Annotated in this window: 48 protein-coding genes (2 of these 48 only partly in view); 20 read left to right on the forward strand and 28 right to left on the reverse strand. The window is 65.9% G+C overall.

What is annotated here, in order from left to right; all coding sequences use genetic code 11:
- From KB879_RS11590 to KB879_RS11610, 5 genes are all read left to right on the forward strand, one after another.
- On the forward strand, positions 1–1940 hold the 3' portion of the coding sequence (locus KB879_RS11590) for a hydantoinase/oxoprolinase family protein (RefSeq protein WP_153954035.1). Its footprint begins 205 nt before the window's first position; 1940 of the gene's 2145 nt are visible here — the last part of the coding sequence; the start codon falls outside the window, past its left edge; it ends in the stop codon at positions 1938–1940.
- 11 nt (positions 1941–1951) lie between these two features.
- Positions 1952–4276 (forward strand): hydantoinase B/oxoprolinase family protein, encoded by a 2325-nt coding sequence (locus tag KB879_RS11595; RefSeq protein WP_153954034.1) that lies wholly within the window; start codon positions 1952–1954, stop codon positions 4274–4276.
- Between the two features lie 23 nt (positions 4277–4299).
- Positions 4300–4809, forward strand: a complete 510-nt coding sequence (locus KB879_RS11600) for an acetone carboxylase subunit gamma (protein WP_153954033.1) — start codon at positions 4300–4302, stop codon at positions 4807–4809.
- Between the two features lie 68 nt (positions 4810–4877).
- Positions 4878–6425, forward strand: coding sequence for a class I adenylate-forming enzyme family protein (locus KB879_RS11605; RefSeq protein ID WP_211981362.1), 1548 nt, complete (start codon positions 4878–4880; stop codon positions 6423–6425).
- A 114-nt stretch (positions 6426–6539) separates the two neighbouring features.
- The gene (locus KB879_RS11610) at positions 6540–6755 is read left to right on the forward strand and encodes a hypothetical protein (RefSeq protein WP_153954031.1); all 216 of its coding nucleotides are present in this window, start codon (positions 6540–6542) and stop codon (positions 6753–6755) included.
- Between the two features lies 1 nt (position 6756).
- Here the strand turns inward: KB879_RS11610 and KB879_RS11615 are convergent, their stop codons facing one another.
- The 4 genes from KB879_RS11615 to KB879_RS11630 form a co-directional block, all read right to left on the reverse strand.
- A complete protein-coding gene (locus KB879_RS11615) occupies positions 6757–8163 on the reverse strand; it encodes a heavy metal sensor histidine kinase (protein ID WP_211981364.1) in 1407 nt (468 codons plus the stop codon).
- Positions 8160–8834: a heavy metal response regulator transcription factor gene (locus KB879_RS11620; protein WP_153954030.1), complete on the reverse strand. Its 675-nt coding sequence runs from the start codon at positions 8832–8834 to the stop codon at positions 8160–8162. Before KB879_RS11620 ends, KB879_RS11615 begins: the two co-directional genes overlap by 4 nt.
- 212 nt (positions 8835–9046) lie before the next feature.
- Positions 9047–9556 (reverse strand): lecithin retinol acyltransferase family protein, encoded by a 510-nt coding sequence (locus tag KB879_RS11625; protein WP_153954029.1) that lies wholly within the window; start codon positions 9554–9556, stop codon positions 9047–9049.
- 229 nt (positions 9557–9785) lie between these two features.
- Positions 9786–10730 carry a COG4280 domain-containing protein gene (locus KB879_RS11630; RefSeq protein WP_194946800.1) on the reverse strand — a complete coding sequence of 315 codons (945 nt, stop codon included), beginning with the start codon at positions 10728–10730 and terminating at the stop codon, positions 9786–9788.
- Between the two features lie 368 nt (positions 10731–11098).
- On the opposite strand from KB879_RS11630, the gene KB879_RS11635 reads away from it, so the two are divergent.
- From KB879_RS11635 to KB879_RS11655, 5 genes are all read left to right on the forward strand, one after another.
- Complete coding sequence (locus tag KB879_RS11635; RefSeq protein ID WP_211981366.1) at positions 11099–12328, forward strand: efflux RND transporter periplasmic adaptor subunit; 1230 nt, start codon at positions 11099–11101, stop codon at positions 12326–12328.
- 14 nt (positions 12329–12342) lie between these two features.
- On the forward strand, positions 12343–15504 hold the full coding sequence (locus KB879_RS11640; protein WP_153954027.1) for an efflux RND transporter permease subunit: 3162 nt from the start codon (positions 12343–12345) through the stop codon (positions 15502–15504).
- A 1-nt stretch (position 15505) separates the two neighbouring features.
- Positions 15506–16963 (forward strand): efflux transporter outer membrane subunit, encoded by a 1458-nt coding sequence (locus KB879_RS11645; RefSeq protein ID WP_211981368.1) that lies wholly within the window; start codon positions 15506–15508, stop codon positions 16961–16963.
- 104 nt (positions 16964–17067) lie between these two features.
- Positions 17068–17748 carry a response regulator transcription factor gene (locus KB879_RS11650; protein WP_114135028.1) on the forward strand — a complete coding sequence of 227 codons (681 nt, stop codon included), beginning with the start codon at positions 17068–17070 and terminating at the stop codon, positions 17746–17748.
- Positions 17741–19102, forward strand: a complete 1362-nt coding sequence (locus tag KB879_RS11655; RefSeq protein WP_211981370.1) for a HAMP domain-containing sensor histidine kinase — start codon at positions 17741–17743, stop codon at positions 19100–19102. The genes KB879_RS11650 and KB879_RS11655 overlap by 8 nt, the downstream gene beginning before the upstream one ends.
- Before the next feature lie 38 nt (positions 19103–19140).
- Here the strand turns inward: KB879_RS11655 and KB879_RS11660 are convergent, their stop codons facing one another.
- On the reverse strand, positions 19141–19326 hold the full coding sequence (locus tag KB879_RS11660; RefSeq protein ID WP_249221286.1) for a Rid family hydrolase: 186 nt from the start codon (positions 19324–19326) through the stop codon (positions 19141–19143).
- Positions 19327–19449: 123 nt separating this feature from the next.
- Between KB879_RS11660 and KB879_RS11665 the strand changes: the two genes are divergently transcribed.
- On the forward strand, positions 19450–20118 hold the full coding sequence (locus KB879_RS11665) for a DUF2076 family protein (protein ID WP_211982180.1): 669 nt from the start codon (positions 19450–19452) through the stop codon (positions 20116–20118).
- A 47-nt stretch (positions 20119–20165) separates the two neighbouring features.
- On the opposite strand, the gene KB879_RS11670 is transcribed toward KB879_RS11665, so the two are convergent.
- The 9 genes from KB879_RS11670 to paaA all read right to left on the reverse strand — a co-directional run bounded on the left by KB879_RS11670 (position 20166) and on the right by paaA (position 29248).
- Positions 20166–21830, reverse strand: coding sequence for a cation acetate symporter (locus tag KB879_RS11670; protein ID WP_211981372.1), 1665 nt, complete (start codon positions 21828–21830; stop codon positions 20166–20168).
- Complete coding sequence (locus KB879_RS11675) at positions 21827–22135, reverse strand: DUF485 domain-containing protein (protein WP_153954022.1); 309 nt, start codon at positions 22133–22135, stop codon at positions 21827–21829. Before KB879_RS11675 ends, KB879_RS11670 begins: the two co-directional genes overlap by 4 nt.
- A 253-nt stretch (positions 22136–22388) precedes the next feature.
- On the reverse strand, positions 22389–23738 hold the full coding sequence (gene paaK, locus KB879_RS11680) for a phenylacetate--CoA ligase PaaK (protein ID WP_211981374.1): 1350 nt from the start codon (positions 23736–23738) through the stop codon (positions 22389–22391).
- A gap of 81 nt (positions 23739–23819) precedes the next feature.
- Complete coding sequence (gene paaN / locus KB879_RS11685; RefSeq protein ID WP_211981376.1) at positions 23820–25484, reverse strand: phenylacetic acid degradation protein PaaN; 1665 nt, start codon at positions 25482–25484, stop codon at positions 23820–23822.
- 58 nt (positions 25485–25542) lie between these two features.
- Positions 25543–26619, reverse strand: a complete 1077-nt coding sequence (gene paaE / locus KB879_RS11690; protein ID WP_013952977.1) for a 1,2-phenylacetyl-CoA epoxidase subunit PaaE — start codon at positions 26617–26619, stop codon at positions 25543–25545.
- Positions 26620–26638: 19 nt separating this feature from the next.
- Positions 26639–27163 carry a 1,2-phenylacetyl-CoA epoxidase subunit PaaD gene (gene paaD, locus KB879_RS11695; RefSeq protein WP_371827401.1) on the reverse strand — a complete coding sequence of 175 codons (525 nt, stop codon included), beginning with the start codon at positions 27161–27163 and terminating at the stop codon, positions 26639–26641.
- Positions 27160–27915: a 1,2-phenylacetyl-CoA epoxidase subunit PaaC gene (gene paaC / locus KB879_RS11700; RefSeq protein ID WP_211981378.1), complete on the reverse strand. Its 756-nt coding sequence runs from the start codon at positions 27913–27915 to the stop codon at positions 27160–27162. Before paaC ends, paaD begins: the two co-directional genes overlap by 4 nt.
- A gap of 10 nt (positions 27916–27925) precedes the next feature.
- Positions 27926–28207: a 1,2-phenylacetyl-CoA epoxidase subunit PaaB gene (gene paaB / locus KB879_RS11705; protein ID WP_010809321.1), complete on the reverse strand. Its 282-nt coding sequence runs from the start codon at positions 28205–28207 to the stop codon at positions 27926–27928.
- A 54-nt stretch (positions 28208–28261) separates the two neighbouring features.
- Positions 28262–29248: a 1,2-phenylacetyl-CoA epoxidase subunit PaaA gene (gene paaA / locus KB879_RS11710; protein WP_013952980.1), complete on the reverse strand. Its 987-nt coding sequence runs from the start codon at positions 29246–29248 to the stop codon at positions 28262–28264.
- 131 nt (positions 29249–29379) lie between these two features.
- Between paaA and paaX the strand changes: the two genes are divergently transcribed.
- Entirely contained in the window at positions 29380–30321 is a 942-nt protein-coding gene (gene paaX, locus KB879_RS11715; RefSeq protein WP_153954018.1) for a phenylacetic acid degradation operon negative regulatory protein PaaX, read from the forward strand.
- A 42-nt stretch (positions 30322–30363) separates the two neighbouring features.
- Here paaX and KB879_RS11720 read toward each other — a convergent pair whose 3' ends face one another.
- Complete coding sequence (locus KB879_RS11720; protein WP_013952982.1) at positions 30364–31380, reverse strand: 1-aminocyclopropane-1-carboxylate deaminase; 1017 nt, start codon at positions 31378–31380, stop codon at positions 30364–30366.
- 192 nt (positions 31381–31572) lie between these two features.
- Here KB879_RS11720 and KB879_RS11725 point away from each other — a divergent pair, with 192 nt between their 5' ends.
- Positions 31573–32088 carry an Lrp/AsnC family transcriptional regulator gene (locus tag KB879_RS11725; RefSeq protein ID WP_013952983.1) on the forward strand — a complete coding sequence of 172 codons (516 nt, stop codon included), beginning with the start codon at positions 31573–31575 and terminating at the stop codon, positions 32086–32088.
- A gap of 149 nt (positions 32089–32237) precedes the next feature.
- Here the strand turns inward: KB879_RS11725 and KB879_RS11730 are convergent, their stop codons facing one another.
- On the reverse strand, positions 32238–33404 hold the full coding sequence (locus tag KB879_RS11730; protein WP_211981379.1) for an acyl-CoA dehydrogenase family protein: 1167 nt from the start codon (positions 33402–33404) through the stop codon (positions 32238–32240).
- 255 nt (positions 33405–33659) lie between these two features.
- On the opposite strand from KB879_RS11730, the gene KB879_RS11735 reads away from it, so the two are divergent.
- The 6 genes from KB879_RS11735 (at position 33660) to KB879_RS11760 (ending at position 41601) form a co-directional block, all read left to right on the forward strand.
- Positions 33660–34964, forward strand: a complete 1305-nt coding sequence (locus KB879_RS11735) for an acetyl-CoA hydrolase/transferase family protein (RefSeq protein WP_211981380.1) — start codon at positions 33660–33662, stop codon at positions 34962–34964.
- 41 nt (positions 34965–35005) lie between these two features.
- Complete coding sequence (locus tag KB879_RS11740; protein WP_013952986.1) at positions 35006–36214, forward strand: acetyl-CoA C-acetyltransferase; 1209 nt, start codon at positions 35006–35008, stop codon at positions 36212–36214.
- Positions 36215–36330: 116 nt separating this feature from the next.
- A complete protein-coding gene (locus KB879_RS11745; protein ID WP_371827402.1) occupies positions 36331–37320 on the forward strand; it encodes a Bug family tripartite tricarboxylate transporter substrate binding protein in 990 nt (329 codons plus the stop codon).
- Between the two features lie 52 nt (positions 37321–37372).
- The gene (locus tag KB879_RS11750; protein WP_013952988.1) at positions 37373–38530 is read left to right on the forward strand and encodes an acyl-CoA dehydrogenase family protein; all 1158 of its coding nucleotides are present in this window, start codon (positions 37373–37375) and stop codon (positions 38528–38530) included.
- A gap of 96 nt (positions 38531–38626) precedes the next feature.
- The gene (locus tag KB879_RS11755) at positions 38627–39925 is read left to right on the forward strand and encodes a CaiB/BaiF CoA-transferase family protein (RefSeq protein WP_013952989.1); all 1299 of its coding nucleotides are present in this window, start codon (positions 38627–38629) and stop codon (positions 39923–39925) included.
- A 143-nt stretch (positions 39926–40068) separates the two neighbouring features.
- Complete coding sequence (locus KB879_RS11760; protein WP_211981381.1) at positions 40069–41601, forward strand: class I adenylate-forming enzyme family protein; 1533 nt, start codon at positions 40069–40071, stop codon at positions 41599–41601.
- On the opposite strand, the gene KB879_RS11765 is transcribed toward KB879_RS11760, so the two are convergent.
- From KB879_RS11765 to KB879_RS11785, 5 genes are all read right to left on the reverse strand, one after another.
- Positions 41598–42500, reverse strand: a complete 903-nt coding sequence (locus KB879_RS11765; protein ID WP_013952991.1) for a LysR substrate-binding domain-containing protein — start codon at positions 42498–42500, stop codon at positions 41598–41600. The genes KB879_RS11760 and KB879_RS11765 overlap by 4 nt on opposite strands.
- Positions 42501–42649: 149 nt before the next feature.
- Entirely contained in the window at positions 42650–43198 is a 549-nt protein-coding gene (locus KB879_RS11770) for an AraC family transcriptional regulator (protein ID WP_228772400.1), read from the reverse strand.
- A gap of 420 nt (positions 43199–43618) precedes the next feature.
- Positions 43619–45793, reverse strand: coding sequence for a xanthine dehydrogenase family protein molybdopterin-binding subunit (locus tag KB879_RS11775; RefSeq protein WP_211981382.1), 2175 nt, complete (start codon positions 45791–45793; stop codon positions 43619–43621).
- Positions 45794–45802: 9 nt separating this feature from the next.
- Positions 45803–46261, reverse strand: coding sequence for a (2Fe-2S)-binding protein (locus tag KB879_RS11780; RefSeq protein ID WP_013952994.1), 459 nt, complete (start codon positions 46259–46261; stop codon positions 45803–45805).
- The gene (locus KB879_RS11785) at positions 46258–47178 is read right to left on the reverse strand and encodes a hypothetical protein (RefSeq protein ID WP_238553091.1); all 921 of its coding nucleotides are present in this window, start codon (positions 47176–47178) and stop codon (positions 46258–46260) included. Before KB879_RS11785 ends, KB879_RS11780 begins: the two co-directional genes overlap by 4 nt.
- A 78-nt stretch (positions 47179–47256) precedes the next feature.
- Between KB879_RS11785 and KB879_RS11790 the strand changes: the two genes are divergently transcribed.
- Positions 47257–48162: an adenylate/guanylate cyclase domain-containing protein gene (locus KB879_RS11790; protein WP_013952996.1), complete on the forward strand. Its 906-nt coding sequence runs from the start codon at positions 47257–47259 to the stop codon at positions 48160–48162.
- Positions 48163–48227: 65 nt separating this feature from the next.
- Here KB879_RS11790 and KB879_RS11795 read toward each other — a convergent pair whose 3' ends face one another.
- The 7 genes from KB879_RS11795 to gph form a co-directional block, all read right to left on the reverse strand.
- Positions 48228–48425, reverse strand: a complete 198-nt coding sequence (locus tag KB879_RS11795; RefSeq protein ID WP_211981384.1) for a hypothetical protein — start codon at positions 48423–48425, stop codon at positions 48228–48230.
- 44 nt (positions 48426–48469) lie between these two features.
- The gene (locus KB879_RS11800; protein ID WP_211981386.1) at positions 48470–51244 is read right to left on the reverse strand and encodes an ATP-dependent Clp protease ATP-binding subunit; all 2775 of its coding nucleotides are present in this window, start codon (positions 51242–51244) and stop codon (positions 48470–48472) included.
- Between the two features lie 129 nt (positions 51245–51373).
- On the reverse strand, positions 51374–53647 hold the full coding sequence (locus KB879_RS11805) for an FdhF/YdeP family oxidoreductase (RefSeq protein WP_013952999.1): 2274 nt from the start codon (positions 53645–53647) through the stop codon (positions 51374–51376).
- Between the two features lie 277 nt (positions 53648–53924).
- A complete protein-coding gene (gene fba / locus KB879_RS11810) occupies positions 53925–54962 on the reverse strand; it encodes a class II fructose-bisphosphate aldolase (RefSeq protein WP_211981388.1) in 1038 nt (345 codons plus the stop codon).
- A 42-nt stretch (positions 54963–55004) separates the two neighbouring features.
- Positions 55005–56243, reverse strand: coding sequence for a phosphoglycerate kinase (locus KB879_RS11815; protein WP_013953001.1), 1239 nt, complete (start codon positions 56241–56243; stop codon positions 55005–55007).
- A gap of 9 nt (positions 56244–56252) precedes the next feature.
- Entirely contained in the window at positions 56253–57263 is a 1011-nt protein-coding gene (gap, locus tag KB879_RS11820) for a type I glyceraldehyde-3-phosphate dehydrogenase (protein ID WP_211981390.1), read from the reverse strand.
- A 59-nt stretch (positions 57264–57322) separates the two neighbouring features.
- Positions 57323–57671, reverse strand: partial view of a phosphoglycolate phosphatase gene (gene gph / locus KB879_RS11825; RefSeq protein WP_153954010.1) — the 3' portion only. The gene runs 347 nt beyond the window's last position; only the last 349 of its 696 coding nucleotides appear in the window; its start codon lies off the right edge, out of view; the stop codon is at positions 57323–57325.

Raw genomic sequence — 57671 nt, forward strand, 5'->3', positions numbered from 1 at the left:
TGACTTGCGTCTACTCCGGAACGGCCATGCTCAATCGCATTCTCATGCGCAAGGGCCTTGCCGTTGGCCTCATCTGCAACCGCGGCTTCGAGCAGATCCATTCGATGGGCCGCGCGCTGCAGAGCTATCTGGGCTATGCCCTGGAGGACCGCATTCACCTGAACACGCACCGCTACGACGAGCCTCTTGTGCCCGTCTCGCGCACGCGCGGCGTCACCGAACGTACCGACGTGCAGGGAAAGGTGGTCATCCCCCTGCGTGAAGACGAGGTCCGCCAGGCTACCCGGGAACTGGTGGAGGCCGGCTCGCAAGCCATCGTCATTTGCCTGCTGCAATCCCACAAGAACGAATCGAGCGAGCAGCGCGCCCGGGATGCGGTAAGGGACGAGCTGCAAAAACTGAAGGTGGATATCCCCGTCTTCGCCTCGGTGGACTACTACCCGTCGCGCAAGGAAAGCCACCGCATGAATACCACCATCCTCGAGGCCTATGGCGCCGAACCCTCGCGCCAGACCTTGAAGAAGGTGAGCGACCGGTTCAAGAAGCATGGCGCCAGGTTCGACCTGCGGGTGATGGCCACGCACGGCGGCACCATCAGCTGGAAGGCCAAGGAGCTCGCGCGCACGATCGTCTCCGGTCCCATCGGCGGCGTCATTGGCTCCAAGCTGCTGGGCGAATACCTGGGGGACGAGAACATCGCCTGCTCCGACATCGGCGGCACCAGCTTCGACGTGGCCCTGATCACCAAGGGCAATTTCGCCATCAAGTCCGACCCCGACATGGCCCGCCTGGTCCTCTCGCTGCCCCTGGTGGCGATGGACTCGGTCGGTGCCGGCGCCGGCAGCTTCGTGCGCCTGGACCCCTACAGCAAGTCGATCAAGCTCGGCCCCGACAGCGCCGGCTACCGCGTCGGCACCTGCTGGCCGGAAAGCGGCCTCGACACGGTGTCGGTCTCCGACTGCCACGTCGTGCTCGGCTACCTGAACCCGGAGAACTTCCTGGGCGGTGCCATCAAGCTCGACGTGCAGCGCGCGCGCGACCACATCAAGGCCCAGATCGCCGACCCGCTCGGCCTGTCGGTCGAGGATGCAGCCGCCGGCGTCATCGAACTGCTCGATCTCACGCTCTCCGAGTACCTGCGCGCCAACATCAGTGCCAAGGGCTACAACCCGGCGGAATTCACCTGCTTCTCCTACGGCGGCGCCGGCCCGGTGCACACCTACGGCTACACCGGGGGCGTCGGCTTCAAGGACGTCGTCGTGCCGGCCTGGGCGGCCGGCTTCTCGGCCTTCGGCTGCGCCTGCGCCGACTTCGAGTACCGCTACGACAAGTCAGTGGACCTTGGTGTCGCCCAGCACGCCCCCGACGCCGACAAGGAAGCCGCCTGCAAGAGCCTGCAGGAAGCCTGGTCTGAACTGGCAGTCAAGGTCATCGAGGAATTCGTCCTCAACGGCTACAAGCCCGAGGACGTGCTGCTGATCCCCGGCTACAAGATGCAGTACATGGGCCAGCTCAACGACCTCGAAATCGTCTCGCCGGTGACCCGCGCCGCCACCGCCGCGGACTGGGACCAGATCGTCGAGGCCTTCGAGAACACCTACGGCCGCGTCTACGCGAGCTCCGCCCGCTCGCCGGAACTGGGCTTTTCGATCACCGGCGCCATCCTGCGCGGCACCGTCGTGACCCAGAAGCCGGTGCTGCCGGAAGACCCGGATGCCGGCCCGACGCCGCCCAGGGAAGCCTATCTCGGCACTCGTCCCTTCTACCGCCACAAGAAGTGGGTGGATGCCGCGCTCTGGAAGATGGAAGCCCTCAAGGCCGGCAATCACATCGTGGGTCCCGCCATCATCGAATCCGACGCCACGACCTTCGTCGTGCCAGACGGCTTCGAAACCACGATCGACAAGCACCGCCTGTTCCATCTCAAGGAAGTGAAGTAAGGAGACCCGCCATGAACATGATGAGTAATAAAGAAGTCGGCTTCGCCGACCTGCTGCAGAACGGCCAGACGCTCAAGCAGCACCGCGACGGCATCATCGAGCGCACCAAGGCCACGGGCCACTACAACGGCCTCGAGAAGCTGGAATTCCGTGACGGCGACCCGATCGGCTACGAGAAGCTGTTCTCCAAGCTGCGCGGCGGCCTGGTGCATGCCCGCGAGACTGCCAAGAAGATCGCCGCCAGCCCCATCGTCGAGCAGGAAGGCGAACTCTGCTTCACGCTCTACAACGCCGCCGGCGACTGCGTCCTGACTTCGACCGGGATCATCATCCACGTCGGCACCATGGGCGCGGCGATCAAGTACATGATCGAGAACAACTGGGAAGCCAACCCCTGCATCAACCCTGGCGACATGTTCACGACCAATGACTGCGCCATCGGCAACGTCCACCCCTGCGACATCGCCACCATCGTCCCGATTTTCTGGAAGGGCCGGCTGATCGGCTGGGTGGGCGGCGTCACCCACGTCATCGACACCGGCTCGGTGACGCCGGGCTCAATGTCCACCGGACAGACCCAGCGCTTCGGCGACGGCTACATGATCACCTGCCGCAAAACCGGCGTGAACGACGAGCCGCTGCGCGACTGGCTGCACGAGTCCCAGCGCTCGGTGCGCACGCCCAAGTACTGGATCCTCGACGAAAAGACCCGCATCGCCGGCTGCCACATGATCCGCGAACTGGTGGAGGAGGTGATTCGTGCCGACGGCATCGAGGCTTACGAGAAATTCACCTACGAGGTCATCGAAGAAGGCCGCCGCGGACTGCAGAGCCGTATCAAGGCCATGACCCTGCCGGGCAAGTACCGCAAGGTCTCCTTTGTCGACGTGCCCTACAAGCATGACGACGTGCAGGTCTCCAACGCCTTCGCCAAGCTCGACTCCATCATGCACTCGCCGGTGGAGATGACCATCAAGCCGGACGGCAAGTGGCGCCTCGACTTCGAAGGCGCGAGCCGCTGGGGCTGGCATACATTCAACGCCCATCAGGTGGCATTTACTTCCGGCATCTGGGTGATGATGTGCCAGACCCTGGTGCCCACCCAGCGCATCAACGACGGTGCCTACTTTGCCACCGAGTTCCGCCTGCCAAAGGGCACCTGGTGCAACCCGGATGACCGCCGCACCGGCCACGCCTACGCCTGGCACTTCCTGGTCTCCGGCTGGGCGGCCCTGTGGCGCGGTCTTTCCCAGTCCTATTTCAGCCGCGGCTATCTGGAAGAGGTCAACGCCGGTAATGCCAACACCTCCAACTGGCTGCAAGGTGGCGGCATCAACCAGGACGGCGAGATCCACGCGGTCAACAGCTTCGAGGCCAGCTCCTGCGGCACCGGTGCCTGCGCGGTCAAGGATGGCCTCAACCACGCCGCCGCGATCTGGAACCCGGAAGGCGACATGGGCGACATTGAGATCTGGGAGATGGCCGAGCCACTGCTCTACCTTGGCCGGAACGTCAAGGCCAACTCCGGCGGGTATGGCAAGTACCGTGGCGGTTGCGGCTTCGAGACGCTGCGCATGGTGTGGAACGCCCAGGACTGGACCATGTTCTTCATGGGCAACGGCTTCATGAACAGCGACTGGGGCATGATGGGCGGCTATCCCTCAGCCACCGGCTACCGCTTCGAGGCACACAAGACAGGGCTGGACAAGCGCATCGCCATCGGCGACTCCTTGCCTCTGGGCGGCGACATCGATCCGGGCAACCCCGACTACGAGCGCCACATCGATGCCACTGCCGTGGTCAAGCGTGACAAGCAGTGCATCACCACCGAGGACTGCTACGCCAACCACGACCTGTACCTCAACTATCTGCGCGGGGGCCCGGGCTTCGGTGACCCGATCGACCGGGATCCGAAGGCCATCGAAACGGACCTCAACCAGAAGTTCCTGCTCCCGGAATATGCGCAGAAGGTCTATGGCGCCGTCTTCACCCAGGACGCCAAGGGCGTATTCACGGTAGATGCAGGCAAAACCCAGGCTCGCCGTGCCGAGATCCGCAAGGAACGCCTGGCCCGGTCCCTGCCCACCCGCGAATGGATGAAGGAAGAGCGCGAACGCATCCTCAACAAGCACGCATCCGTCCAGGTGCAACACATGTTCGCCACCAGCTTCGCACTGTCGGAGAAGTTCACTCGGGAATTCAAGGCATTCTGGAACCTCCCCGCGGACTGGCAGTTGCTGGAGGAAGACCTGGGCGTGCCGTCCTACGGTTCCAAGCACCGCATGGACCTCTCCCTGCTGCCCGACGTCACCACCGTCGTCCAGGTCGAAGAGTAATCACCGTATCAAGGAGCTGAACAATGTCTGCCTACACCAATGAACAGGTTGCCCACCTCGTCGAAGGCTCCCTGGACTGGGAAACCACCTTCCGCATGCTCTCGATGCCCAAGGATGACAGCCGCTTCGAGCAATACCTGGCGGCCCTGCAGGCCAAGGTGAGCTTTCCGGACCGCATCGTGCTTCCGCTCGGCCCGCATATGCACATCGTGCAATCGGCCAGCAACATGAAGTGGCTGGTCAAGTGCGATTGCGGCCATGAGTTCTGCGATTACCGCGAGAACTGGAAGCTGCATGCCTCGATCTACGTGCGCGACACCGAGGAGGCAATGACCGAGGTCTATCCCAGGCTCATGGCCCCCGACACCCAGTGGCAGGTCTATCGTGAGTACTACTGCCCGGCGTGCGGCACCATGCACGACGTCGAAGCACCCACCCCGTGGTATCCGGTGATCCATGACTTCGAGCCGGACATCGAGGCCTTCTATAAGGAATGGGTGCACCTGACGGTTCCGGAGCGCGCCCCGGACTGATCGCAGCGTGAAGAGCGGGGGCAGGCGCTGCCTGCCCCCCGCAGACACCGGTTAAGAAGGGAGGCAGCATGAACCCCAACCTTGCGCAAATGCTCGTCCGCACGGCCCGCGCCTATCCCGATCAGGCAGCGCTCTATCTCGGCACCGAGCGGCTATGTACCTTCGAGCAACTCGCCGACCGCGTGGCACGCTGCGCCTGCGGCCTGCGTGACTGGCTCGGCCTGCAGGCCGGGGACCGGGTCGCGTTGGTCATGAAGAATTGCCCGCAGTACGTCGAGCTTTTGTATGGCATCTGGCATGCCGGCCTGTGTGCCGTGCCGATCAACGCCAGGCTGCATCCGCGCGAAATCGAGGGCATCCTGCACGACAGCGGCGCCCGCGTCAGCTTCGCCGCCGATGCCGAAGCAGTGTCTGGCGCCCGGACCATCGTGGTCGGTTCCACCGACTATCATGCCCTGTTTGCGGCACACGGCATGCCGGTCACCGATGTGTCCGAAGACGCCCTCGCCTGGCTGTTCTATACCAGCGGCACGACCGGCAAGCCCAAAGGGGTCATGCTCTCGCACCGCAATCTAGGCGCCATGTCCCACGCCTATGCCAGCGCGGTCACCCGCATCCTTCCAGGCGACAGCCTGATTCACGCGGCGCCAATGTCCCATGGGTCGGGACTCTACTTGGTCCCCCACATGGCCGAAGGTGCGAGTCAGGTGGTCCCACCTTCAGGCGGCTTCGACGCCGGCGAACTGGCGGGCCTCGTCGCCGCACACCAGCGCCCGAGCGTCTTCGCTGCGCCGACCATGCTCAACCGCCTGGTCGAATACGCACGCCGGACCCGGGCCGACGTCTCCAATCTCAAGGTCGTAGTCTGTGGCGGTGCGCCCCTCTATGTGGAGGACGAGATCGCCGCAGTCGAATGCCTGGGCCCCCGCATCGCGCAGATCTACGGCCAGGGCGAAAGTCCGATGACCATCACCGCCCAGTCGTCCCACGAAATCGGCCGCGCCTACGCCGTCGGCGACCTCAAGGCGCTGGCTTCGGTCGGGCATGCCCTGCCCGGCGTGGAGATTCGCATCGCCGATGCCGGGGACCGTGCGCTCCCGGTGGGGGAAGTCGGTGAAGTCCTGGTGCGCGGGCCCACCGTGATGCAAGGCTATTGGAACAACCCGGAGGCCAGTGTGGCGACGCTGCGCAATGGCTGGCTGCATACCGGCGATGTCGGGTGCGTGGACGAGCAGGGGCAGCTCACGCTGAAGGACCGCAGCAAGGACACGATTATCAGCGGTGGCTCCAATATCTACCCGCGCGAGGTGGAGGACGCCCTGCTCGCCCATGCCGCGGTGGCTGAAGTCTCCGTGATCGGCCGCAGGCATCCCGTCTGGGGAGAGGAAGTGGTAGCCGTCGTCGTGCTGAAGGCCGGGATGCGGATGACCCAGTCCGAACTGGATCAGTGGTGCCTGCGCCGGATCGCCAGATTCAAGCGGCCGAAAGCCTATCTGTTCGTCAATGCGTTGCCGAAGAACAGCAACGGCAAGGTACTCAAGACCGCGCTACGGGAGCTGTTGGCCCAAGGTGGCGAACAGGCGAATGCCAGGACGTGGCGCTGGCAGCTTGCGTAGGCCGAGACTTACAACTCTGTCATCAAGCAGCAATGCATCGGTTGGCATCGGATACATAGACTGCTTTGCACGGCGCGACGATCCGCGCGCCGCGCAAGTCAACAGGAGAGTGTCATGATGCCTACCCGCCGAATCCTCATTGCCGCCGTGTTACTCACGGTACTGGGCTCCGCAGCGCCCTTTGCCTCAGCGGCTGTCGATCCCGCCAACGATGCCAACGGGACCACCGCCGACCAGGTCCACCGCCAGCGCGACCCCTTCACGGACGGCGCCAACAACAGCGCGCGCGATCCCTACCTCGATGGCGCCCACCTGCCTGCGCAGACCTGAATCATTGGCCCGGCTCCGCGCGGCCCGGAAAGACCAGCCGGAAGCAGGTCACCTGCCCCGGTGTCGATTCCGCCTGCGCGGTGCCATGGTGCAGGTCCATGATGGTCTTGACGATGGCGAGCCCGATGCCTGATGACTCGCCGGAGTTGGCCCGGGCCGGGTCCGCACGGAAAAACCGGTCGAACAGCTTCGGCAAATGCTCCGCGGCAATGCCCGGGCCCGGGTTCGACACCTCGATCCGCACCTGCGCGCCCATCTCGCGCGCCCACAGGCGCACCTGTGTGCCGGTGGGCGCGTACCGAACGGCATTGGAGATCAGGTTGCCGACGGCGCGCCGCAGCAGCGCGGGATCCGCATGGACCTGGCCCCGCGCATCGACGAGGATGGTGATCCCCCGGGCGTCCGCCAGCAGCTCGAAGTAGTCCGCCTGCCGCTCCAGCTCGGTGGCGAGGTCCAGCTCGGCGTAGCGCACCGCCACGCGCGCGTTGTCGGCGCGGGCCAGGAACAGCATGTTCTCGATCATGCGTCCAAGGCGTTCGTATTCTTCCACGTTTGACACCAGCAGCGCCTGGTATTCCTCCACCGACCGGTCGCTGGCAAGCGCCACTTGCGTCTGTCCGAGCAGATTATTGATAGGCGTGCGGAAGTCATGCGCCAGGTCCGCGGAGAACTGCGACAAGCGCTCGTAGCGCTCGCGCAGCCGCTCGATCATGTGCTGCAACGCCAGCGCCAGCTCATTGAGTTCCGCGGGAAGCAGCGACGGATCGACGGGCAGCGCTCCGCTGGTGAAGGTCACGGCCCGGGTGCCGGCGGCGATGCGACGCAATGGCGCCATGCCGGTGCGCAGGGCGGCATAGCCAAGCCCGCCCGCCGCCAGGGCACCGAGGCACGTCGCCAGGACCAGCTTCCAACGGTAGGCGCGCAACAGTGCCATGCGCGACACAGCAACCTGGTAGACCGTGACTTGCACCGGCAGCGGCTGCGCGCCGGCGTGCGCGAGCATCGAGATGCCGCGCACAGGCAGTCCGTCGGCGCCGCTCCATGCGCGAATCGATGCCGGCCCGAGCGGCGCGCCCGGCGGCAGCAACGGGGCTTCGGGCGGCACTCCCGGCTCTGCTCCCGCTGCCACCAGCGGCGTGCCGTCGGGCGCGCTGGCGAGCAAGCCGTACTCGGCATTGCCGGCGACCACGCCGCCGAGTTCGCGCCATCGCTCGGCGTTGCTCCCGCCCGTCTCGGCCAGTTCGGCGCGGGCGCGCGCGGCCTTGCGCAGCAGTTCGGCGTCGTCCCGCTCGATGATCTGCATGGCCAGCGCGTGATACAGGTATAGCCCGACCCCGGCAAAGGCGCCCCCCGCAATCAGCGCAAAGGCCAGCGCGAGCCGCGCGGTGAGCGAACCGGCTGACTTCACGACTGGCGCGCTTCCAGGACGTAGCCGATGCCGCGCACGCTGTGGATCAGCTTCGGCGCGAAATGGTCATCCATCTTGGCGCGCAGCCGCCGCACGGCAACATCGACCACGTTGGTGTCGCTGTCGAAGTTCATATCCCACACGTGCGACGCAATCTGGGTACGGCTCAGTACCTCGCCATGCCGGCGCGCAAGAAAGTGCAGCAGCGCGAATTCACGCGGCGTCAGGTCGATACGCTGGCCGCCACGGGTAACCCGGTGGCGAATCAGGTCGATCTCCAGGTCCGTGATCTCGATCCGGTCGGCTTCGCGCAAGGGCCCGCGCCGCAGCAATGTGCGCACGCGTGCCAGCAACTCCACGAACGCGAACGGCTTGGCCAGGTAGTCGTCGCCGCCCAGCTCCAGGCCGCGCACCCGGTCCTCCAGGTCGTCGCGGGCGGTGAGGAACAACACCGGCGTGTCCTTGTGCTCGCGCAGTTGCTTGAGCAGGTCCCAGCCGTTCATCCCGGGGAGCATGACGTCGAGGATGATCAGGTCATAAGCATGCTCCATGGCCTGATGCAGCCCATCGGCACCCGTCACCGCGACATCCACCACGAAGGCCGATTCCGTCAGGCCTTTGCGCAGGTATGCCGCCGTCTTGGGCTCGTCTTCCACTACCAGGATCTTCATTGTCTTGCGCTCCCTGTTGCCGCCGTCTGTATTACATGCCGCGATCATATTCCCGCCGCACCGTGCGCGGAATGACAAGGCTGTAATCGTTTGGCCCGCCGTCTGATGCCCAGGGATGGCATCGTCGCCGGAGCGCGCCGACAACGCCGTCAAATACAGAGCATCGTTCATCGGGCTTACCGCGACCGCGCTGTACGAAGAACCGGGGCCGGTCAGGTCACGTAGGCTCCGGTGCGCCGCATCGGCCATGCCGCCGCAAGGCATGCCGCGAACAGGCATAACGCGGTCCGAAGGGCTGCGCGCGGGTCGATGAGGCACGCGAGCACCTGTTCGCTACGGCTTTCCCCATACAGGCACCAGGCGCAGAAATGCTCGCAGTTGTTGGTCAGCAGCCTGTAGCGATTCTCCCCTAACCGCGAGCGTGCACGCCGCACGGCTTCATGCCTGACGTAGACCGGATCAGCACTTGGTTCGATCAGGACTTCGAATCCGGCAGCGAAATGCGTGATGCTGATTTCCTCGACGGGGCCGCGACGCAGCGACCCGGCAAGTCCGGCGTAATGCACCACTTTGCCGTCGCCTACATAGATGCCATGGTGACTGTAGCCGCGCCGCGGGGTGACGAGATGGGCACCGAGCGGCGGTTCTGCGCCGGCATCGAGGCGTCGCTGTGCCACGGCTGCGCTGGCGGTGCGACGTTGGCTGGAGGTTGGCTGGCCCATGTTCGGAATGCCCAAGCGATCAGGTGAACTTGAGAAAAGCCTATGTCCGGCAACACATTAATAACAATTAAACATTCTTCTACTGTTCATAAGTTTTTGTTTATGCCATGCGTTTTGCTACTGGATCGGCCAGGGAGTATCAACGGCGCCCTGGTTGCGCGCTGAATCGGACCCTCGTCAGTCGACTTCGCTGTACGGTTCGGGCGCTTGCGATGCCGGGGACCGCTCCTCAGGCGCGCGCACGCCGGACCGCGCTGGCTGCCAGCAGCACCGTCAGTCCGACCGCGAACAGCGGCCCCGCCCTGGCCGCAGTGACGGCATGCATGGCCCCCATCTCCCACGACGCCATCACCCAGGCCACCACGCCGATGGCCAGCCAGCCGTCATCGACGAAAAGCCCCATCACTTCCTCGGCCACCATCGCCAGGCGGCCCCGAGCGGGCGGACGCGCGCCGGCGGCTGCACTTGACAGTGCCGTGGCCGGCTTGCGCAGCCGTTTACAGAGATGAACCATTGCCAGCGCAACCACGGCGAAAACGCCGATCAGTGCCAGGATTGCCCAGTCTTCACCCGGCCACGACAGGCCGATGCCCTCGCCTGCCCAGAAGGTGCCGAAAGCCGCGAGCATGACACCGACGCCGAACTTGAGCGCATTCTCCGGAACATTGGCCAGCGGCCGATGCAGCCACACGCCGAGCGCCATCACCGCAAGCAACGCCAGGCCGGCACCAATGGACGCGGGGATGATCATCCGGCCGCCCGCGCCAATCGCAATGACGATGAACACCACCTCGATCCCTTCGAGCATCACGATCTTGAAGGCGGTCGCGAATGCCACCGCATCGATCGCCCGACCGGATGTTGCGGCTTGCCGGCGCAAGGCTTCGGTTTGCGCGCTGAACGCCTGAGCTTCATCGTGCAGCGGCAAGATGCCCGCCGCCCGCAGCACCGCCTTGCGCAACCAGCGCAGGCCGAACAGCAGCAACAGCGTGCCAACGACCAGTTGGGCCACCGGCAGCGGAATCCTGGCGAGCGCGGGGCCGGCGACTGCCACCAATAGCATCAGGGCGGCCAGCGAGGCTGCGGTCCCCAGCAGCGCCGAGCGCCAGCCGCGCACGGCGCCAACCGCCAGCACGATGGTGAGTGCCTCCACGAACTCGACCAGCGAGGCCATGAATGCTGCAAGTATCGAAGGTCCTGCCGAAGTCCATTCAGGCATGTCCCGCTCCAGTTCTTCAGGGTGACAGGGTTCGCTCGCTGGCGCGTTCGGTGCGCTCCAGCGAAGCAATTCCAGACAAGGAGGCCGCTTTTTTTTGCGGCGGTGCTGCGCCGGGGTGCGCTCCGGCCGCCGTCCTGCGCGTGCGACGGCGTGGATTCTAGTCAGTGCGGCGGCGTGCAAAGATGTCAATTCGATTACGGATTTGTCATTCTTGCTCCCTCCGGGACATTAACAATCGTTAATGAACCGCCAACCCAGCCTTCATTCGCGATCGTGCAGAGTGCAACCACCCGCTCTTCACAAACTCCTGGGATGGAGCCTCGATGCCTTCACACAACACACTTCGGCGCAGTGCCTGCCTGGCGGCTGTCACGCTGGCAGTCCTCGCGCTCGCGGGCTGCGGTCCCGCAAAGCCGGCTAGTCCAAAATCAGCGACGCCGGAAGTCACGGTAGTCACGGCCAGGCGGACCAGCGTCCCGGTCTCGGTGGAACTCCCCGGCCGCACCTCCGCCTACCTCATTGCACAGGTCCGCGCCCGTGTTGACGGCATCGTGCAAAAGCGAAGCTTCCAGGAAGGCGCGGACGTCAAGGCCAACCAACCGCTGTACCAGATCGATCCGGCGCAGTATCGCGCCGCCCTGGACAGCGCATCGGCGGCACTGCAGAAGGCAGAAGCGAATCTCGCCACCACGACCGCGCAGGCCGAGCGTTACCAGACCCTCGTTGCCGGCAACGCCATCAGCAAGCAGGCTTATGACAACGCCGTCGCGGCCCGCAAGCAGGCCGCCGCCGATGTTGCCGCCGCCAAGGCTGCCGTCGAGATGGCAAGGCTCAACCTGGGATATACCGACGTGGTGGCGCCGATTGCCGGCCGCAGCGGCATTTCGCAGGTCACCCAGGGCGCCTATGTGCAAGGCAGCGCGGCAACGCTGCTGACCACGATCCAGCAGATCGATCCGATCCACGTGGACCTCAACCAGGCAAGTGTCGCCGGCTTGCAGCTTCGGCGCGATGTCGCCAGCGGACAGGTAAAGCTGCATGGCCTGGACCAGGCCAGGGTGACGCTCACGCTGGAGGACGGTACGCAGTATCCGCTGGCCGGCAAGCTCGAGTTCAGCGGCATTACGGTCGATCCGGCCACCGGCTCGGTGACAGTGCGCGCGGTCTTCCCGAATCCGGACCATGTCCTGCTTCCCGGCATGTTCGTGCGCGCCCGCCTCGAGCAAGGGGTGAATGACAACGCCTTCCTGGTGCCGGTCCCGGCCGTCGGTCATAACCCGCAGGGGCAGGCAACCGCGCTGGTTGTCGGCCCTGACAACAAGGTCGTCCAACGCACGATCCAGGCACAAAGCACGTCCGGCGACAAATGGATTGTCACCGGCGGCCTGAGCGATGGCGACCGGGTCATCGTGACCGGCGGCCAGAAAGTGCAACCCGGGATGCTGGTGCAGGCTGTCGACGCGCAAGCCCGGACCGCGCAGGCCGCGGCCAAAGCGAATGCCGGCGGCGCGTCTGCAACGCGCCAGGCTCCTGTGCTTGCGCAGGCAAGATAAGGGCGGACCCTGACATGGCACGATTCTTCATCGACCGCCCCATCTTCGCGATCGTCCTCTCCCTGCTCATCATGCTGGCTGGAGGACTGGCGATCCAGTCCCTGCCGATCGAGCAGTTTCCGCCCGTGGCGCCGCCCTCGGTCCAGATCAGCACCACGTATCCCGGGGCTTCCGCGACCACCGTGCAGAACACCGTGGTCCAGGTGATCGAACAGCAGATGAGCGGGATCGACAACCTGCTCTATATGTCCTCGACCAGCGACGATACCGGCCAGTCGACCACGACGCTCACGTTCGCCAGCGGCACCGATCCGAACATCGCCCAGGTGCAGGTGCAGAACAAGCTGCAGCTCGCCGTGCCATTGCTGCCGGCCCAGGTGCAGCAGTCGGGCGTGCGCGTCACCAAATCCACCAACGCGTTCCTGATGGTGATCGGCTTCGTGTCGGCTGACAACAGCATGAACAAGTTCGACATCGCCAACTACGTGGTCTCCAATGTCCAGGATCCGATCAGCCGGATCAATGGCGTCGGCAACATGAACGTGTTCGGTACGCAGTACGCGATGCGGATCTGGCTCGACCCGAACAAGCTCAATAGCTACGCCCTCACGCCGACTGACGTCACTGCGGCACTGCAAAGCCAGAACGTGCAGATCTCCGGCGGCCAGCTCGGCGGAACGCCGGCCGTGCAGAACCAGCAGCTGAGCGCAACCATCACTGAAGCGACGCTGCTGCGCACGAGCGAGGATTTCGGCAAGGTATTGCTCAAGGTGCTGCCCGACGGTTCGCAGGTAAGGTTGCGTGACGTCGCGCGCATCAATCTCGGCGCGGAGAGCTTCAATGTCGACAACAAGTACAGCGGCCAGCCCGCCTCCGGCATCGGCATCCAGCTCGCGCCGGGCGGCAACGCGCTGGTCACCGCCGCCGCGATACGCGCCCGCATCAAGGAGCTGGAACCGTATTTCCCGCATGGGCTGAAGGTGGTCTACCCGAACGACGTCACGCCCTTCGTCAAGATCTCGATCGAAGAAGTGATCAAGACCCTGCTGGAAGGCATCGTCCTGGTGTTCCTGGTGATGTACCTGTTCCTGCAGAATATCCGCGCCACGCTGATCCCCTCGATCACGGTGCCGGTGGTCTTGCTCGGCACCTTCGGCGTGATGTCGGCGCTTGGCTTCACCATCAACACGCTGTCGATGTTCGGCCTGGTGCTGGCCATCGGCCTGCTGGTGGACGATGCCATCGTGGTGGTCGAGAACGTCGAGCGCGTGATGCACGAGGAAGGACTGTCGCCGCTCGAGGCCACCCGCAAGGCGATGAGCCAGATCAGCAGTGCGCTGATCGGCGTGGCGATGGTGCTGTGCGCGGTGTTCGTGCCGGTGGGGTTCTCCAGCGGCACCGTCGGCGGGATCTACCGCCAGTTCTCGCTCACGATCGTTTCGTCGATGCTGCTGTCGGTGTTCGTCGCGCTCTCGCTCACGCCCGCCTTGTGCGCCATGCTGCTGAAGCCGCCACGCGAGGACCATGGCGAGAAGAAAGGGTTCTTTGGCTGGTTCAACCGCACCTTCGACAAGGGCCGGGACAGGTATGTGCATGGGGTGCGGCACGTCGCGGCCCGCTCCGGGCGCTGGCTGATCATCTACGCGGCAATCGTGGCTGCCGTGGGCATCATGTTTGTCAAGCTGCCGACATCGTTCCTGCCGAACGAGGACCAGGGCTTTATGTTCGTGCAGGTCCAGACTCCGCCGGGCGCCACGCAGGCGCGCACCGGTGCGGTACTCGACGAGGTCAGCAATTACCTGCTGAAGGATGAAGCGGCGATGGTCGAGGCCACCTTCATGGTCAATGGCTTCAACAATGCCGGCCGCGGTCAGAGCCAGGGCCAGTTGTTCGTCCGCTTCAAGGACTGGAGCCAGCGGAACCGTCCCGACCTGACCGCCAAGGCGCTGTCCGAGCGCATCGTCAAGCGCTATGCCGCCTACAAGGATGCCGTCATTTTCCCGGTCAGCCCGCCGCCGATCCGCGGCCTGGGCGTTGCCGCCGGCTTTGACTTCGAGCTCGAGGACCGCGGCGGGCTCGGTCATGAGGCGCTGGCCAGGGCGCGCGACCAGCTTCTCGCGCTGGCCAAACAGGATCCGGAGCTTGCGCAGGTGCGCTTCAACGGGCAACAGGACAATCCGACTTTCAAGGTCAATATCGATCGCGAGAAAGCCGCCGCGCTCGGCGTCAGCCTGAGCGACGTCGACCAGACCTTCTCGACTGCCTGGGGTTCGCGCTATGTCAACAACTTCCTCGATACCGACGGACGCATCAAGAAGGTATACGTGCAGGCGGATGCGCCTTATCGCATGAATCCCGACGACATCAATCTGCTCTATGTGCGCAACAGCGGCGGCAGCATGGTGCCCTTCTCCGCTTTCGCGAGGTCCGCATGGACCTACGGCCCGCCCGTCCTGCAGCGCTATAACGGCGTCGAAGCCATGGAGATCCAGGGCCAGTCCGCACCGGGCAAGAGCTCCGGACAGGCAATGCTGGCGATGGAGCGGCTGGCCAAGCAACTGCCCCCGGGTATTGGCTTCGAGTGGACGGGCACCTCACTGGAGCAGCAGCAATCGAGCTCGCAGGCCCCCCTGCTGTACGGCTTGTCGATCCTGGTGGTATTCCTGAGCCTTGCCGCCTTGTATGAGAGCTGGTCGATCCCGGTCTCCGTCATCATGGTGGTGCCGCTCGGCATCCTGGGCGCGCTCGGTGCCACGTCATTGATGGGCCTGTCCAACGATGTTTACTTTCAGGTCGGGCTGCTCACCACCATAGGCCTGTCGGCAAAGAACGCCATCCTTGTCGTCGAATTTGCGCGCGAGCGTCACGCCCAGGGCCTCACGGCGCTCCAGGCGGCCATCGAAGCGGCACATATGCGCATGCGGCCGATCGTGATGACCTCCATGGCCTTCATGCTTGGAGTGCTGCCGCTGGCGCTGGCAAATGGCGCGGGCTCCGCCAGCCAGAACGCCATCGGCACCGGGGTGATAGGCGGCATGTTGACCGCCACCTTTGTTGCCACCTTCCTGATCCCGATGTTCTATGTCGTGGTCAGCAACAGGCTTGGCAGAAAGAAGCCGGCCGAGCCGGCAGCATCCGCGATGGCCGCGGCTGACCAAAGCGCCGGAGGACACTGAGATGAAGCGATACCGATACGCAGCCTGCGCACTGCTCGTGACCCTTGCCGCCGGTTGCTCGCTGCAGCCCGTGTACCAGCGACCAGCAGCACCCGTGTCGGCCGCCTTTCCCGCGGGCGAGGCCTACAAGACCGCTTCAGCCGGGACCGCCAGCGCCACGCTGCCGGCCGCGGAGATCGGCTGGCGCGATTTTCTTGCCGATCCTCGCCTGCAGCGGCTGGTCGAACTCGCACTGCAGAACAACCGCGACTTGCGCATCGCGGCGCTGAACGTCAGGAAAGTCCAGGCGCAGTACCGCATCCAGAATGCGGCACTGTATCCGCAGGTGGACGCCGGCGCGAGCGCTACGGCCAAGAGCACGTCTCCCGGCGGTTCCATCACCGGCGCGGGCGCCTCCCACAGCTATTCGGCGGGTCTTTCAGCGTCCTGGGAGATTGACTTTTTTGGCCGCCTGCAAAGCCTCTCGGATGCAGCATTCGAGCAGTACCTGGCAAGTGCCTACGCGCGCCAGGCGGCCAAGATCCTGCTGGTGTCCGAGATCGCTGACCAGTACCTCACCACGCTCGCTTACGACGAGCAACTCGCGGTGACGCAGAGCACCCTGGAGACCGCGCAGGCAGCCTACAAGATCGTGAAACTGCAGTTCGACACAGGCACCGCGTCCGAACTGGACCTGCGCCTGTCGGAGACCACGGTCGAGCAGGCACAGGCAAATTACGCCGCCCAAGTCCGCTTGCGCGCGCAGGCCGAGAATGCGCTGGTGCTGCTGGTCGGCCAGCCGATGCCGCCCGACCTGCCTGCGCCCGTCAGGCTCGGCGACCAGCCGATCCTGACCGACCTTCCGGCCGGCCTGCCCTCGGATCTGCTGCAACGCCGTCCTGACATCCTGCAGGCCGAGGCAACCCTGCGCTCGGAGAACGCGAACATCGGCGCCGCGCGCGCGGCCTTCTTTCCGCGCATTTCGCTGACAGGCACCCTCGGCACGGCCAGCGCGGCACTCGGTGGCTTGTTTGCAGGCGGATCCAGCGCATGGTCTTTCATCCCCTCCCTGGTCATGCCGATCTTTACCGCTGGCGCGAACCAGGCCAACCTGGATGTCGCGACGGTCCAGAAGGACATCGGCATCGCGCAATACGAGAAGACCGTCCAGACCGCGTTCCGGGAGGTTGCCGACGGGCTGGCGGCGCGCGGCACCTATGACAACCAGCTGGCGGCGCAGCAGCGCTACACCGATACCCAGCAGCGCCGGCTGGCGCTGGCCAACATGCTCTACACGAGTGGCACCGACAGCTATCTGAGCGTGCTGACCGCACAGACCGACTTGTATAACGCGCAGCAGGCACTGGTCACGACCCGCCTGAACCGCCTGACCAGTCTGGTCGACCTGTACCGCTCGCTCGGCGGCGGCTGGATCCAGCGCACTGGCGATGCGCCGCGGCAGGCGGCAAGTGCCTCATAATTCCCGGAATCGTGAGGATGGGCCTTCGGATCGCCGCGAGGCTGGCAACCAGAACACACTGTGCCTAATATCTCATCAGGCCATGCCTGGGGACCGGATTCATCATGAAACTACTGATCGTCGAGGACAACGAGCGCGTCGCCCAATTCCTCAAAAAGGGATTGAGCGAAGCGGGGCACACCGCGGATCACGCCGACAACGGACGCGACGGCATGTTCCTCGCTGCAAGCGAGCCTTATGATGCGATCATCATGGATCGGATGTTGCCAGGCGGCATTGACGGCCTGGCGATCATCGAGGCGTTGCGCAGGACCGGAAGCAAGGTCCCTATCCTGATCCTGAGCGCCCTTTCGGATGTGGACGATCGCATCCGGGGTCTCAAGAGCGGCGGTGACGACTACCTGGTCAAGCCCTTTGCCTTTGGCGAGCTGCTGGCACGCCTCGATGCACTGCTGCGGCGTTCGCAGGAGGGCCGGGCCGAGACCACGCTGACGCTGGGCGACCTCTCCATGGACCTGCTTGCCCATAAGGTAACGCGGGCGGGCAAGGCCGTCGCGCTCCAACCGCGTGAATTCAAGCTGCTCGAATACCTGATGCGCCACGCCAACCAGGTGGTGACGCGAACCATGCTGCTGGAAAACGTGTGGGACTATCATTTCGACCCACAGACCAATGTCATCGACGTCCATGTCAGCAAGCTGCGGCAGAAGATCGATGACGGCAGCGGGCGGCAATTGCTGCGGACCATTCGCAACGCCGGCTATATGCTGACAGCAGATGATTAAGCGCTTGCGCTTTTCAGCGCTGAACGTCGGGCTTGGCTATGTTGCCGTGAGCCTGGTCGTGCTCACCCTGTTTGCCACACCGCTCTTGTACGCCTGGCACAACACCATCGAGCAAAGTCGCACCGAAATGCTACAGGCCGATGCGCGGAATATGGAAAATCTCTTTGCCAGGCACGGAGCCGATGCGCTGGTCATGGCCATTGAAACCCGGGTCGGCGGGCAACTTGAGGACGTCGAAACCACCATCATCCTGTTCACTGATCCGGCCCTGGCGAAGCTTGCCGGCAATTTGCCGGCATGGCCCCGCGAGGTTCCCGCATCGACTGGCATGCACGCCGCATCAATCGGTGTACGCGAGCGGGTGGTAAGGGCCGTGCTGATCCACAAGGTACTTCCCGGGGGCTATCACCTGTTATTGGGGCGGGACGTCAGCCGCTTTGAGAAGCTCGAAGCACTGTTCATGTCCGCGCTGGCGGGCGCAGCCTGCATGGTCTTGCTGCTAGGCGTAGCGGGTGGGCTACTGGTCCGTCGCACGCTGCTCTCGAAGGTGCACGACATCAACCAGGCAGCCGCTGCCATCATGCAGGGAAATCTCGCACACCGGTTGCCGGCTTACGGCGGTGAAAGCGAGCTCAATACGCTCGTAGAGACCCAGAACCGCATGCTCGACCAGATCGAGCACCTGGTCGAGGGCATCCGCAACGTGTCCAATGCGATCGCGCATGACCTGCGCACACCGCTGGCGGAGTTGCGCTCCCGCCTGGAAGAATTGTCGGTGACCCGGCCGCGCCCGGAACAAACCTTCGCCGAGATCGACAGCGCCATTGCCGACGTCGACCGCGTCATGGGCATCTTCAACGCGCTGCTGCGCCTGGCGGAGATTGACTCCGGAATGCGCCGCTCTGGCTTCATCGAAGTCGATGCCGCTGCCGTGGCGGGCGAAGCCGCTGAATTCTATCAACCCGTGGCGGAACTCCAGGGGGTGGCCCTGTCTTTCGCGTCGTCCGGTCCGCTCCCGCTGGCTGGCGATCCCCTGTTGCTGGCGCAGGCGGTCGGGAATCTTATCGACAACGCGCTCAAGTATGCCCAGCAGCGCGGGACAATCACAGTCGAGGCGTCACGCCGCGCTGACGGGGCGGTCGTCATCTCTGTGTCAGACGATGGGCCGGGCATCCCCGATGACGAGAAGCACAAAGTCCTCGAACGCTTCTACCGCGGCGACGCAAGTCGAAGTACACCGGGTGTGGGATTGGGGCTCAGCCTCGTGGCCGCCGTTGCAAAGCTGCATGGCGGCGCCCTGGAGCTGACCGACAATCACCCGGGGTTGAGGGCAACGCTGGTCCTCTTTTCTTAGAGTTCATACTTGGGGAGGGTCGTGATCTCCCCTGCCGATCACGCAGCGCGTGTCGCGGCCACTGCCCTGATTTCGACGAAGAGCGACGGCGGGGCCAATGCGGCCACGCCGAGGATGGTCCAGGCGGGAGAGTCTTCCCGGATGTAGCGGTCCTTGATTTCGCGGAACACCTGGAGCTGCTTGTCGACATCGACGTGATAGCTGACCAGCTCGACAAGATCCACGCGGGCTGCGGCCCAAAGCCGTTTGCAGCGAGCATCACCTTCGATGTCTCCTCCCCTTTAAGTCTCCCTTAAGTCTTTCCTCATAGAGTGAGGTTGTACCACCAACAACCGGATACAGACGCCATGACCCCCCAAGATTCGCAAGCACTCGAAGTCTTCCTGACTCAATTGACCCAGGCCCGCGCCAGCGCGAAGGACCCGCAGGCGCAGGCGCTCATCGCCCAAGCGGTCGCGATACAGCCGGACGCCGCCTATTTGCTGGTCCAGCGGGCCATGCTGCTCGATCATGCCTTGTCGATGGCAAAGGCGCAGATCGCTGCATTGCAGGACCAGTTGCAGGCTGCGCAGGCCAACGGCTCCCGCAGCTTCATCGATCAGCAGATTGCGTGGGGCGCCAGTGCGAATCCTGCTGCCGCGACGCCCGTGCCTGCGCCCGCTCAGTCAGTGTCACCCGCGTTGCAGATCCCCCCGGCGCAGCCGCCCCGGCCGGGCTTCCTGAGCGGCGGGCTCGGCGGCACGCTGGGCAGCATCGCAACCACGGCTGCCGGCGTGGCCGGCGGTGCCTTCCTGTTCCAGGGTATCGAGAACCTGTTCGGCCACAGCAGCAAGAACGCGTTCCTGGAGCCGTCCGGCATGAACACGCCAGGAACGGAAACGAACGTCGTCAACAACTACTACGGGAACGATGACCAGACATCGGTCGCTGCGCGCGATGGGGGATCGGATAGTGGCAATCTCGATGCAGGCCTGAGTGACGACGGTTTCCTGGACGACGATTCGACCGTGATCTAGCGCCATCGCGCTGCCCGCGTGGCACGCGGCTGCCCTGCCCCCCAGGATCAATGCTGACTCGCCCCGGCAGCGCCAATCCCGGTCATCGCACGCACGAACTGCGCACCATATCGCTGGCGCTCGGTGCTGGCCTGGGTGGAGCGGTCCAGCACCGACGCCAGCCAGGCGCTGGCGAAGGCCAGCGTCATCGAGAACAGCGCCGGGTTGGCATACGGGAAGATCGCCTTGTCATGATGCAGGATGCCTACCCAGACCGTCGGGCCCAGCACCAGCAGCGCCACCGCCGACACCAGGCCGGCCATGCTGCCGGTCACGGCGCCGCGAGTGGTCAGGCCTTTCCAGAACATCGACAGGAACAGCACCGGGAAGTTGACGGAGGCCGCGATCGCCAGCACCAGGCCGGACAGGAAGGCGATGTTCTGCTTCTCGAACATCACGCCGAGCACCATGGCCAGCACGCCGATCACCAGGGTGGCCGCCTTGGACACCCGGATCTCGTCCTTCTCGTTGGCCTGCCCGCGGCGGAACACGTTGGCGTACAGGTCGTGCGAGACCGCCGAAGCGCCCGACAGGGCCAGGCCCGCCACCACCGCCAGGATGGTCGCGAACGCCACCGCCGAGATAAAGCCGAGGAAAAGATCGCCGCCGATCGCATGCGACAGGTGCACCGCCACCATATTGCTGCCGCCGATGATCTTGCCGGCGGCGTCGCGGTAGGCCGGGTCCGCGCCCACCATCACGATCGCACCGAAGCCCACCACCAGGATCAGCACGTAGAAGTAGCCGATGAAGCCGGTGGCATAGAGCACGGACTTGCGCGCCTCGCGGGCGTCGGCCACGGTGAAGAAGCGCATCAGGATGTGCGGCAGGCCCGCGGTGCCGAACATCATCCCTACCCCCAGCGAGATCGCATCGACGGGATTGGACACCAACCCGCCCGGCGACAGGATCGCCAGCCCCTTGTCATGCACCTTCGCCGCGCCGGCGAACATGGCTTCCGGGCTGAAACCGAAGTACGCCAGCACCATCACGGCCATGAAGGTCACGCCGCCAAGCAGCAGCGCGGCCTTGATGATCTGCACCCAGGTGGTGGCCAGCATGCCGCCGAACATCACATACAGCACCATCAGCAGGCCGACGATCACCACGGCGGACTCATAGCTGGTGCCGAACAGCAGCTCGATCAGCTTGCCGGCGCCGACCATCTGCGCCACCAGGTACATGATCACCACCGTCAGCGTGCCGCAGGCGGCGGTGATCCGCACCGGCTTCTGCGCCAGCCGGTATGACACCACGTCGGCGAAGGTATAGCGGCCGAGGTTGCGCAGCCGCTCGGCGACGATGAACAGGATGATCGGCCAGCCGGCCACCACGCCCAGCGCGTAGATCAGGCCGTCATAGCCCTTGTCGAACATCATCGCGGAGATGCCGAGGAAAGAGGCCGCGGAAACCATGTCGCCGGCAATTGCCAGTCCGTTCTGGAAGCCGCTCAGCCCACCCCCGGCGGCATAGAAGTCGGATGCCGAGCGCGTGCGGCGCGCCGCCCAGCGGGTAATGCCGAGCGTGAACAGCACGAACAGCATGAACATCACGATGGCGCTCCAGTTCAGCGGCCGCGGCGCGGCTTCGCCCTGGATTGCGGGTGCCGCCGAGGCGGCCATGCTGGCAAGCCCGAGCAGGGCCGCGCACAGGTAACGGTTGGCGGGCTTCATGCCTGGCACTCCTTGCGCACGCGTTCGTTGAGCGGGTCCAGGTCGCGGTTGGCCCGGTACACGTAGATCCCGGTCAGCAGCACGGCCGAGACGATCACCGCGACGCCGAGGGGAATGCCGACGGTCATCACACCCGCGCCCAGCGGTGTGCCGAGCGTGGTCGGCGAGAACGCCAGCAGCAGGATAAAGCCGAAGTAGATCGCCAGCATGACCAGCGTCAGCGACCAGCCCAGGCGGGTCCGCCCGTTGGTCAGCCGGATGAAATCGGGGTGGTTCTGGATGGTTTCCAGTTGTCTCGCGTCCATGGTGGTCTCCTTTGGCGCAGGGGGGCGCGGCGCCTCTGGGTGGGCGCCATCGGTGGATGAATTGCTGCGGGGATGAATCTGCCGGCGGTTTGCTCCCCTCTCCCGCGCGCGGGAGAGGGGCCGGGGGAGAGGGCAGGCGTGTGGCAAGCACGTTGCCGCCACACTCCGTGGATACTCCTGCCCTCTCCCCCACCCCTCTCCCGCAGGCGGGAGGGGGGAGCGTTTGCCACGGGTGTTGGTAGAGAACAGTGCTTCAGATCGCCCCGACCGGCTGCTCGTGCGTCACCTTCGGCCGCATATCGAGCACCCGCCGTGCCTTGCCGACCGTGGTGCGCTCGATGCCGTCCGCATCCACCACCTGCACGCGCGTGGTCACGCCCACGTAGGTCTTGATCTGGTCCTTCAGCTCACGCTCCAGCGTCGCGCGGGCGTCGGCACAGAGGGCTGCCGAAGGTCCGGGCCGCGCTTCGACCCGAACTTCCAGCTTGTCCAGGTGGCCGTCGCGGGTCACCACCAGCTGGTACTGCGGCGCCAGCGCCGGCGTCTTCAGGATCAGCTCCTCGATCTGCGACGGGAACACATTGACTCCGCGGATGATCAGCATGTCGTCCGAGCGGCCGGTGATCTTGCCGATGCGGCGCATCGCACGCGAGGTGGGCGGCAGCAGGCGCGTCAGGTCGCGCGTGCGGTAGCGGATCACCGGCAGCGCTTCCTTGGTGAGCGACGTGAACACCAGTTCGCCCTCTTCGCCATCCGGCAGCACCTCGCCGGTCACCGGGTCGATGATCTCGGCGTAGAAGTGGTCTTCCCAGATCACCGGGCCGTCCTTGCTCTCGATGCATTCGCATGCGACCCCCGGCCCCATGACTTCAGACAGGCCGTAGATGTCCACCGCGTCGATGCCGGCGCGGGCCTCGATCTCGGCGCGCATCGCATCCGTCCACGGCTCGGCGCCGAAGATGCCGACCTTGAGCGAGCTTTCCGACGGGTCCATACCCTGGCGCTCCATCTCCTCGATCAGGTTCAGCATGTACGACGGCGTCACCATGATGATGTTGGGCTCGAACTCGCGGATCAGCTGCACTTGTTTCTCGGTCTGTCCACCGGACATGGGAATCACCGTACAGCCTGCCTTTTCGGCGCCATAGTGGGCACCCAGGCCGCCCGTGAACAGGCCATAGCCATAGCTGACATGGACCAGGTCGCCGGCGCGGCCGCCGGCGGCGCGGATGGAGCGCGCCACCACGCTGGCCCAGGTATCGATATCCTTCGCGGTATAGCCGACCACGGTCGGCTTGCCCGTGGTGCCGCTCGACGCATGCACGCGCGCCACCTTCTCGCGCGGCACAGCGAACATGCCGAAGGGATAGTTGTCGCGCAGGTCCTGCTTGGTCAGGAATGGAAACTTCGACAGGTCTGACAGCGACTGCAGGTCGTCCGGATGCACCCCGGCCGCATGGAAGGCCTTGCGGTAATGCGGCACGTTGTCGTAGGCATGGCGCACGCTCCATTTCAGCCGTTCCAGTTGCAGCGCCTGCAGTTCGTCGCGGCTGGCGCGCTCGATCGGCTCCAGCTCGTTGGGGTTGGGGATGCGTTGAACCATTGTCTACTCCATCATCGTTATGATCGCGCCGCATACGTATTTGGGGGCCGGCGCCGGGTACTGCGACTGCTTGCTAGTACATCAGATATGGGAACGGCTCTGCACCACGCGGAAGCGGTTGGCGACGAAGGCCGCATCCGACAGCGAGGCATTGGCTGCCGGGTTGGCGCCGGTGGCATGGAAGTCGCTGAACGCGGCCGACTGGTTGACGAACACGCCCCCGGTCAGGTTCAGCGACAGGGCCACGCCCGCGTCCTCGGCGGCATCGCGGATGGCCTCATTCACGCCGGCATCGGTGGTATAGGCCGACAACGTCAGTGCGCCATGTTCCTTCGCGCCGCGGTGCGCCAGCGCGATGCTGTGCGCGGTGTTGTCGGTGGCGACGATGAAGGAGATCGGGCCGAACAGCTCCTGCATGATCTTGCCCTCGTCGCTGGCGTCCACCTTGAGCACCAGCGGCGTGCGGATGCGCGCGCCGGGAAACTCCGGGTGCTCCAGCACGCGGCTGTCGGCGACGATTTCGCCCAGTGCGCGCGACGATTCGATGCGCTGCACCACCCCGTCGTTCTGGATCGCGCCCAGCAACTCCACCGCCTTGGCCGCATCGCTGGTGAGCCTGACCACGCCCTCCCCGATCGCCGCGGCTACCTGGTCGAAGCTGAGGTGCCCTTCCGGCGTGTCGATGCCGTCCGTCGGCACATAGATGTTCTGCGGTGCCGTGCACATCTGGCCCGAGTACAGCGCCAGCGAGAACGCGATATTGCGCACCATGCCCTTGAAGTCGCCGGTGGAGTCGATCACGATCTGGTTGACGCCGGCCTTCTCGGTATAGACCTGGGCCTGGTGCGCATTGCGCTCCAGCCAGTCGCCATTGGCGCTGCTGCCGGTGAAGTCGATCAGGCGCACTTCCGGGCGCAGCGCTAGCGTGGACGCCATGCGCTCGGTCGGGTCGTTGGCCACCAGCGTGACCAGGTTGGGGTCGAAGCCGGCTTCCTGCAGCACCTCGCGCGCCACCTCGACGGTGATCGCCAGCGGCAGGATCGCGCCCGGGTGCGGCTTGACCACCACCGCGTTGCCGGTCGCCAGGCTGGCGAACAGGCCGGGATAGCCGTTCCAGGTCGGGAAGGTGCAGCAGCCGATCACCAGGCCCACGCCGCGCGGCACCACGCTGTAGCGCTTCTCCATGCGCAGCGGCTCGCTCTTGCCCTGCGGCTTCTCCCAGATCGCCTGCTTCGGGATGCGGCGCATCTCGTCCCAGGCGTAGGCAACGGCTTCCAGTCCGCGGTCCTGCGCGTGCGGGCCGCCGGCCTGGAAGGCCATCATGAAGGCCTGGCCGGTGGTGTGCATCACTGCGTAGGCAATCTCGAAGCTGCGGCGGTTCAGGCGCTGCAGGATTTCCAGCGACACGCCGACCCAGGCTTCCGGCCCGGCCTTGCGCCAGGCCGGCATGCCTTCGGCCACGCCGGCAAAGAGCTGGTCGAGGTCGGGCTTCGGATAGGTGATGCCCAGTTCCGCGCCGTAGGGCGAGACTTCCTTGCCCGCCTGGCCGACGGTGCCCGGCTGCGACAGCGCGAACGGGCGGTTCAGGCGGGCCTCAAACGCAGCCTTGCCGTCAGCGTTGGCGGTTTCGCCGTAGACCCTGGGGCTCGGCATTTCGGTGAACGGGCTCCAGTAGCCGCGCTCAGCAATGGCTTGGGTGGCTTGTTCCAGCAGCGCCTGGTGGCGTTCAAAAAACAGATGGGACACGGCTTGCTCCGGGGGCAGAGTGATTTGTGTATGGGTCGGGACGGCAGCAGGAAACGCCTCAGGTTTCCTGGTCGAAGTCGATCACCAGCTTGTCGCTGACGGCGTAGCTCTGGCAGCTGAGGATGAAGCCGCGCGCGACTTCGTAGTCCTCCAGCGCAAAGTTGACGTCCATGTCGACCTCGCCTTCGATGCGCTTGCAGCGGCAGGTCGAGCAGACCCCGCCCTTGCATGAGTAAGGCAGCTCGATGCCTTGCGCCAGCGCGGCATCCAGCACCGTCTCCTTATTCTTCTCCAGCGTGAAGGAACGCGTGCGGCCGTCCTGGATCACCGTCACCTCGCACTGCTGCTGACCCACCTGCTTGTGCGCATGCGCGGCCGGGCGTGCCGAGGGGATGCTGGTTGCGAACAGCTCGCGCTTGATGCGGGCCTTGTCCACGCCGTTGTCGAGCAGCGCCTGCGACACCTCCTCCATCATCGAATGCGGGCCGCAGATAAAGGCGATGTCGATGTCCTGCGGCTTGACCCAGTGCTTGAGCAAGGCATTGACCTTCTCGCCGTCGATGCGGCCGTTGAAGAGGTCGATATCCAGCTGCTCGCGGCTTAGCACGAACACCAGGTTGAAGCGCTGCAGGTAGGTGTCCTTCAGGTCTTCCAGCTCTTCCTTGAACAACACGGAAGACGAGGCGCGGTTGCCGTAGAACAGCGTGAAGCGGCTTTCCGGCTCGGCCTGTAGCGTGGTCTTGATGATCGACAGCATCGGCGTGATGCCGCTGCCGGCGGCAAATGCCACGTAGTGCCTCGCTTGCGCGGCAGACAGCGGCACGTGGAAGTGGCCGGATGGCGGCATCACCTCCAGCTTCATGCCGGGCTGCAGCTGTTCGTTGGCCCAGTTCGAGAACAGGCCGCCGTCGACGCGCTTGATCGCCACGCGCAGCTGCGCGTCCTGCACCGCCGAGCAGATCGAGTACGAGCGGCGCACGTCCTCGCCGCCGATGCCGGTGCGCAGCGTCAGGTGCTGGCCCTGGATGTAGCGGTAGGTGTCGGCCAGTTCATCCGGCACGGCAAAGGTCACGGCCACGGCATCGCGGGTTTCGCGGGTGACCGAGGCCACGGTCAGTTCATGGAATTTGCTCATCTCACTACCCCGGTCAGGTTCAGTGCGCCTTGAAGTAATCGAACGGTTCCTTGCAGTCGCCGCAGCGGTACAGGGCCTTGCAGGCGGTCGAGCCGAACTGGCTGACCAGCCGCGTGTGCCGCGAGCCGCAGTGCGGGCAGGCCACCACCAGCGCAGGCGCCACCTTGCGGCTGATGCCGCTGATGTCGATCACCTGCTGGGCCGGCGGCGCAATGCCGTAGCCGCCCAGGCTGGCCTTGCCGCGCGGCGTCATCCAGTCGGTGGTCCAGGCCGGAGCCAGCTGCGTCCGCACGCGCACGCTGGCGATGCCCTGCGCGGCCAGCGTGCGCTCGATCTCCTCCCGGATCACGGTCATGGCCGGGCAGCCGGAGTACGTCGGGGTGATGGTGACGACGCAGGCGTCGTCCTCCCATGCCACGTCGCGCACGATGCCGAGATCCACCACCGAGATCACCGGGATCTCGGGATCGGGCACCGTATCGAGCCAGGTCCAGACCTGCCCGATGGCCGGGCGTGCGATGGCTTGCGCAGTCACGGCGTTCACCAGCTGGCGCCCGGATAGGCGCGCTGCAGGAATTGCATTTCGGCCAGCAGGTAGCCGAGGTGTTCGGTATGGCGGCCGTGGCGGCCGCCGCTCTGCGACCACGTCCCGGCAGGCAATTGCAGCGTGGCTTCTTCCAGCACTGCGGCCACGTGGCGCTGCCACGGTTCGGCCAGTGATGCGGGGTCGGGCACCGCGCCGTCCTGCACCAGCGCGACGTCGCCCGCGTCGGACTCGAACAGCTCACCGCTGAACATCCACAGGTCGTCGAAGGCATCCTGCATGCGGCGGTGGCTCTCTTCGCTGCCGTCGCCCAGGCGCACCACCAGGTCGGCGCTGCGGCGCACGTGATAGGTCACTTCCTTGAGCGACTTGGCGGCGATCTCCGCGATGCGGGCATCGGTCGAGCGCTGCAGCCCGTCGAGCAGGAAGTAGTGCCAGGTTTCGAACAGGAACTGCCGCGCCAGCGTATCGGCATAGCTGCCGTTAGGCTGCTCCGCAAGCAGCAGGTTGCGGAACTGGTGCGCGTCGCGCAGGTAGGCCAGCTGGTCGGCGGTGCGGCCGGCGCCCTCCACTTCCGCGGCGTAGCCCAGCCACAGCCGGGTCTGGCCGATCAGGTCGAGCGCGACATTGGTCAGCGCGATGTCCTCTTCCAGCGCCGGGCCGCGGCCGCACCATTCCGACAGGCGCTGGCCGAGGACCAGCGTGGAATCGCCGAGGCGCAGCAGGTATTCGAGCTTGTGGTTGTCCATCATGCGGGCCGTATCAGATGTGCTTGACGGCTTCCGGCATCGGGAAGAACGTCGGGTGGCGGTAGACCTTGCTGTTGGCCGGCTCGAACAGCGGGCCCTTGTCGCCGGGGCTGCTGGCGACCACGTCGCCGGCCTTCACCACCCAGACGCTGACGCCTTCGTTGCGGCGCGTGTAGACGTCGCGCGCGTTGTTGATCGCCATTTCGCCGTCCGGCGCGTGCAGGCTGCCCACGTGCTTGTGGGCCAGGCCGTGCTGGCTGCGGATAAAGATCTCCCAAAGCGGCCACTCTTTCATGGCAACCTCCTGTGTCATTGCGTTGGATGGATGGCGGCGCCGCGCGCCGCGGTGTCAGGCGGCGGCCCGCTGCGCCTGCTTGTCGGCGTGGGTCACCAGGGCATCGCGGAACCACGCGCCCTCTTCCCAGGCCTTGACGCGGGTGCGCAGGCGGTCGCGGTTGCACGGGCCGTTGCCCTGGATGACGTTGTAGAACTCGGACCAGTCGATCTCGCCGAAGTCATAGTGGCCGCGCTCCTCGTTCCACTTCAGCTCGGGATCGGGAATGACCAAACCCAGGTACTCGGCCTGCGGCACGGTCTGGTCCACCATCTTCTGGCGCAGCTCGTCGTTGGAGAACAGCTTGATGCGCCATTGCATGGATTGCGCGCTGTTGGGCGAATCGCCGTCGGACGGGCCGAACATCATCAACGCCGGCCACCACCAGCGGTTCAGCGCGTCCTGCGCCATCTGCTTCTGCTCGGGCGTGCCGTTGCACAACGACAGCAGGATGTCGTAGCCCTGGCGCTGGTGGAACGACTCTTCCTTGCACACGCGCACCATGGCGCGCGCATACGGGCCGAACGAGCAGCGGCACAGCGGCACCTGGTTGATGATGGCCGAGCCGTCGACCAGCCAGCCGATCATGCCGATATCGGCCCAGCTCAGCGTCGGGTAGTTGAAGATGCTGGAATACTTGGCCTTGCCGGTGTGCAGGTCGCCCAGCATCTGGTCGCGCGATACGCCCAGCGTCTCGGCCGCGCTGTAGAGATACAGGCCATGGCCGGCCTCATCCTGGATCTTGGCCAGCAAGACTGCCTTGCGCTCTAGCGTCGGCGCGCGGGTGACCCAGTTGCCTTCCGGCAGCTGGCCCACGATTTCCGAATGCGCATGCTGTGAGATCTGGCGGACCAGGGTCTTGCGATAGGCCTCGGGCATCCAGTCCTTGGCCTCGATCTTGATCCCGGCATCCACGCGCGCCTGGAACTCGCGTTCCTGCGGCTCCATTTCTTCCATGGCGCGAAGCCTCGTCGCTCCTGTCTCCACCAGCTGTGCGTACATCCTTTGCTCCGCTCTTGGTTGCTCTGAATCGGGGTCTTGACCTGCATCAACATCGTCAGTTGCAACGGATGGTAGTGATACAATTTGATTCAATCAATCGGCGTTTGTGTATCACTTAAAGGGGCAGGCCAATGGCAACGTCAGGCACCGATCCGGTTTCTCCGCGCGTGGCGCGGCTGGCACGCGGGCTGAAGCTGGGCGCCAATTCCATGCTGGTGACCTTGTTCGGCGATGTGGTGGCGCCGCGGCCCCAGGCCATCTGGCTGGGCAGCCTGATCCGGCTGGCGGCGCCGTTTGGCATCAATGACCGGCTGGTGCGAACCGCCACCTTCCGCCTTACCGCCGACGACTGGCTGGCCGCTACCAGGATCGGGCGGCGCAGCTACTACGGGCTGTCAGACGCCGGTTTGCAGCGTGTACTGCACGCCGGCAAGCGCATCTACGCCGGTGAGGCATCCGAATGGGACGGCCGCTGGACCCTGGTGATGGTGCGCGGTGACGTACGCGCCACGGTCCGGCAGAAGCTGAAGCGGGAATTGCTGTGGGAGGGCTTCGGCGCCATTGCGCCAGGGGTGATGGCCCACCCCAATGCGGATCTCGCCTCGCTGCGCGAAATCATCCAGGCCGCGCGCGCGCAGGACGATGTGGCGGTGATGGAGGCAAGCAGCCTCGAGGCGTTTTCCATCCGGCCACTGCAGGCGCTGATGCACCAGACCTTCAAGCTCGGCGACGTGGCCGCTGCCTGGCAGGCACTGCTGCGCCGCTTTACGCCGCTGGCCGAAGAGCCGGCCGGGCTTGCTCCGGCCGATGCCTTCTTCGTGCGGACGCTGCTGGTGCATGAATACCGGCGCGTGCTGCTGCGCGACCCCAACCTGCCTGAAGCGATGCTGCCGCAAGACTGGCCCGGCCGCACCGCGCGCGGCTTGTGCCACACCCTGTATGGGGCGTTGATCGACGCCAGCGAAGACTACCTGCACCGCGTGGTGGAAGCGGCGGACGGTTCGCTGCAGGATGCCAACCGGAGCCTGCGCCTGCGCTTTGGGCCCGGCGCGCAGGCGGCCGGCGGCAATTAGCCGGGCATCGGGGGAATCCCGGCTGCGAGACTGTGCACGGAATCACCCGTCCTTGAAGAGGAAGCTGTAGGCGTTCAGCGCCGGCACCCCGCCCAGGTGAGCAAAGAGGACTTTCGATCCTTGCGGAAACTCGCCGCGACGGACCATGTCGATCATGCCCTGCATGGACTTGCCCTCATAGACCGGGTCGGTCATCATGCCTTCCAGCCTGGCGCTGAGGCGGATGGCTTCCAGGGTGCCCGCCGAAGGCAGGCCGTATTCGGGGCCGCCATAGCGGGTGTCCAGCACCACGTCCGCTTCAGTGATGTCGCGGCCGAGGCCGACCAGCTCCGCGGTATGGCGTGCGATGCGCAGGATCTGCGCGCGCGTCGGTTCCGGCCTGGCCGATGCATCGATGCCGATGACCCGGTCCGCACGGCCGTCGGCAGCGAATCCCACCACCATGCCCGCCTGGGTGCTGCCGGTGACCGAGCAGACGACGATGTAGTCGAAGCTGAAGCCGAGCTCGGCTTCCTGCTCCCGGACTTCCTCGGCGAACCCTACGTAGCCGAGACCGCCGAGCGGGTGCTCCGAGCAGCCTGCCGGAATCGGGTAGGGCTTGCCGCCCGCCTTGCGCACGCTCTCCATGGCATCTTCCCAGCTTGGGCGAATGCCGATGTCAAACCCTTCGCTGACCAGGCGCACGTCGGCCCCCATGATGCGCGACATCTGGATGTTGCCCACGCGGTCATAGACCGCGTCTGAGTAGTTGACCCAGTTCTCCTGCACCAGCACGCACTTCAGCCCCAGGTGGGCCGCGATGGCGGCAACCTGGCGCGTGTGGTTCGACTGGATCCCGCCGATCGAGACCAGCGTATCGGCGCCCTGCGCCAGGACGTCGGGAATGACGTATTCGAGCTTGCGCGTCTTGTTGCCGCCAAAGGCAAGGCCGCTGTTGCAGTCCTCGCGCTTGGCATAGAGCTCGACCTTGCCACCCAGGCTTTCGCTCAGCCGCGATAGCGGATGGATCGGCGTCGGGCCGAAGGTCAGGGAATGACGCGGAAATTGCTTCAGGTTCATGACTGGCTCCAGGTTGTGGTTGGCATGCGGGCGCCCGGCAGCCGCAAAGCCCGGCATTCGCACGGAAGCTGCGCGACGCCGCATCTGGAATCATCATAAGAACGCTGGGACGAAAGGTGCTTGCAAAGATCTGCGAGTTCTTGCACGATAAAAAGGCCGGAAGCACCAGAAAATTCTCTTTATTCCGTAGAAATGGCCACATCCAGAATAAAATTTCGTACGAAATCCGAGACCTCCCCGCAGCCCGCGCCGGTGCTGGATCGCACGGACAAGGCCATCCTCCGCGCCTTGCAGCGCGATGCATCCATCTCCAACCTGGCCCTGGCGGCCAAGGTCAGCCTCAGCCCGCCCGCATGCCTGCGCCGCGTGGAACGCCTGAAGGCGGATGGCCTGATCCGCGGCGTCGTGGCGCTGCTGAACCCGGCTCCCCTGGACGCGGGGATGCTGGTCATCATCGGGGTCGTGCTGGACAGGTCCACGCCCGAGTCGTTCGCCGCCTTTGAGAAAGCGGCGCAGAAGGTGTCAGGCTGCATGGAATGCCATGAAGTCACCGGCGAGTTCGACTACATCATGATGCTCAGGACGAAGGACAGCGAGAGCTTCAACCGCCTCCACGCGGAGCAGTTGCTCTATCTGCCGGGCGTGCGGCAGATTCGCTCGTTCATGGTGCTCAAGCAGGTGCTGTCGACGACGCAGTTTCCGATTTGAGGATCGGGCTGGATCCGGCTGCGCGGACGAAGAGAGGAGACAGGGGGAAATTCGGGGGCCTGGGGCGAAGCAGAACCCCCGGCTCCGTTGCTGCCGGGGTTCCATCCGGCCAGCCCCTTGAATGTTGGGGCTGGCGCTAAGTCCATCGCTCAGAATGAGCGCGGCAGGCCCAGGACGTGTTCGGCGACGAAGGAGTAGATCAGGTTGGTGGAGATCGGTGCCACCTGGTACAGCCGCGTTTCCCGGAACTTGCGCTCCACGTCGTATTCGCAGGCAAAGCCAAAGCCGCCGTGGAACTGCAGGCAGGCGTTGCCGGCCTCCCAGCTGGCCTTGGCCGCCAGGTACTTGGCCATGTTGGCCTGGGCCCCCATGGGCTCGTGCTTGTCAAACAGTTCGCAGGCTTTCCAGCGCATCAGGTTCGCCGCTTCCAGTTCGATAAAGGACTCGGCAATCGGGAACTGGACGCCCTGGTTCTGGCCGATGGGGCGGCCGAAGACCTCGCGTTCCTTGACGTACTTGGTGACGCGGTCGATGAACCAATAGCCGTCGCCGATGCACTCGGCCGCGATCAGCGTGCGCTCGGCGTTCAGGCCATCGAGGATGTACTTGAAGCCCTTGCCCTCTTCACCGATCAGGTTTTCCTCGGGGATTTCCAAGTCCTCGAAGAACAGTTCATTGGTCTCGTGGTTGACCATATTGGGGATGGGGCGCACGGTCAGGCCCTTCTTCTGCGCCTCGTGCAGGTCCACCATGAAGATCGACATCCCTTCGCTCTTCTTCTTCACCTCGGCCAGCGGCGTGGTGCGCGCCAGCAGGATCATGAAGTCGCTGTGCTGGACGCGGCTGATCCAGACTTTCTGGCCGTTGATGACGTAGCGTCCGTCTTTCTTGACCGCCGAGGTCTTGATCTTGGTGGTGTCCGTGCCGGTGGTGGGCTCGGTCACGCCCATGGACTGCAGGCGCCATTCCCCCGAGGCAATCTTCGGCAGGTACTTGTCCTTCTGTGCCTTGGAGCCGTGCCGCAGCAGCGTGCCCATGTTGTACATCTGCCCGTGGCAGGCGCCGGAGTTGCCGCCGCAGCGGTTGATCTCTTCCATGATGACCGAGGCTTCGGTCAGGCCCAGGCCGGAACCACCGTATTCCTGCGGAATCAGCGCCGCCAGCCAGCCCGCCGCGGTCAGCGCATTGACCATGGCCTCGGGATAGGCGCGCTGCTCGTCCACCTTGCGGAAGTACTCATCGGGAAACTCCGCGCAAAGCGCGCGGATGGCGTCGCGGATTTCTTGGAAGTTGTTCGATTGGGTCTGTTCGATCATGGCGCTTGGCTTGCGTTCGGTCTGTGGCGGACGGCCGCCTCCTTGTGATAGCCGCAATAGTCGCGGCGTTCGGCCAGTTGGACAATCAGCCTTTCCGAAAGCGCGCCTTCCACCGGGGTTAAGTCCCGGCGACGGTCAAGGCCTTTCGCTTTCGCCAAAGTCCGCCATTGGCATTGTCAAATAGCGCAAACCCCGCTTTGGAGACATGCTCCGGGCTATCTGGCGCATGCGCCGACTGACCGCTGCCCCGTGGACATGCACACCCTCGCCTCCCGCCTGAAAGCCCTGATCCGCCCCGGAGACCATATCTGGTGGGGGCAGGCCACCGCCGAGCCGCTGACGCTGACGCGCGCGCTGGTGGAACACCGCCACGCCATCGCCCAGGGCGGACGGCTCAGTGTCTTTGTCGGCATCGGGCAGTCAGACACCCTGCAGCCGGCCCAGGCCGACGTGCTCGACTTCTTCGGCTACGCCGCCAGCGGTCCGCACCGGCAACTGGCCAGGGCCGGCGTGCTGGACATCGTGCCCAGCCACTATTCGCACCTGCCCGGGCTGATCCGCCAGGGCACGCTTCGGGCGGACGTGGTGCTGGTGCAGGTCTCGCCCGCCGACGAGCAGGGGCGCCACAGCCTGGGGGCGGTGCATGAATACCTCCCCGCGGCGCTCGACCGCGCCCGCGTCATCATCGCCGAGGTGAACCCGGAGGTGCCGTGGACCCACGGCAGCCGCTACCTGACCGCGGACGATATCGACCTGCAGGTCGAAGCGCTGCACCCGCCCATCAGCCTTGACCGCAGCGCGCCCGGGCCGGCCGAACAGGCGATTGCACGCCACATCGCCGGCTGGGTGGAGGATGGCGCCACCCTGCAGATGGGCATCGGCAACCTCCCTGAGGCCGTGGTGGCTGCGCTGCATGACCACCGCGACCTGGGGCTGCACAGTGGCGCGATCGGCGACGGCATTGCGGCACTGGCCGAAGCTGGGGTGCTGACCAACGCACGCAAGAGCATCGATACGGGCGTGGGCATTGCCGGCATCCTGATGGGCAGCGAACGGCTGCGGCGCTGGGCGCACCGCAATCCGCAACTGCAGCTGCGCGAGACCGCCTATACCCATCACCCCGAGGTGCTGGCCAGCGTCGACAAGCTGACCGCTATCAACTCCGCCATCGAGGTCGACCTCACCGGCCAGGTGAACGCCGAAGTCGCCGCCGGCGTCTATGTCGGCGCCGTCGGCGGTGCCGTGGACTTCCTGCGCGGCGCCGCGCGCAGCCGCGGCGGCCTGCCCATCGTCGCGCTGCCGGCGACCGCCAAGGGCGCGAGCCGCATCGTGGCGCAGTTGTCCGGCCCGGTCAGCACGCCCCGCTCGGATGCGGGCCTGATCGTCACCGAGCACGGCGTGGCCGACCTGCGCGGCCAGACGCTGTCGCAGCGCGTGCGCCGCATGCTGGACATTGCCGCCCCCGAACACCGCGAGGACCTGGAGCACCAGGCCCACGCCATGCTGCGCCAGTGTGGCGCGGCCTTCGTGGCCCTTCCCGGGCACACGCTGACCGACTGACTTATTTGCTCACCCCAACACAGAGTTCCAAGGAGACTTCCATGCGCAGAGCTGCAATCGTCACTCCCCTCCGCACGCCCGTCGGCACCTTCGGCGGCAGCCTGCGCCCGGTGCCCGTGGAGGAGCTGGCCGCCACCGCCGTGCGCGCCGTGGTGGAACGCAGCGGCATCGATCCCGCGCGTATCGATGACGTGGTCTTTGCCCAGTCCTACGCCAACAGCGAAGTGCCCTGCGTCGGCCGCTGGGCCGCGCTGCAGGCCGGCCTGCCGGTCGAAGTGCCGGGCATGCAGCTGGACCGCCGCTGCGGCGGCGGCCTGCAGGCCATTGTCACGGCCTCGATGATGGTGCAAAGCGGCGCCGCCGACGTGGTGATCGCGGGCGGCGTCGAGAGCATGAGCAATATCGAGTACTACACCACCGACATGCGCTGGGGCGCGCGCTCGGGCAATGTGCGCTTCTTCGACCGCCTCGACCGCGGCCGTGAACGCTCCCAGCCGGTCGAGCGCTTCGGCAAGATCTCCGGGATGATCGAGACGGCCGAGAACCTGGCGCGCGACTACGGCATCAGCCGCGAAGCGGCCGATGTCTTCGCCGCCCGCAGCCACGCACGCGCCGCGGCAGCCTGGGAGGCCGGCCGCTTCGATGCCGAGGTCGTCCCCGTGCAGGTGCCCCAGCGCAAGGGCGATCCGGTGCGGTTCGCGCGCGACGAAGGTTTCCGCCCGGAAACCACGCGTGAAAGCCTGGGCAAGCTGCGCACGCTGATGCCGAACGGTACCGTCACCGCCGGCAACGCCAGCCAGCAGAACGACGCCTCGGCCGCGTGCCTGATCGTGGCCGAAGACAAGCTGGCCGAATTGGGCCTCACCCCCATGGCCTCGCTGGTGGGCTGGGCGGCGGCTGGCTGCGAGCCCTCGCACATGGGCATCGGCCCGGTGCCCGCGGTGAAGAAGCTGCTGGCGCGCCTGAACCTGACGCTGGACCGGATGGACCTGGTCGAGCTGAACGAAGCCTTCGCCTGCCAGGTGCTGGCCGTGCTCAAGGGCTGGGAATGGCATGACCAGGACGCGATCGAGCAGAAGCTCAACGTGAACGGCTCGGGCATCTCGCTTGGCCATCCGATCGGCGCCACCGGCGTGCGCATCCTGGCCACGCTGCTGCACGAACTGCAGCGCCGCGGCGGCCGCTATGGCCTGGAAACCATGTGCATCGGCGGCGGCCAGGGTATTGCCGCGGTCTTCGAACGCTACTGAGAAAACCCACTGCATTCGCCGTACAGCCCCCGTGCGCGACGGCGGGGGCTGCGCCCGCCTTTTGCCTTTTGCTTTTCGGCTTTTGCCATCGGCTCTTTGCTTTACGTAGGAGAAGTATGTTGATTTCCATCTCACGCCGTCACGCCATGCTGGCCGCCCTGGCCCTGTGCGGCGCAACTCTGGCCACTCCCCCTGCCTCGGCGCAGCCCAACGGCCAGCCGGTGCGCCTCGTGGTCGGCTACGCGGCCGGCGGCCCTGCCGACCAGGCCGCGCGCCTGTTTGCGGTGGCGTTGGGCAAGGCGCTCAACGCCAACGTCATCGTCGACAACAAGCCCGGCGCCAATGCCACGCTGGCCGGCTATGAAGTGGTCCGCGCCAAGCCCGATGGCGCCACGCTGTGGTTCGCCGCCAGCGCGGCGCTGACGGTCGCGCCCAACATCATGAAGAGCCTGCCGTACGACCCGGCGAAGGACCTCGCCCCGGTGGCACCGGTGGCGCGCTATTACAACATGCTGGTGGCCAACGTCAAAGAGCCGTTCAAGGGCACCCAGGACCTGGTTGCCTACGCCAAGGCGCATCCCGGCAAGCTCAGCTACGGCTCTTCGGGCGTGGGTAGCTCCAACCACGTCGCCATGGCCTTGTTCGCCCGGCAGGCACAGGTCGAGCTGAACCATATTCCCTACAAGGGCAATGCCCCGGCCATGACCGACACCATCGGCGGCCAGATCGACGTGATGTTCGACATCATCAGCACCGCCAGCGGCTATGTGCAGAGCGGCAAGGTCAAGCCCATCGCCGTGGGCTCGCCCAAGCGCAGCGCATCGCTGCCCGGCGTGCCCACCTTCCGCGAATCCGGGATTGCCGGCCTCAAGGACTATGAAGCCGGCGGCTGGTACGCCATCTACGCCCCCAAGGGCGTAACCCCCGAGCAGACCCAGAAGCTGGCTGCGGCAGTGCGGCAGGCCGTGGAAGACGCGGAGCTCAGGAAGCGCTATGCCGAACTGGGCTACGAACAGTGGAGCGGCACCACGCAGGACGTCGTGAACACCGCCGCGCGCGAGCGCACGCAGTGGGCCAGCGTGCTCAAGGGCGTGACGCTGGACTGATGGCCCCGCCACCCTCGAACCGACACCGACCCGACATCCAGGAAGAACTGACATGATCCGCGATAACGACATCCTCGAAGCCCTGCTCGACAGCGTGCGCCGCTTTGTGCGCGAACGCCTGGTTCCCGCCGAGGCGCTGGTCGCCGAGACCGACGAAATCCCGCAGGACATCGTGCAGGACATGCGCGAGATGGGCCTGTTCGGCATGACCATCCCCGAGCGTTTTGGCGGCCTGGAGCTGACCATGGAAGAGGAGGTGCGCGTGGTCATGGAGCTGTGCCAGACCTCGCCGGCCTTCCGCTCGCTGCTGGGCACCACCGTGGGCATCGGCTCGCAGGGCATCCTGATGGACGGCACGCCGGAGCAGCAGGCCGCGTGGCTGCCCCGCCTGGCCACCGGCGAGATCCTGGCCTCCTTTGCCCTGACCGAACCGGAAGCCGGCTCGGACGCCGGTTCGCTGCGCACCACCGCGGTCAGGGATGGCGACCACTACGTGGTCAACGGCACCAAGCGCTTTATCACCAATGCGCCGCAGGCCGGCATGTTCACGCTGATGGCGCGTACCAACCCTGAAATCAAGGGCTCGGCCGGCGTCTCTGCATTTATCGTCGATGCCAAGACACCGGGCATCAGCTTCGGCAAGCGCGACGTGAAGATGGGGCAGAAAGGCGCGCACACCTGTGACGTGATCTTCGACAACGTGCGCGTACCGGCGGCCAACCTGATCGGCCTGAAGGAAGGCCAGGGCTTCAAGACGGCGATGAAGGTGCTCGACAAGGGCCGGCTGCACATTGCGGCGGTCAGCGTCGGGGTGGCCAGGCGCGTGCTGCGCGACGCGCTGAACTACGCACTGGAGCGCCAGCAGTTCGGCCAGCCGATCTGCGAGTTCCAGCTGATCCAGGCCATGCTGGCGGACAGCCAGGCCGAGCTTTATGCCGCCGAATGTATGGTGATCGACGCCGCGCGCCGCCGCGACGAAGGCAAGAACGTCTCCACCGAGGCCTCGTGCTGCAAGATGTTCGCCACCGAGATGGTGGGCCGCGTGGCGGACCGCGCGGTGCAGATCCTTGGCGGTTCCGGCTACATTTCCGAGTTCGGCATCGAGCGCTTCTACCGCGATGTGCGCCTGTTCCGCCTGTATGAGGGCACCACGCAGATCCAGCAGGTCATCATTGCGCGCAACATGATCCGTGAAGCCCGCGGCGCGTAAGAACCGCGCCCCGTTCCAGGACGCCTGACCCAAGCCCACGCGCAACGCTGCCCGCCCCCAGGATAGGCAGCCTGCCTTGAGACCGCCTGACCTGACATGACAGATTCCACCGCTACGCCGGCCACTGGCCTTCCTCCCCCCTCCCCCCGCACCGGCGCCCTGAGCCACCTGCGGGTGCTTGACCTCTCGCGCGTGCTAGCCGGGCCGTGGTCCACCCAGAACCTGGCGGACATGGGCGCCGACGTGATCAAGATCGAGAAGCCCGGCGAAGGCGACGATACGCGCCACTGGGGGCCACCGTTCCTCGCTGACGAGGCCGGCGCGCCGACCCGGCAGGCTTGCTATTTCACCGCCGCCAACCGCAACAAGCGCTCGGTCACGGTGGACATGGCCACGCCGGAGGGGCAGGAGCTGATCCGCGAACTGGCCCGGCAGAGCGATGTGGTGGTGGAGAACTTCAAGACCGGCGGCCTCAAGCGCTACGGGCTGGACTATGACAGCCTGAGCGCGCTCAACCCGCGCCTGATCTATTGCTCGGTCACGGGGTTTGGCCACACCGGTCCCTACGCGGCGCGGCCCGGCTACGATCTGCTGATCCAGGCCATGAGCGGCCTGATGAGCATCACTGGCCACGCCGACGGCGAGCCCGGCGGCGGCCCGATGAAGGTGGGCGTGGCCGTGATCGACCTGTTCACCGGCATGTATGCCACCACCGCGATCCTGAGCGCGCTGGAAGCACGCCATTTCACCGGCCGCGGCCAGCATATCGACATCGCCCTGCTGGATGTGGCGATGGCAGTGCTGGCCAACCAGGGCGCGGGCTTCCTGAACGCCGGCGACGTGCCCCGGCGCCAGGGCAATATCCACCCCAGCGTGGTGCCCTACCAGGACTTCCCGACCGCCGACGGCAATATGCTGCTGGCCATCGGCAACGACGGGCAGTTCGCACGCTTCTGCGACGCCGCGGGCGTGGACTGGGCGCGCGACGAACGCTATGCCACCAACACCGGCCGCGTCAACAACCGCAAGACGCTGATCGCAATGATGATGGAGCTCACGCGCACCCGGTCAACGGCGGAATGGGTCACGCTGCTGGAAGCCAATTCCGTGCCTTGCGGCCCCATCAACAACATCGCCCAGGCCCACGCCGACCCACATGTGCAGCACCGTGGCCTGCGCGTCGAGCAAGAGCGCTATCCGGGAGCCCAGCCGCCCGCAGGCGAGTCCGTGAACCAGGTGGTCACCGCGGCCAGCCCGCTGCGCCTGTCGGAGACGCCCCCGACGCTGCGCTATGCCCCGCCCGCCCTGGGCCAGCACACCGACGAGGTGCTGCGCGAGTACCTGAAGCTGAGCCCGCAGCAACTGGAAGCACTGCGCGCCAGGCGCGTGGTGTAAGCGGCCAGGCGGCTTTCGGCAGGCAAGAAATCCGCCTTTGCCGATTACCGATTGCACCGTGCAACGGGCACACATACACTGGCGCCGTTCGGCTGGCACGCCGCCTTGCCGAACGGTTTTTCCAGCACAAGGATTCCCGCGAGATGCCACCGGACCGAGACACCCCACCACGGATCAGCGATATCCCACGCCACTGGGCCGCCGAGACCCCCGGCCATGTGGCCGTCTTCGAGGAAGGTCGGACCACCACCTATGCGCAGCTGTGGGCGGGCATCGAGGATGCGCAGCGCTACCTGCAAGCGCAGGGCGTCGGCACCGGCGATCGGGTGCTGATCACGGCCGAGAACTGCCTGGCAGTGATCACGCTGGTGTTCGCCTTGTCAGAACTGGGCGCGTGGCCGGTCGTCGTCAACGCCCGCCTGTCGGAGCGGGAAATCGAGGTGATCCGCGCCCACTGCCAGCCGCGCCTGATGCTGTTCACCCACGCGGTGTCGCCCGATGCCCTGCGGCACGGCGTGCGCTACCGGGCCAGGGAGATTGCCCCGGCCGGCCTCGGCCCGCTGATGGCAGGCGCTGTCGACGAGGCCGGCGAGCGCGAGCCTGAAGCGCTGGCGCGTGACGTCGCCGCGTTGATCTATACCTCAGGCACCACCGGACAGCCCAAGGGGGTGATGGTTACCCACCGGGGCCTGCTGCACTTTGCGCGGGTCACGGTGGCGTCACGCCGCATGCAGGCAGACGACTGCGCCTATGCAGTCATGCCCATGTCGCATATCTTCGGCTTGGGGACGCTGCTGGTCTCGACCCTGCAGGCCGGCGCCAGCCTGTACCTGAGCGCGCGCTTCAATGCCGCGGACGTCACCGCTGCGATCCGGCAGGGTGCGATCACGCTGCTGCAGGGCGTGCCGACGATGTTCAACCGCATCCTCGCCCATGTGCGGGCAACGGGAGCGCCCCTGCAGCCTTCGTCGCGGCTGCGCTATCTCTACACCGGCGGCGGGCCGCTTGATCCGACGCTCAAGCACGACGTCGAGGCGATGTTCGGCCAGCCGCTGCACCATGGCTACGGCATGACCGAATATGCGGGGTCGCTGTTTGTGACCCGCATGGACCGGCCGCGCACCGACTGCTCGGCGGGCGAGATCGTCGAAGGCGCAGAACTGCGGGTGGTTGGGCCGGAGGGCAAGCCGATACCGCAGGGGGAACCCGGCGAGCTATGGATCAGGGGGCCCGGCGTGATGCGCGGCTACTACCGCGCACCGGACCTGAGCGCCGAGGCCCTGCGGCCCGACGGCTGGCTCAACACCGGCGACATCGGCCGGCTGGACCCCGACGGCGCGCTGTTCATCGTCGGCCGCACCAAGGACCTGATCATCCGCTCGGGCTTCAATGTCTACCCGATCGAAGTCGAATCGGTCATCAACACGCATCCGTCCGTGCGCGTGTCGGCCGTCATCGGACATCCCACCGTGGACGGCAACGAGGAAGTGATCGCCTTCGTCGAGATCAGGGATGGCGAGAAATTCGACGCGCAGGCCCTGCACGACTACCTGGTCGACCGCCTGTCGCCGTACAAGCGCCCGGAGCGGATCCTGCGCGTGGCCTCGATCCCCACCACGGCCAGCGGCAAGCTACTGAAGCACCAGCTTCGACAGATGCTGGCGGACAAGCCCTAGTCCTGGCGCCCCAGGCCGTCCTCGACCAGCAGGTCCACCAGCTTGCGCGCAAACAGCGGCAAGGCGCCGAGGTCGGCCACGCATACCTGCAGCTTGCGCTCGGCCCATTCATCGTTGAGCTGGACGATGCGCAGCGCCATCGTCTTCGCATGGCGGCTGGCGGTAGTCTCCGGCAACACGCCGACGCCGACATTGGCCTCGATCATCCGGCACGCGGTCTCGAAGTTGCTGACCTGCACGCGCCAGCGCAGCGTGCGCTGCAGGTCGGCCGCGGCCCGCATCAGGAAATTGTGGATCGCGCTGGCCTCGGGCAGACCGATGAAGTCATAGTCCAGCGTATCGATGAAATCCACGCTGCCGCGCTCGGCCAGCGGATGGCTCAGCGCGGTGGCCAGCACCAGGCGGTCGCGCCGGTAAGGCATCACCTCCAGCCCTTCCGTGCGCACGTTGCCGGCAATGATGCCGATGTCCACCATACCCTCCTGCACCGCGCGCACGATATCCGGGCTCAGGCGCTCGTGCATGTCGATGGTCACGTCCGGATGGCTGACGAGATAAGTGCGCAGCACCGCCGGCAGGAACTCGCTCATTGCGGTGGTGTTGGCGAACACGCGCACATGGCCTTTCACGCCCGCCGCGTATTCCTGCAGATCGCCGCTCAGCTGCTCCAGCTGGCGCAGCACGCGGCGCGCATGGGCGAGCAGGGTCTCCCCCGCCCCGGTCACCTTCACGCCCTGGCTGCTGCGGCTCAGCAGCTTGACGCCGACGTGTTCCTCGAGGTTCTTGATGCGCGTGCTGGCCGCGGCCAGCGACAGGTGTGAGCGTTGCGCACCGCCGGTCAGGCTCTGGGCCTCCGCAATATGCGTGAACAGTTTCAGGTCGACCAGATCAAAGCGCATGACATCATTCCGCAGCGTAGGGCCGGATTATCTCGCAAAGCGCGGCGCTCAGTACACTCTGGCGGGCGCAATTTGCAGGGGCCGGCACCCTCGCATCGGGGACCTGATCCCGGATGCTTGCGAACGTCAGGTAGATTTTTGGGAACTAGTCAGGCGACCGAGCGCTGCCGCTGCGCCGCGCGCACCACCGCCAACCGCCTGGCAGCCTCCATCGATAAGCCGAAGCGGTCGTAGAAAGCGCAGTCCAGATCACTGCTGGCTGGCCAGCCGACGCGCCGCCGGGCATCGCCAATGCCGGCATCACCGGCCATGACCTCGAACAGCAACCGCATCAGCCGTTGCGTGCGGCACAGGTCGGTCAGCGCCGTGCCCTGCGAAAACAGCAGGCGGCGTAGCTGTGCCGTGGACATGCCCAGTCGTTCCGCGATAAACGCAGCATTCCAGGCGTAATGCGGTTGCAGGAAAACTCGCTTGCAGATGCGGTGGTGCAGGCATTCCTGCTGCGCCGCAGGGATCATGCGCTGGATTTCGAGGGTGCACGCGGCCGGCTGAGTGCTGCTGCCATCCAGGTGCAGCGCAAAGGTTTCAAACGGTTCGATGGTGAGCTGCTGGCCCGGCAGCAGCAGACGCTCATAGCCGCGGCGCCTGAGCACCAGCCTGCCGTGGGCCGTAGAGACCGACAGCGGGAAGGCCAGCAACAGCTGCTGCAGGCTGACGTGCATGTGGGACTGCAGATGGACGTGCATGGTGGCTCGGGATGCGGACAGGATCAGGCTGCATGATCGCCGCTAATTGGATTGCCCGCCTCTGCCATTTCCGAATGCACCGTTCACCGCCGCCGCATGGCCGTTGGTGCACGATGGACACTTGCACTGCCGGGGTGTTTGCTCCCTCTCCCGCTTGCGGGAGAGGGTTGGGCCTTCAACGGGCGTTGTGCTGGATAAAACCGAAGGCCCCGCTTGATGTGGTTCCCAGCTAAACCACCCCTCACCCCGGCCCTCTCCCCATGAGGGGAGAGGGAGAACACCTTGCTTAGGCTAGTTCGGGCGGCTTTGGCGCACCGAAAACCGTTGGCTAGCGGTCTGGGGGCACGCTGGCCATACCGACTTGCTCGAAGATCACGCGGTGAACGGCAGGCTGCGATGCCGCTTGCCGGTGAGCGCCGCGACGGCGTTAGCCAGTGCCGGCGCGATCGGCGGCACCGCGGTCTCGCCAATGCCGGTCGGCGGGTCGGCCGACGGCACGATATGCACCGCGATCTGCGGCGGCATGTCCGCATGCGTGGCGAGCCGGTAGTCGTTCCAGTTGCTCTGCTGGACCACGCCATCCTTCAGCGTGATCTGCGCGCCGGGCAGCGTGGTGCCCAGCCCCATCATCATGCCGCCCTGGACCTGCGCCTCGACCGTGCGCGGATTGATCGGCATGTTGCAGTGGACGGCCGCAGTGACCCGGTGCACCACCGGCTGATTGCCGCGCATCGAGACCTCGACGATATACGCGACCACGGTGTCGAACGATTCATGCACCGCCACGCCCCAGGCCCGCCCGCCCGCGAGGCGCCGCTTGCCGTAGCCCGAGCGCTCGACCGCCAGGTCCAGTGCCGCCAGGTGACGCTTGTGCTCACGCAGCAGCGTGCGGCGGTACGCCACCGGATCGATCCCGCCAGCGCGCGCCAGTTCATCGACCAGGGTCTCCATGACGTAGGCCGTGTGCGTGTGCCCCACCGAGCGCCACCACAGCACCGGAACATTGACCTTGGGATGATGGATCTCGAGCGCGATCGGGAACGGATAAGCACTGTCGCTCACACCCTCGACCATGGTCGAGTCGACCCCGTTCTTCACGGTGAAGGACTCGAACGGGGTGCCGCTGGTTATGGACTGGCCGACGATCACGTGCTTCCAGGCCAACACCTTGCCCTTGCCGTCGTGGCCGATTTCAACGCGGTGCAGGTGCATCGGGCGGTAGTAGCCGCCGCGCACGTCGTCTTCGCGCGTCCAGATCATCTTGATCGGCTCGCGCCGGCCGGCCGCATAGCGCGCCTTGGCCACCTGGGCGGCCTCAAACAGGTAGTCGGATGTGGGCACGGCACGCCGGCCGAAGCCGCCGCCGGCCATCATGGTGTTGAACGTCACCTGTTCCGGCTTCAGGCCGAGCACGGCTGCGACGTTGGCCTGGTCGACAGTCTGGAACTGCGAGCCGGCCCACACCGTGCACTGGTTGCCGCGAAAATCGATGGTGCAGTTGAGCGGCTCCATCGGCGTGTGCGCCAGGTAGGGGAAGACATACTCGGCGGTGAGCTTGTGTGGCGCGGTGGCCAGCGCCGAAGTGTCCGCCGCCTTGGCCCGCACGCCGGGCCGGGCCGCCAGTTCGCGGTAGCGCGCCAGCAGTGCATCGCTGTCCGGCTTCTCGACACCGCTGGTGTCCCATTCCACCTGCAGCACCTCGCGCGCCGTGCGCGCCGGCCAGAACCCATTGGCCGCGATCGCCAACCCTGTCGCGCCGCCGGCCAGTGGCACCTGGTAGACCTCTTCCACGCCGGCGATGGCCTTGGCACGCGCGGGGTCGAAGCGCGCGACCCTGGCGCCGAACACCGGCGGATGCACCATGACCACGGTGCGCGCGCCGGGCAGCGCCATGTCGATGCCGAACTGCTGCCTGCCGGTGGACTTGTCGCGCGCGTCGAGCCGGCCGGTGGGCTTGCCGATCAGCCTGAATTGCTGCGGCGACTTCAGCTGTACGCTCGCCGGCACCGGCTCGGCCAGGGCCGCGGCGGCCAGCTCGCCGTACGTGGCTCGGCGGCCGTCGGGCGCGGTCACCACGCCGGCCTCGGCCTTAAGCTGCCCGGCCGGCACCCCGAAGCGCCTGGCGGCGGCCCCGAGCAGCATGGCGCGCATGCGCGCGCCGACCTCTCGATACTGCGTCCACGAGTTCTTCATGCTGGTCGAGCCACCGACCATCTGGATATGGAACACCGGATCCTTATAGGCCTCGCCGGCCGGGGCCAGCTGGCAGCGCACCTTGCTCCAGTCCGCGTCCAGTTCCTCGGCCACCAGCATCGGCAGTGCCGTCTGCACGCCCTGCCCGAATTCAAGCTTGCCGATCGTGACCATCACCGTGCCGTCGGCATCGATGCTGACGAAGGCCGATGGCTGCACCGGCGCCTTGGGCTGCGCCGCCGCCTCCGTCTGCGCGCCAAGCGGAACGGCACAGAGCGCGAAGCCTGAGCCGACGCTCAGTTTCAGGAAGGTCCGCCGATCGATGCCGCCGCTTGCCTGCTGCATGAGTCTCATGGCATCTCCTCAGCCGATAGCCTTGGCTGCATCCTTGACCGCGGCATGGATGCGCGCATAGGTGCCGCAGCGGCACAGGTTGGCGCTCATGGCCTGTTCGATGTCGGCATCGGTCGGGCGCCGGTTGACCTTGAGCAGCGCCACCGCCGACATGACCTGGCCGCTCTGGCAATAGCCGCACTGCGTGACGTCGTTGCGCACCCAGGCCTCTTCGACTGCGCGCCCCACCGGGTCCTCGCCGATGCCCTCGATCGTGGTGAGTTGCCGGCCGGCGATGGAGGACACCGGCGTCACGCACGCGCGGCGCTGCTGGCCATCGACATGGACCGTGCACGCGCCGCACACCGCGATGCCGCAGCCGAACTTGGTCCCGGTCAGGCCCAGCGTGTCGCGCAGCACCCACAGCACCGGCGTGTCGCCGGGCACGTCAACCTGCTGGGTCTTGCCGTTCAGTTGAAAGGAGATCATGGCTGGCTCCCGTTGCTCGTGCCCGTCGTCTGTGTCAAGGCGCCCGATCCGGCGATGGCGCGCAGGTTCTTCAGCAAGGCTTCGTCGGCGGCGGCGCGCGTGGGCCCGGCAGAGGTACGCAGCGGCTCGCGCGTATCGCACGGCGCACCATTGCGTATCCACTGGCGCACCTGCTCGTCGAACGCGGGCTTGTCCAGCGGCGGCAATTCGCGCCCCGGCCCCGGTTGCCAGCCCCAAGCCACTAGGTGGTCGGTCACCATGTGTTCTTCGAGCATCGCCAGCGAGCGGCCGCCGTTGGTCCTGGTGTCGCGCAAGACCTTGCACAGCGCCGGCCCGGACAGGCCCAACCATGACATCTTCATCTTCGCTGGCGGCATGTGCCAGCCCGGCTGGCCGTCGGTATCGAGCCCGGGCGGCGCATGCGCGAGCGGACTGTTCTGGGTGGCATGGCAGGTGGCGCATTGCAGTGGCGGCACGCCTTTGCCGTCGGCGCCACGCTGCACCGGTGGAAAGTGCACCCGTTTCGCATCGCCCTGCAGCGGGCCGTCGGGCACGTGGCAATTCAGGCAGCGGGCATGCAGCAGCACACGTTCGATCTGCGCGAAGGCCTGCAGCCCGGCGTTGCGGTCGGGCGTGGCGGAAACCTGCGTGGGCTGGAAGGCTCCGCCGGGCCCGGCAGCAAAGGCGAGCGCCGGAAGCGTCAGGACGGAGCCCGCCAAAAGCTGGCGAGTGGCGGCGACGAGAGGGTTGCGGGCGTGATGCATCATGGGGCCTCCTCCTTCACCGTCGTCGGCGTGCTTGATCGTTGTAGTGCCTGATGCGATCCCTGGCAAGGCGAAACGGCAGGAGAGGATCGAGGTGCCCGGATCGGCAAGCAGCACTTTTTCGAGATGGTCACCAGTGCTGCAATGTCGCAATGAAGTTCTATCATGCAGACGAAGCGCACTGCCGATTGAAGGGCATGGCGCGCTCCGACCAAACGGCCTGTGATGCATATGGACCAAGATTCGCGACAAGACGCGTCCGATGGATCGGTGATGTTCGCGGACGTCTGCGACAGCACCAGACTCTACGAGCAGGCCGGCGATGCCGTGGCGCTTGGCGCAATCCGCCAGTGCCTCGCGCTGATGAAGTCCCACTCCGCGGCCGCGCAAGGACGGGTGGTCAAGACCATCGGTGACGAAATCATGGTGCTGTTTCCCGCGGCGGAGAATGCGATGCGGGCGGCACTGGACATGCAGGAGGCCGTCGCCGGGCTGCCGCCGATCATCGGCGCACCGCTGGCAATTCATATCGGCTTCCACCATGGTCCGATCCTGTCGGACGAATCCGGCGACCTGTTCGGCGACACCGTGAACCTTGCCGCCCGACTGGCCAGCCTCGCGTCGCGGGGCCAGATCATCACCAGCAAGAACGCGGTTGAGCAACTGTCCGCGGGGCTGCGCCAGATGACGCGCTACCTGTATCCGATACAGGTGCGCGGCAAGCACCAGGTGATCGAGCTGTATGAAGCGATCTGGCAGCAGAGCATCGACCTGACCCTGGTGGCCCCGGTGGATCTCGCATTGGCCCGTTCGGCATTGCTCTCGCTACGGTATCGGGGAACCGTCTTCGAAATGAACACCGCCTCGCCGCCTGTCACCATTGGCCGGGACACGACCATGAGCATTGTGGTCACGGACCGGCAGGTGTCGAGATTCCAGGCCACGGTGGAGCCGCGCGGCGGCCGCTTTGTCCTGATCGACAGAAGCTCGAACGGCACCCACGTGAAGATCGATGGCGAAAACGCGCTCATCCTGCGCCGTGACGAAATCACGCTCAGGGGTCATGGCTGGATTACCTTTGCCCAGCCGAAAGAATGCATCGACGAGGGTATCGAGTTCTTTGTCGACGAGAAGTGATGCTGGCAGGAAGGAAGCCGTGCGGCCGCAACCCATCGGAACAGGCCGCGGCCGCGCGTGGCGGGTTACCCGCCCAGCTCCTGAAAGGCGTGCCCGTTGGCTTCCAGCCCCTTCAACATACCGGGTGACAATGCGCTCTCCGGAACCGTCCCTTCAAGTTGCCACTCCTTTGCGTCGGCGAGGTCCTGAAGTCCTGCCCCCTTGCGCACATAGAGCCCCAGCGTCGGTTTCAGCAGATTGATGTAAAAGTCGTACTCCTGCATTTGCGAATCTCCCACGAAAGTCGTGATTGCCCTGGCTCTTGCGCTCAAGCGCTGGAGTCTCCTGCCGCGACGGTGCTATCCGCCTTCTTGGGTGCAGCGCCCTTGGCGGCAGCTTTGCCTGCCTTCGGCTTCTTGACGGCTTCCATCTTCCTGAAGACCACGGCGTCGCTTGCTTTGTCGTAGCCGAGCTCGACGCTGTCGCCGGATTTCAGCTTGTCGCCGAGAATCTCCTTGGCCAGCCCGGTCTCGACCGACTGGCGGATCTGGCGCCGCAGCTCCCGCGCACCGAACTCAGGCTGGTAGCCCACCTCGACCAGATGATCGACCAGGTCATCGTCGAGCTTGACCGTGATGTCCTGCGCCGCGGCGGTGCGCACCACGCGCTCCAGCTGGATCTGCACGATCGCACGGATGTTCTCGCGCGACAGCGCATGGAACACGATGATGTCGTCGATGCGGTTCAGGAACTCGGGCCGGAAGTGTCCCTTCAGCACCTTCATCAGCGCCTCGCGCAAGTCCTTCTCAGGCATGCGCTTGTCCTCGGGCTGCTCCAGGTTATCCATGATGATCGGCGCGCCCAGGTTGCTGGTGGCGATGATGACGGTGTTGCTGAAGTCCACCACGCGGCCCTTGCCGTCGGTCAAGCGGCCATCGTCGAAGACCTGCAGCAGCACGTTGTTCACGTCCGGGTGGGCCTTCTCGATTTCATCCAGCAGGATCACGCTATAGGGCTTGCGCCGTACGCGTTCGGTCAGCTGCCCGCCTTCGTCGTAGCCGACATAGCCCGGGGGCGCGCCGATCAGCCGGGCCACCGCATGGCGCTCCATGTACTCGGACATGTCGATGCGGATGATGGCCTGCTCGTCGCCGAACACGGTTTCCGCCAGGGCCTTGGCCAGCTCGGTCTTGCCGACGCCGGTCGGCCCGAGGAAGAGGAAAGTCGCGATCGGGCGGTTGGCCTGGCCCAGGCCCGCACGCGACAAGCGCACCGCGTCGCTGACCGCGACCACCGCGTCCTCCTGCCCCACCACCCGCTCGCGCAGCCGCGCTTCCATCTTCAGCAGCTTCTGGCGCTCTTCCTGGGTCAGGTCGGTCACGGGGATGCCGGTCAGGCGCGACACCACTTCGGCAATGGCCGCGACCGTCACCTCCAGGGTCTCCGACCCGGTCTTGCGCTGCCAGGCCTCGGTCAGCTCATCAAGCCGCTTCTGCTTGTGGTTGATGCGGTCCTCGAAGCCCTTGGCCTCGTCAAAGCGCTTGCGCGACGACGCATAGTCCTGCTCGCGCTTGAGCTGGGCGATCTCGGCCTCCAGTTCCTGGATATCCGCGGGGCGCGAGGTGGCGCCGATGCGCACGCGCGCCGCGGCCTGGTCGATCAGGTCGATGGCCTTGTCCGGCAGGAAGCGCGAGGTGATGTAGCGGTCCGACAGTTCCGCCGCGGCGACAAAGGCGTCGTCGGCGAAGGTGACCTGGTGGTGCGCCTCAAGCTTGTCGCGCAGGCCGCGCAGGATGACGATGGTCTGCTCGACAGTCGGCTCCGGCACCAGCACCGGCTGGAAGCGCCGCTCCAGCGCCGCGTCTTTCTCGATGTATTTCTGGTATTCGTTCAGCGTGGTGGCGCCGATCAGGCTCAGTTCCCCGCGCGCCAGCGCGGGCTTGAGCACGTTGGCGATATCGAGCCCGCCCTCGCCGCCGCCCTGCCCCGCGCCGACGATGGTGTGCAGTTCGTCGATAAACAGGATCAGTTCGTCGTTCTTGGCCGTGACCTCATCGATCAGCTGCTTGGCACGCTCCTCGAACTCGCCGCGGTACTTGGCCCCGGCGACCATCGAATTGATGTTCACCTCAACCAGACGCTTGCCGCGCAGCACCTCCGGCACATCGCCATTGACGATGCGCTGCGCCAGGCCTTCCACGATGGCGGTCTTGCCCACGCCTGGCTCGCCGATCAGCACCGGGTTGTTCTTCTTGCGCCGCGCCAGCACTTCGATCGTGCTCTCGATCTCCTGCGCACGGCCCAGCACCGGATCGAGCTTGCCCTGCCGCGCAATCGCGGTCAGGTCGCGCCCGAACTTGTCCAGCGTGGGCGTGCCGGTCGGCGTGTCGACGCGGCCGTCTTCAGCGCCTTTGCCGACCACCTTCACCACCTTCTGGCGCAGCGCCTCGGGGGTCACGCCGTATTTTTTCAGCAGCGTCCCGGCAATACTGTCCGGCACCGAGGCCAGGCCGATCAGCAGGTGCTCGGGTCCAACGTAGGAATGCCCCAGGTCGCGCGAGGCCTGGAAGGCAAACTGGAAGGCCTTCTTCAGCCGCGGCGAGATCGTCATCCGGTCGATGGCCGCGTCGGGTTCGGCGGTTCCGGTCTGCGCATGCTCGTCGATATAGCCCTTGATGTCCTGCGGCGAGAGTTTGAGCTCCTTGAGCAGCGCCGTGCAGACATCGGTATCGGCGAGCACGTAGAGCAGGTGCTCGGTATCGAGTTCATTGCGCCGCAGCTCGTGGGCCTTCTCCGCGGCGCGCTGCAGCAGCTCCATGGTCTGCTCGCTGAAGGCATCGGTGGGGTCGACGGATTCGCGCGGAACTTCGGTGGAGTACCCGGGATGCTCGTCGTCATCCATCCCGCCTCCCATTCCGCGGAAGAAGCGGGACAGGCCGCCGCCACCCAGCAGGGAGTCGAACGGGTTGAGCATGTCCTGGTGGCGCAGCAGCTGCCGGTAGTCGTAGTCGCAGATCGACATCGTCTTGCGCTCGCCGTCCTGAACCACGGTCACCCGTGCCACGGCGGGACGTGCGTTGCAGATTTCGCATAGGGTCGGCATGATGGACTTTCCTCCACAGGTAGGTCACATTGCTTCAACAGGGGGACGTTGCGCGCGCTCAGGGCCGCGCGCAGCGGCGCTAAAAAGCGGGCATGAGCCGTGCTTACGTGATGGTGGGCTGGCCTGCCATTACGTCACCTCCGAACGCACCACGCGCACGGGCACTGACTTGTAGGACGGGGTGCCGCTGTCCTCGTCGATGTAGTCGAGCGGCACCAGCCTATTTGCCTCCGGATAGTAGGCGGCGACGGAGCCGGGCGCAATTTCATATTCAATCGCAGTGATCTTCTCGAAACGCAGCTGCCGGCCCGCAGCGATGGTCTCGATGTCGACCAGGTCGCCATGCTCCAGGCCGCGCGCGGCCAGGTCGGCTGGGTTCATGAACAGCACGTCGCGCCGCCCGAACACGCCCCGGTAGCGGTCGTCCATGGCATAGATGGTGGTGTTGTACTGGTCATGGCTACGGATCGTCACCAGCCGCAGGACATCGTCGGCAAGGACTTCCTTGTCTTCATGCAACCCCTTGAACACATAGAACTCGGCCTTGCCCGACGGCGTTTCCCATTTGCGCTCGGTTGGCGGCAAGGGCATGCGGAATCCGCCAGGGACCCGCACGCGCGTGTTGAAGTCCTCAAAGCCGGGCACCGTCTTCTCGATCAGGTCGCGGATCCTGTCGTAGTCGGCAACCAGTTCCAGCCATGGCACCTTGCTGTCAGGCAGGGTCGCGGTGGCCATGCCCGCCACGATGGCCGGCTCGGAGCGCAGGAACTCGGACGCCGGCGCGAGCTTGCCGGCCGACGCATGCACCATCGACATCGAATCCTCCACCGTCACCGATTGCGGCCCGGTCTCCTGCACATCCAGTTCGGTGCGGCCCAGGCAAGGCAGCACATAGGTCTCCTTGGCCACCAGCAAGTGGGTGCGATTGAGCTTGGTCCCGACATGCACGCTCAGGTCGAGCTTGCCCATGGCGGGGAAGCACTGCTCGGGGTCAGGCAAGGCGACCGCGAAGTTCCCGCCCAGGCAGAACAGCGCCCTGGACTTGCCGTCGATCATCGCCTGCATCGCGTTGACGGCATCGTGCCCGTGTCCGGCGGGCGGGCTGAAGCCGAAGGTGTCCTCGATCCGCTGCAGGAAGCCGGCCGACGGCTTCTCGGTAATGCCGACAGTCCGGTTCCCCTGCACATTGGAGTGGCCGCGCAAGGGGCAGATGCCGGCGCCGGGCTTGCCGAAGTTGCCTCGCAGCATCAGCAGGTCGCACAGCAGGCGCACATTGGCCGTGCCTTCGTTGTGCTGGGTCACGCCCATGCCGTAGGTGACGATGGTGGCATTCGATTTGGCATAGGCCGCCGCCACCAGCTCCAGGTCCGCGCGGGTCAGGCCACAGGTCTTTTCGATATCCGCCCATTCGGTCGACCGCAGATCGTCGGCCAGCGCCTCAAAGCCCTCGGTGTGGACCGCGATGAAGTCGTGGTCCAGCACATTGCCCTGGCTGGCCTCCAGGTCCAGCAGCGCCTTCATCACCCCTTTTATGGCGGCAGCGTCGCCACCGGCGCGGACCAGGAAGTAGGACGACGCAATCCGGGTGGAGCCATAGGTGGCCATCTCCACCATGTTCTGCGGGTCAGCGAAGCGCTCAAGCGCCCGCTCGCGCAGCGGGTTGAACACCAGGATCGGCACCTTGCGGCGCGAGGCCTCATGCAAGGTCCCCATCATCCGCGGGTGGTTGGTGCCCGGGTTGTGGCCGATCGAAATAATCAGCTCGCACGTGTCAAAGTCATCCAGCGACACCGTGCCCTTGCCGATGCCGATCGAGCGCGGCAAGCCCACGCTGGTGGGCTCGTGGCACATGTTCGAGCAATCGGGGAAATTGTTCGTGCCATATTCCCGCGCGAACAGCTGGTACAGGTAGGCGGCCTCGTTGGAGGCCCTGCCCGAGGTATAGAACTCGACCTGGTCCGGCGTCAGCCCGCGCAGGATCTCGCCGATGCGGGCGAAGGCTGCCTCCCACTCCACCGCGCGGAAGGTGTCGGTGGCGCGGTCGTAGACCAGGGGATGCGTCAGCCGGCCAAAGTCCTCGAGCTCGTAGTCCGTGCGGTTCAACAGCGACGACACGGTATTGGCTGCAAAGAACTCGGGGGGCACCCGTTTGGTGGTTGCCTCCCACGTCACGGCCTTGGCGCCGTTCTCGCAGAACTGGAAGGTCGACCGGTGCTCCTTGTCGGGCCATGCGCAGCCGGGGCAATCGAAGCCGTCAGGCTGGTTGGTCCGCATCAGCGTGATCGGCGCCTTGACGGTATCCATCTGCGTCCGGATCGCCGTGGCGGTTGCCTTCAGCGCACCCCAGCCGCCGGCGGGACCGTCGTACTTCCGGATACCAGGCACTTCGCGTCGATTGGCCATGTTTGCTCCTTGTGCCGCGCCAGGTTGCTGGTGACGGCGTTGGGGTTAGTCACGCGTGCTGTTCCTGCCGCCGGTTTGCTCCCCTCTCCCGCTTGCGGGAGAGGGGCCGGGGGTGAGGGCAGGCCCAGGCATACCGACGGCTTTTACTTCGTTGATGCTCCGGCCCTCACCCCCACCCCTCTCCCGCGCGCGGGAGAGGGGAGCGTATGCGTGGGTTCGTGGTACTGCAGACGGCCCACTTTGCTGATCTCCGCCATTCGCCCACCGGGCGGCGCCTTCAGGAATAAAGCTTCGCCACCCGCTCCAGCGGCACCGGCTTGATCCGCGAAGCCTGCCCGTCGCAGCCGAAGGCCTCGAAGCGCAGCTTGACCACGCTCCTCGCACCCTTCTTGGCCGCCAGCAGCGCCTTGCGCGGATCGAACTCGCTGCGGTCGTCGGACAAGGACTTGCGGATCGCCCCGGTCATCGCCAGGCGGATATCCGTGTCGATATTCACCTTGCGCACCCCCATCTTGATGCCGCGCAGGATCTCCTCGACCGGCACGCCGTAGGTCTCCTTGATGTCGCCGCCGTACTGGCGGATGATCTCCAGCCATTCCTGCGGCACCGAGCTGGAGCCGTGCATCACCAGGTGGGTGTCAGGGATCTGCTCATGGATCTCGCGGATGCGGTCCATAGCCAGGATGTCACCGGTGGGCTTGCGCGAGAACTTGTAGGCGCCGTGGCTGGTGCCGATGGCAATCGCCAGCGCATCCACGCCGGTGCGGGCGACAAAGTCGCGCGCCTGGGCCGGGTCGGTCAGCATCATGTCGTGCGACAGCGTGCCCGCCGCGCCCACGCCGTCCTCTTCGCCGGCCTGGCCGGTTTCGAGCGAGCCCAGGCAGCCCAGTTCGCCCTCCACCGACACGCCGATCGCATGCGCCATTTCGCACACGCGCCGCGTGACGTCGACGTTGTAGTCGTAGTCGGACGGGGTCTTCATGTCTTCGCGCAGCGAGCCGTCCATCATCACGCTGGTGAAGCCGGAGCGGATCGAGGCCTGGCAGATCGCCGGGCTGGAGCCGTGGTCCTGGTGCAGCACGATGGGGATGTCCGGATGGGTCTCGGCCGCGGCCAGCACCATATGGCGCAGGTAAGCCTCGCCGGCGTACTTGCGGGCGCCGGCGGAGGCCTGCAGGATGACCGGGCTGTCGGTTTCCTCGGCCGCCTCCATGATGGCGTGGATCTGTTCCAGGTTGTTGACGTTGAAAGCCGGCACGCCGTAGCCGAACTCTCCCGCGTGGTCCAGCAGCTGGCGCAAGGAAATGAGTGCCATGATGAAGCTCCTTTACTGATTGCAGAATCGGTGAGGTCGGGTTCAGGCGGCGCGCTGTGCCAGCACGGCCAGCGCGGGCAGCGTCTTGCCCTCCAGGAATTCCAGGAACGCACCCCCGCCCGTGGAGATGTAGCCCACGCGGTCGGCAATGCCGTACTTGGCAATGGCCGCCAGCGTGTCGCCGCCGCCGGCGATCGAGAACGCCTTCGATTCGGCGATGGCCTGGGCCAGCACCCTGGTGCCATTGCCGAACTGGTCGAACTCGAACACACCCACCGGGCCGTTCCAGACGATGGTGCCGGCGGCCTTGAGTTGCTCGGCCAGCATGGCGGCGGTCTTGGGGCCGATGTCCAGGACCATGTCGTCGTCGGCCACGTCCTTCACGTCCTTCACGGTAGCCTCGGCGGTGGCGCTGAATTCCTTGGCGCATACGACGTCGACCGGGATCGGCACTGAGGCGCCGCGGGCAGCCATGATGTCGATGATGGCCCTGGCATCGGCCAGCAGGTCAGGCTCGGCCAGCGACTTGCCGATCTTCAGGCCGGCGGCCAGCATGAAGGTATTGGCGATGCCGCCGCCGACGATCAGGTTGTCGACCTTGTCGGCCAGCGACTTCAGGATGGTCAGCTTGGTCGAAACCTTGGAGCCCGCCACGATTGCCACCAGCGGACGCGCCGGCTGGCCCAGCGCCTTGCCCAGCGCGTCGATCTCGGCGGCCAGCAGCGGGCCGGCGCAGGCGATGGGGGCGTACCTGGCGATGCCATGCGTGGTCGCCTCGGCACGGTGGGCGGTGCCGAAGGCGTCGTTGACGTAGACATCGCACAGCGCGGCCATCTTCTGCGCCAGTTCGTCGCTGTTCTTCTTCTCGCCCGTGTTCATGCGGCAGTTTTCCAGCAGCACCACCTGCCCGGGCGGCACCTGGAAGCCGCCCTCGGTCCAGCCGGACAAGAGCGGCACCTGGCGGCCCAGCAGTTCCGACAGGCGGCGGCCCACCGGTGCCAGGCTGTGGCGCGGGTCGGGCGCGCCCTCCTGCGGCCGGCCCAGGTGCGAGGTGACCATCACCGCGGCGCCCGCCTGCAGGCAGGCCGCGATGGCAGGCACGGAAGCACGGATGCGGGTGTCGTCGGTGATGGCGCCCGCTGCATCCTGCGGGACGTTGAGGTCGGCGCGGATAAAGACCCGCTTGCCAGCCAGTCCGCCTGCTGCAAGCAGTGCGGCCAGCGTGTGCGGCGCCGCCGCGGGTTTCGGTTGCGGGTTCGTAGCATGGGATAGGCTCATCATGGCAACCTGCTAGCGTGCGTGGGCCAGCGCCACCGCGGTATCCAGCATGCGGTTGGAGAAGCCCCATTCGTTGTCATACCAGGCCGACACCTTGACCAGCGTGCCGTTAACCTTGGTCAGGGTGGCGTCAAAGGTGGACGACGCCGGGTTGTGGTTGAAGTCCACCGAGACCAGCGGCGCGGTGTTGTAGTCCAGGATGCCCTTGAGCTCGCCTTCAGCGGCTGCCTTTAGGATGCCGTTCACCTCCTCCACCGTGGTGGGCCGCGCCGCCACGAAGGACAGGTCGACCAGCGACACATTGATGGTCGGCACGCGCACGGCAAAGCCGTCCAGCCGGCCGTCCAGCTCAGGCATCACCAGCCCGACCGCGGCGGCGGCGCCGGTCTTGGTCGGGATCATCGACATGGTGGCCGAGCGCGCCCGGCGCAGGTCTTCGTGGTAGACGTCGGTCAGCACCTGGTCGTTGGTATAGGAGTGCACCGTGGTCATCAGGCCGTTCACCACGCCCAGCTTCTCGTGCAGCGGCTTGACCAGCGGCGCCAGGCAGTTGGTGGTGCACGAGGCGTTGGAGATCACCATGTCGCTGGCCTTCAGCACGCCGTGGTTGACGCCGTAGACGATAGTGGCGTCCACGTCCTTGCCGCCGGGGGCGGAGATGATCACCTTCTTCGCGCCGCCCTTCAGGTGGGCCGAGGCCTTTTCCTTGCTGGTGAAGAGCCCGGTGCATTCCATCACCACGTCCACGCCCAGCTCGCCCCACGGCAGCAGGGCCGGGTTGCGCTGGGCCAGCACGCGGATGCGGTCGCCGTTGACGCGGAAGGCATCGCCGTCGACCGAGACCTCGCCCGGGAAGCGGCCGTGGACGGTGTCGTACTGGGTCAGGTGCGCATTGGTGGCCGCGTTGCCGAGGTCGTTGATGGCGACGATCTCGATATCGTGCCGCTTGCCGCCTTCATAGTGGGCGCGCAGCACGTTGCGGCCGATGCGTCCGTAGCCGTTGATGGCAACCTTGATAGTCATGCTGTCTCCTTTACTTGTCTTGGTATCCTTGCCGGTCGCGCTGGCGCGCCGGCGCAACATCAGGCTGCTGGCGCCAGCCGCGCCGGCGTCAGCAGCGCCGGCAACGCCTCCAGCGAATCGAGCAGCGCGTCGGCGCCCAGCGCCGCGGGCCCGCCGGGCCCGGCGTAGCCATAGCGCACCAGGCAGACCGGGATGCCGGCCGCGCGCGCCGCCGCCACGTCCACCGCCGAATCCCCCACCAGCACGCCCTGCGCCGGATCGACGTCGAGCAGGTTGCAGGCGTGCCGCAGCGGTTCGGGGTCCGGTTTCATCTGCGCGATCGAGTCGCCCGCCACCAGCACTTCCAGGTATTGCGACAACCCGGTCAGCGCCAGCAGCGGCACCGCCAGCGCGCTCGGCTTGTTGGTG

The organism is Cupriavidus sp. KK10, from assembly GCF_018223725.1.
GTDB classification, from domain to species: Bacteria; Pseudomonadota; Gammaproteobacteria; order Burkholderiales; family Burkholderiaceae; genus Cupriavidus; species Cupriavidus necator.

Bases quoted from the DNA above. Each gene is read 5' to 3' on its own strand.
- KB879_RS11675 (WP_153954022.1), bottom strand. From the start codon at position 22,135: ATGGACGCGAGACAACTGGAAACCATCCAGAACCACCCCGATTTCATC.
- KB879_RS11805 (WP_013952999.1), bottom strand. From the start codon at position 53,647: ATGGCCAATCGACGCGAAGTGCCTGGTATCCGGAAGTACGACGGTCCC.
- KB879_RS11795 (WP_211981384.1), bottom strand. From the start codon at position 48,425: ATGCAGGAGTACGACTTTTACATCAATCTGCTGAAACCGACGCTGGGG.
- KB879_RS11775 (WP_211981382.1), bottom strand. From the start codon at position 45,793: ATGAGACTCATGCAGCAGGCAAGCGGCGGCATCGATCGGCGGACCTTC.
- KB879_RS11600 (WP_153954033.1), top strand. From the start codon at position 4,300: ATGTCTGCCTACACCAATGAACAGGTTGCCCACCTCGTCGAAGGCTCC.
- KB879_RS11780 (WP_013952994.1), bottom strand. From the start codon at position 46,261: ATGATCTCCTTTCAACTGAACGGCAAGACCCAGCAGGTTGACGTGCCC.
- KB879_RS11745 (WP_371827402.1), top strand. From the start codon at position 36,331: ATGTTGATTTCCATCTCACGCCGTCACGCCATGCTGGCCGCCCTGGCC.
- KB879_RS11670 (WP_211981372.1), bottom strand. From the start codon at position 21,830: ATGAAGCCCGCCAACCGTTACCTGTGCGCGGCCCTGCTCGGGCTTGCC.
- KB879_RS11800 (WP_211981386.1), bottom strand. From the start codon at position 51,244: ATGCCGACCCTATGCGAAATCTGCAACGCACGTCCCGCCGTGGCACGG.
- KB879_RS11665 (WP_211982180.1), top strand. From the start codon at position 19,450: ATGACCCCCCAAGATTCGCAAGCACTCGAAGTCTTCCTGACTCAATTG.
- gap (WP_211981390.1), bottom strand. From the start codon at position 57,263: ATGACTATCAAGGTTGCCATCAACGGCTACGGACGCATCGGCCGCAAC.
- KB879_RS11655 (WP_211981370.1), top strand. From the start codon at position 17,741: ATGATTAAGCGCTTGCGCTTTTCAGCGCTGAACGTCGGGCTTGGCTAT.
- KB879_RS11815 (WP_013953001.1), bottom strand. From the start codon at position 56,243: ATGATGAGCCTATCCCATGCTACGAACCCGCAACCGAAACCCGCGGCG.
- KB879_RS11730 (WP_211981379.1), bottom strand. From the start codon at position 33,404: ATGATCGAACAGACCCAATCGAACAACTTCCAAGAAATCCGCGACGCC.
- paaK (WP_211981374.1), bottom strand. From the start codon at position 23,738: ATGGTTCAACGCATCCCCAACCCCAACGAGCTGGAGCCGATCGAGCGC.
- KB879_RS11760 (WP_211981381.1), top strand. From the start codon at position 40,069: ATGCCACCGGACCGAGACACCCCACCACGGATCAGCGATATCCCACGC.
- KB879_RS11605 (WP_211981362.1), top strand. From the start codon at position 4,878: ATGAACCCCAACCTTGCGCAAATGCTCGTCCGCACGGCCCGCGCCTAT.
- KB879_RS11755 (WP_013952989.1), top strand. From the start codon at position 38,627: ATGACAGATTCCACCGCTACGCCGGCCACTGGCCTTCCTCCCCCCTCC.
- paaX (WP_153954018.1), top strand. From the start codon at position 29,380: ATGGCAACGTCAGGCACCGATCCGGTTTCTCCGCGCGTGGCGCGGCTG.
- KB879_RS11595 (WP_153954034.1), top strand. From the start codon at position 1,952: ATGAACATGATGAGTAATAAAGAAGTCGGCTTCGCCGACCTGCTGCAG.
- KB879_RS11625 (WP_153954029.1), bottom strand. From the start codon at position 9,556: ATGGGCCAGCCAACCTCCAGCCAACGTCGCACCGCCAGCGCAGCCGTG.
- paaC (WP_211981378.1), bottom strand. From the start codon at position 27,915: ATGATGGACAACCACAAGCTCGAATACCTGCTGCGCCTCGGCGATTCC.
- KB879_RS11725 (WP_013952983.1), top strand. From the start codon at position 31,573: ATGGCCACATCCAGAATAAAATTTCGTACGAAATCCGAGACCTCCCCG.
- fba (WP_211981388.1), bottom strand. From the start codon at position 54,962: ATGGCACTCATTTCCTTGCGCCAGCTGCTGGACCACGCGGGAGAGTTC.
- paaB (WP_010809321.1), bottom strand. From the start codon at position 28,207: ATGAAAGAGTGGCCGCTTTGGGAGATCTTTATCCGCAGCCAGCACGGC.
- paaE (WP_013952977.1), bottom strand. From the start codon at position 26,619: ATGAGCAAATTCCATGAACTGACCGTGGCCTCGGTCACCCGCGAAACC.
- KB879_RS11720 (WP_013952982.1), bottom strand. From the start codon at position 31,380: ATGAACCTGAAGCAATTTCCGCGTCATTCCCTGACCTTCGGCCCGACG.
- KB879_RS11610 (WP_153954031.1), top strand. From the start codon at position 6,540: ATGATGCCTACCCGCCGAATCCTCATTGCCGCCGTGTTACTCACGGTA.
- KB879_RS11630 (WP_194946800.1), bottom strand. From the start codon at position 10,730: ATGGCCTCGCTGGTCGAGTTCGTGGAGGCACTCACCATCGTGCTGGCG.
- KB879_RS11650 (WP_114135028.1), top strand. From the start codon at position 17,068: ATGAAACTACTGATCGTCGAGGACAACGAGCGCGTCGCCCAATTCCTC.
- KB879_RS11640 (WP_153954027.1), top strand. From the start codon at position 12,343: ATGGCACGATTCTTCATCGACCGCCCCATCTTCGCGATCGTCCTCTCC.
- KB879_RS11790 (WP_013952996.1), top strand. From the start codon at position 47,257: ATGGACCAAGATTCGCGACAAGACGCGTCCGATGGATCGGTGATGTTC.
- KB879_RS11740 (WP_013952986.1), top strand. From the start codon at position 35,006: ATGCGCAGAGCTGCAATCGTCACTCCCCTCCGCACGCCCGTCGGCACC.
- KB879_RS11735 (WP_211981380.1), top strand. From the start codon at position 33,660: ATGCACACCCTCGCCTCCCGCCTGAAAGCCCTGATCCGCCCCGGAGAC.
- paaA (WP_013952980.1), bottom strand. From the start codon at position 29,248: ATGTACGCACAGCTGGTGGAGACAGGAGCGACGAGGCTTCGCGCCATG.
- KB879_RS11635 (WP_211981366.1), top strand. From the start codon at position 11,099: ATGCCTTCACACAACACACTTCGGCGCAGTGCCTGCCTGGCGGCTGTC.
- KB879_RS11750 (WP_013952988.1), top strand. From the start codon at position 37,373: ATGATCCGCGATAACGACATCCTCGAAGCCCTGCTCGACAGCGTGCGC.
- KB879_RS11645 (WP_211981368.1), top strand. From the start codon at position 15,506: ATGAAGCGATACCGATACGCAGCCTGCGCACTGCTCGTGACCCTTGCC.
- KB879_RS11765 (WP_013952991.1), bottom strand. From the start codon at position 42,500: ATGCGCTTTGATCTGGTCGACCTGAAACTGTTCACGCATATTGCGGAG.
- KB879_RS11620 (WP_153954030.1), bottom strand. From the start codon at position 8,834: ATGAAGATCCTGGTAGTGGAAGACGAGCCCAAGACGGCGGCATACCTG.